This window comes from Sphingomonas sp. (genome assembly GCF_042095875.1).
GTDB lineage: Bacteria > Pseudomonadota > Alphaproteobacteria > Sphingomonadales > Sphingomonadaceae > Sphingomonas.
Window position 1 is genome coordinate 1 of record NZ_JBELMJ010000013.1, and the last position, 57671, is coordinate 57671.

Below are 57671 nucleotides of genomic sequence, written 5' to 3' on the forward strand. Positions count from 1 at the left end.
GCTCGGTCTTCTCGTCGACCAGCTGCGTCCAGCCGTCGAGCCAGCTGAACGTCGCTTCGCGGCGGTTTTCGGCGCGGATGTTGGTCTTGATCGTGGTAGCGACCAGCCGGTCGAGCGACTGGCCGAGCAGCTCGTAGGCGCGGCCGGTTGTGGGGCGGCCTATCGCGCGGAGCAGGTCGTAGGGCATCAGGTGCAGCTTGCGCGGCACATCGTTGACCCCGCGGCGTGCCATGTCGGCGAGCACGCTGGCGCAGTAGATCAGGATGTCGGCGTCCCAGATCGTCGCCATGCCGTAATCGGGATTTGCGGAGACGTGGACCCAGAGCTTCCCGTCAGGCGCGCGATAGTCGATCGGCTTCACCCGCTTCGACTTGGCGAGGCTGAAGAAGGGGCGCTCCATCATTTCGCGCTGGTCGCGCAGCGGCAGGTCCGCGAGATAGGGGAGGAAGAAGTCGAACTGCTCGGGCACCGCCTCGCGATTGGCGCGGGTCATGGACGCGACCTCGTGTTTCCCCGGGGAAACATCACCGCTTCAGCCCCCGGCCCTCCGCCTCCAGCGCGGCTAGCGCGTGGCGCAGCGCATCGGCGAGTTCGTCGGGCCCCACGCCTGAGCCGGCGTGGAGGCGGATCGTGATGCCCTGGCGATTAATCGACTGAACGCTGAGCGCGGGGCGGCCGTGCGGGGTGGTCCAGACGAAGGATTGGGGTGCGTCCGCCTTCGCGCGGGACGCGTCAAGCAGGCGGCGCTGCACGTCCGCGGCGGGGAGCGTCGGCTTGCCCGCATCGCGCCGCGCCTTCTGCGCCTTTGCCAACACTTTGGCCTGGGCGAGGATCGCTGGCGCCACGGCCTTGTCGTCCATCGCCTGCGCAAGCGCGTAGCCGGGCTTCAGTGCGACATCGACAGGGGAGGCGAAGGCGGCGATCACCGCGTCGGGCAGCGCGGCCACGCGCAGCATCTTGGAGAGCCAGCCCTTAGACAGCTTCAGCCGCTCGGCCATGCGGGTCAGGTGGTTGCCATAATGCGCCTTGAGCGCGGCGGCATAATTGCGCGCACGCTCGAGATCCGAGACGTCGGCGCGGGCGCGGTTCTCAAGATCGGCGAGGCGGAACGCGGCCTCGTCGTCGAGCGCGGCGACCTGCGCCACGAATTGCATCTCGGGATAGCTGTGCGCGCGCAGCCAGCTGATCGACCAGTGCCGGCGGGTGCCGGCGATTACCTCGTAATCGTGGGCCGGGTCGCCCTCCACGCGGCGGACGATCGCGGGGACCTTCTGCCCGCCTTCGGCGACGATCGAGTCGATCAGCTCGCGGCAGCTTTCCTCAGTGAGGTGCGCGTAGGAGCGCGCGTTGCCCGGCCAGATACGGACGCGCGCGGGGTCGAGCAGCAGCTGGGTCACCTGGCGCACCTCGCCCGAAGCGACACGGGCGAGCGCCGATTCGCGGCCGAGCAGGGTGGTGCCGGCGAGGCGCTGGCGTGGCTCGGCGGGCGCGGAAGGAGAGGGAGTAGCTTCGGTGACGGGCGTGCGCGCAGGCTCGTCGTCGGAGAGCAGCGCGGCGAGATAATCGGATTGCTTACGCGCCACAGGGAGCCTCCACCGCGCGGAACATAGACGGAACATGGGCGTGTAGGAAAGGAGCCCCCCGGTGCTCACCGGCGCGGACTGTCACGTCCGCCTTCGCGAACGTGACGTCGACTGGGCTGTCGTCTGGCCGAGCCGGCTTGGGCTGCGCCCCGGCGCTTCGCGTCTCAAGCCGCAGCATGGAGCACATCCTCTTCCCGCGCCGGGGCGACCCGGCCCCATCCCTGCCGCACCAGCTGCTCGATCTGCCCCAGCGCCTCGTCGAGGTTGGCGCGGCAGCGTTTGTGGGTGCGCGGGGTGCCGATCGGCTTCTCGAGCTCATAAACCGTCATCATCCGCATCGCGGCGTGGCTGATCTCGGCTGAATCGAGGATAGGCACGGGCAGAAGCGCGGGGCCGAAGCTCTGCTCCATGATCGCGCGCACCATCGCGTGGCTGGGATCGTTGGCGTCGAACTTCGAGCAGATTAGCCGCACGAAGCTGTAGTCGACTGCGATCCCTGCGCTCTCCAGCTGGCGCAGCACCTGGTCCATCATCGACAGGAACTGCACCGTCGAGCAGAAATCGGGTGTCGTCGCTGCCAGCGGCACCAGCAGCGCGTTTGCCGCCTGCATCACCGCCAAACTGATCGTGCCGAGCGCTGGCGGGGGATCAAGAATTACGATGTCGTAATCGTGCGCGAGGTCGATCAGCCCCTGCTTCAGCTTGCGAAATCGTGCCGCTAACACCGACTGCCCATCCGCTCCCGCGGCGGCGAGTTCATATTCCACGTCAAACAGTTCGAGGTTCGACGGAATCAGGTCGACGTTTGGCCACGGCGTGCGCTTTACCGCGTAGTTGAGGTCCGCTTGGGTCGGATCGATCGAGAGATATGGGTAGAGCGTCTCGTCGCGCGTGATGTTGAAGTGCGGGTTGAAGCCGAACAGCGTTGTCGTGGTCGCCTGACTGTCGCAGTCGACGACAAGCACGCGATAGCCCTGCACCGCAAAATAATGCGCGAGGTGGGTGGTGACGGTGGACTTGCCCACGCCGCCCTTGAAGTTCTGCACCGCGACGATCGCGGGCACGTCGAGCGGCGCGCGTGCGGGGGAGGCGCCGAGCACGTCGCGCATGTGGAGCAGCTCGTCCACGGTATAGCCGACGCGGCGTCCGGTGTCGGTCGCGGGGGCAGGGGGGAGGCGGCCGTCCTCTTCCGCCATGCGGATGCGATTGGTGGAGCAGCCGAGCAGCTGCGCCGCCTCCGCGATGCCGAAGCGCACGTTGAGCCCCTTGCGGCTTTCGGGCAGGAACGCTTTGCGCCTCAGCCGCTCGATCATGCGCTCGCCCGCGTCGGCAAGATCGCCGATCTGGCTGGTGATTGCATCCATTTACCGGCCCCGCGTAGCGATTGAACGTTCTTGCATCGCTCCGTGCGCGATCAGCTTCAATTTTGCAAGTAGTGGTTGTGCGACCAGCTCGCGCGGTTCATATTCGGTCCGAATAAAGGTGGAGACTTGGTCGTGGGCATGCTGGAGCGGATCAAGCCGGTGAGCTGGTTCAAGGCGAACGCGGCCGAGGTGCTGCGCAATGTCGCTGAGGACCGCACGCCCTACATCATCACCCAGAACGGCGAAGCGAAGGCGGTGGTGGTCGACATCGCCAGCTACGAGGCGACGCAGGAAACCCTGGCGCTGCTGAAGCTGGTGCAGATGGGGCGCGAGGATGTGAAGGCGGGGCGGGTGCGGCCCTTCAAGGACTTCATCGAGGACATGCGCTCGCGGCGTTACGACGCAGAATGACGCACCGGATCATCATCTCGGAAGGCGCGCAGCAGGACTTTATCAATATCCACCGCTATCTCGCGGATGAAGCGGGACAGGATGAAGCCGATGCGACCGTCGAGCGGCTGGCCGAGCGTGGCGGTAGCCTCGCCGACTTCCCTGATCGCGGCACACTCGTCGATTTGCCGACCGATGGCGTGCGTGTCCGCTCGATCCTGGTTGCGCCCTTTCGTGTGTTCTACGAGGTGACGGACGAGACGGTGACGATCTTTGCAATCCTCCATACCCGCCGCGACACCGCCGCTCTGCTGGACGAACGCCGCTCGCGCTGACGTTTTCCGGGGAAAACCCGGGTGGTGCGCCGGCAATCATCGTGCAGAATGAGGGTCTTGGCGGCGCACGTCCGATTGTGTCGCATCCTATTCGCACAAGGCTGCCATGCGACGCTATCGTGATCAGATCCTCCATTCCGCGGGCGACCTGAACGCCTTTCTCGGCTGCGCGCACGCGGTGGTGCTGAACGCGCGGGCGCTGGGCGATGCGGCGCTGCGCGCGCGGCGGACGGTGGACGAGGGGAGCGTCAGGCTGACGCAGGACGCGGGCCACGCGCACGAGGCGGCGTATCGCGAGCGGCTCGACGGCGTAGTGACGATCGCCGACACCGGCAGCCTGGAAGGGCGCGCCGCCGCGACCGCGAACGCGATGCGCGCGGGCGCGAGCATGATCTATCAGGCGACCTTGCTGGATCAGCCGTGGCACGGTTTCGCTGACTTCCTGCGCCGCGTCGAGACGCCGTCGGCGCTCGGCGGGTGGAGCTACGAGGCGGTCGACACCAAGCTCGCGCGCTCGGCCAAGCCCAGCCACGTGCTCCAGCTCGGGCTGTATTCCGACATGGTGGCCGAGGTGCAGGGCACGCGTCCGCACGCGATGCACGTGGTGCTGGGCGACGGGCGCGAGGAGACGTTTCGCGCCGTCGAGTTCCGCCACACGCTCGATGCCGCTAAGGCGCGCTACCTGTCGTTCGTCGCCGATGAGGCTGCCTCGTCGGTGGCGGAACCGTGCGCCGCCTGCTCTCTGTGCGCTTGGCGCGACGTGTGTGCGAGCGAGTGGGAGGCGGCTGATCACCTCAGCCTCGTGGCGGGCCTCGGCGCGCCACAGCGGGCGAAGCTGCGTGCCGCCGGGATCGACACTGTCGCCGCGCTCGCCGCCACCGCGCCGGGCACGCGCGTCGCCAAGATGGCGCCCGCGACGTTCGAGCGTCTGCGCGATCAGGCGGCGATGCAGGTCGAGCGGCGTTTGACGGGCGAGCCTCGCGCGAAGACGCTGGAGGTAATCGACGGCAAGGGCTTCACGCGCCTACCGCGACCGCACCCGGCCGACCTGTTCTTCGACCTAGAGGGCGATCCGCTCGCTCCCGACGGCAGTTTGGAATATCTCTGGGGCGTCCACTACCGCGACGCTGCCGGCAACGCGAAATTCCGCCATGCGCTGGCGCACGATCGCGCGGCCGAGCGCGCGGTGTTCGAGGAGATGGTGGACTGGTTCACCACGCACCTCGCGGCGAACCCGGGCGCACACATCTACCATTATGCCGCCTATGAGGTGATGGTGCTGCGCCGGCTGTCGACGCACTTTGCGACGCGCGAGGAGGCGGTCGACAACCTGCTGCGGGGCGAGAAGCTGGTCGACCTCTACACCGTCACCCGCGCGGGCATCCGGACGAGCGAGCCGAAGCTGAGCCTCAAGGCGCTGGAGGTATTCTTCGCGGCGAAGCGCGCGGAGGCGGTGGTCAGCGGCGACCAGTCGATCGTCGAATATCATCGTTGGAAGGAGACGCGCGACGACGCGATCCTGGACGAGATCGTCGCCTACAACCGCGTCGACTGCGAGAATACCGAGGGGATGCGCAACTGGCTGCTGACGCTGCGGCCGGGCGACGTCGACTGGTGGGTCAAGCAAGCCGAGGTCGCGCCGGAGAAAAGCGCGGAGCGCGACGCGGCGGAGGCAGCGCGCGAGGCGCTGCGCCAAGCGGTGCGCGCGAACGCGACGCGGCTCTCCCCGCGCGGGCGCGAGCTGGTGGCGCATCTGATCGACTTCCACGCGCGCGCCGACAAGCCGGCGCACTGGGCCGTCTTCGACCGCTGCGACCGCGAGGAAGAGGAGCTGATCGACGACGTCGAGTGCATCGGCGCGATCCAGCCGTTCGGGACGCAATGGCTGCGCGCCGACAAGCGCAGCTGGATCGCGCGCTACAGCTTCCCCGATCAGGAGACGAAGCTGCGCGAGGGCGTGACCGTGCTCCACGCGCCGACGCGGATGCGGCTGGGCACGATCGTCGGGCTCGACCGCCCGCACGGCTGGGTCGAGGTGAAGCGCGCGCTCAAGGGCGAGGAGGCGTTCCCCGGGGACGGCAGCATCATGCCCGGGTGGCCGCTCGACACGACGCCGCTGGCGGTTGCGGTGGCGCGCGTCGCGGCGACGTTCGCGGCAGAGGAGGGCGACGCCTATCACGCGATCGCCGACCTGATCCAGCGCGCCGCGCCGCGAATGACGGGCTGGGCCGGCGGCGCGCTGGTGCGCGAGGGCGAAATGCTGATCGCGGCCGCCACGCGGGCTGCACTGGCGCTCGACCGCTCCACTCTGTTCATCCAGGGCCCGCCCGGCACCGGCAAGACGCACACCAGCGCGCACGTGATCGTCGCGCTGCTGAAAGCGGGCAAGCGCGTCGGCGTCTCCTCGAACAGCCACAAGGCGATCAACAACCTGCTCGCCAAGGTGGAGGCGGTCGCAACCGAGCAGGGGTTCGACTTCAATGGCGCGAAGAAGGCGTCGCGCGGCGATCCCGAGACGTGCCTGAACGGCGAGATGATCGAGGACGTGTTCGACAACAGCGACATCGAGCTCGGCGGCCATCAGCTCGTCGGCGGCACCGCGTGGCTGTTCGCGCGCGAGGCTCTCGACCAGACGTTCGACTACCTGTTTGTCGACGAGGCGGGGCAGGTGTCGCTCGGCCACCTTGTCGCGATGGGCGCGGCCGCGTGCAACATCATCCTGGTCGGTGACCAGATGCAGCTCGGCCAGCCGATCCAGGGCGCGCACCCGGGCGAGAGCGGTTTGTCGGTGCTCGACTATCTGCTGGAAGGCGCCGCGACGATCGCGGCGGATCGCGGCATTCTGCTCGATTCCAGCTGGCGGATGCATCCCGCGATCCAGAGCTTCATCAGCACAGCGGTGTATGATGGCCGGCTGCAGGCGCACCCCGATTGCGCGCGCCAGACGCTGCTGCTCGGGCCGGGCGCGCACCCGCTGCTGCGCCCGCATGGCCTCAGGATGGTGGCGATGCATCACGAAGGCTGCGCGCAGGTTTGCCCGGAGGAAGCCGCGCTCACCGCGGAGCTGGTCGGCAGCCTGATCGGGCAACGCTACATCGACCGGCAGGGGAAGGAGGGCGTGATCGGCCTCCGCAACATCCTGGTCGTCGCACCATACAATCTGCAGGTGAACGCATTGAAGGCCGCGCTCCCCAACGGCGCGCGCGTCGGCACGGTGGACAAGTTCCAGGGGCAGGAGGCCGAGGTGGCGATCGTCAGCCTCGCGACGTCCACCCCCGACGACCTGCCGCGCCACGTCGAGTTCTTCTATTCGAAGAACCGCCTGAACGTCGCGATCAGCCGCGCGCGGACGCTGGCGATCGTGCTGGCAAACCCGAAGCTGCTCGAACTGGACGCGAAATCGGTTGAGCACCTGCGGCTGGTGAATACGCTGGCGTGGTTGATCGCCGAAGCTGGGGAGGGGATGTGATGAATGACGATCTGAAACGGTATCTCGATCAGTTCGCAGCCAAGGCGCCGGCGGCAGGGCTAGACGTGCGCAAGCCCGGCCAGAATTGGGTCCCGCTCGCGCCTGTGGTGCGGGGCTCGCACATCAGCCTGAGCGTCGCCGCGAACCAAATCCAGGTGAACCTCAACAACGACGATGACGTCGATCGGCGCAAGTTCGACCGGCTCGCCGCCGAGCGGGCAGCGATTCAGTCAGAGATCGGCGAAGGGCTGGTCTGGGACAAGAAGGATGGTCGCAAGAAAACCGTGGTTCGTGCGACCCGCGACAATGGCTACGCCGACAACGATTGGGATGAGCAGCATCGCTGGGCGCTCGCCATGATGAAAGCGTTTACAAGCACCTTTGGTCGTCGGTTGGACGCCTGATGCAGGACACAACGAGTCAGGGGAGTGCCGAGGCCGAGCTGCGGCGGCGCTACAATGATCCATCGACCGATACCGCGAAGATGGTCGGCTTTCACCTGAAGGATGGCCGCGCGATCGCTTTGCAGCGGGACGTGTCTGGCATGCAGCTGTGGCTGGAAGACGATGACACTCGCGGGATGCCGCCTGTGCTTACGGTGCGCCATTACCTGGAAGGGCAACCGCGTCACTCCAATCTGCCGTCGCGGCTCAAGCATTCGCCGCCAAGTGACGCCGTGCCGAGGCCGGTCATGACAGTGTCGGTGCGCAGCGTGGAGGAGCTCAGGGAATTGCTGGACTGGTATGATGGCGGCTTATCGCCGCTGCTTGCACTCAAACAGCGCTTCCTATCTGCTTTTCCCGATTTCGAGATCGTCGGGGCGTTCGCCGCTACCGCCGGCAGCTATCACGACACTTATCGCAAGCGCGTCGACGCACTGCTTGCTGCAACCGCACAGCATCCGGAAGACGGGTCGGCGGTGCTGCAGGACGTGCTTGCCGCATCGCAGGGCGGCCGCGGCGCGCTGCCGCCGTTCTTCGACGGTGACGTGAACTGGCGCGTGCCGCGGGCGCGTGAGGTCGATCCTGCAAGCTTTAATACGGCGCTCGACACGCTGATTGCGATGCAGGACGACCCGGCCGAGGCCGCAGTTACGTTCAACCAGACGTTCCGGCCTGCATTGGAGGCAATCGGCGAGCCCAACACTTTCCGCGATACCCGTGTCGTTCCCTCGACGGTTCTCGCTGCGATCGCACCCGATCGCGCAATCAGCGTGCGCTACCAGCTCTACGTAAATGCCGAGCGGCTGCTGAACGATCGTGCCCTGTTCGCCAACAAACCGATGAGTGCCGACGAATATCGCGCGGTGCTGGCACTCGCCGAGCAGATCCGCGCAGCGATGATCGAGTGGGGTTGGGCGCCGCGCGACTTGTGGGATGTTCACGGCTTCATTCTCGCGACCTGCGGCAAGCAGAAGGAGGCGGAGATGGACGACGCGGCCTTGCTGGCGCGTTTTCGGCGCAGCGCATCGTTCTGTGCGGTGCAGGAGCGCTGGTCGCCGGAGCAGAACGCGGCGTTCTGCACGATTGCGCGAACGGTGCATGCGGCGGGGCTCGACTGGTATTTCGTCAATCTTGCCGACCGCCCGGTGCGGTTCGGACGCAAGTCGCCAAGGTCGAAGAACGCGCAAGCGGTGCTCGGGGTGGTGGAAGGCACCGGCACACCGCGGATGTGGTTCCGGAAGAATGATGCGGCGCTGGAGCTCGGCGTCGACGACATCTTCCTCAACAAGCCTGACGCCGAGCGGTTCGGTGACCTATTCGAACAACATGGCGCCGCGATCGAGGCGTGGTTCCCGCCCGATCCGCCGCGACCCGGCCGCTGGCCTGACGAATATGGTGAGAACATGGTAGAGGATCAGGACGTGGCGGTTAATGCAGGATCATCAATCGCGGCGCCCACCAACCTCATCCTCTACGGCCCGCCCGGCACCGGCAAGACATACGCCACCGCGGCGCATTCGGTGCGGTTGTGCGGTGAAGCGGTGCCTGACGATCGCGCCGAGCTGATGGCGGCCTACAAGCGTTTGACCGACGCGGGGCGGATCGAGTTCGTCACCTTTCACCAGTCGATGGCGTATGAGGAGTTCGTAGAAGGGCTGCGGCCGGAAGTTGGCGGCGTTGCCGCCGACGATGGCATGGCCGAGTCAGGCACAGGTGGCTTTCGTCTCCGCCCCAAAGACGGCATCTTCAAGCAGATCAGCGAGCGGGCAAGATTGACGGGTCTGGGTAGAAAAGCGCGTCTCGATCGACGTCGCGGCGTGTTCAAGATCGCGCTTGGTCGTCCAGGCAAGGAAGAGGACCGCATCGCCGAGGGACTCGAGCGTGGGCTAATCCATCTGGGCTGGGGCGGCGAGATCGACTGGGCGGACGAGAGCTTTGACTCCTTTCAGGCAATCAAACGTCACTGGCAGGAGACGGTCGACCCCCATGCGACGGGCAAGGACCCCAACATCGAAATGATGTATACCTTTCGCGGTGCGATGGAGCCGGGTGACTATGTCATCCTGTCTGAGGGGCGCGATCTGGTGCGCGGCATAGCCGAGATCACCGGTGATTACCGATACGATGCTGATGCGCCCTACCATCCCCACCGTCGTGCGGTGCGCTGGCTGTGGCAAGACGCGAGCGGCATCTTGCGCGACCGCTTCTACCCGCGCCAGTTTCGCCGTCATTCCACCTATCAGCTCGACGGCGACGTCGTCGACTGGGACGCACTCGACGCGATCGTTTTCGGTGCTGCCGCCTCGACCATTGCCGACGACGCGCCCTTCGTCCTCGTCATTGACGAGATCAACCGCGCCAACATCTCCAAAGTGTTCGGCGAACTCATCACGCTGCTCGAGGCCGACAAGCGCATCGGCGCGGTTAACGAGCTGCGCGTGCGGCTGCCCTATTCGGGGGACTCGTTCGGCGTGCCCGCGAACCTCCACATCGTAGGCACGATGAACACCGCCGACCGCTCGATCGCGCTGCTCGACACCGCGCTCCGGCGGCGGTTCACATTCGAGGAGCTGATGCCCGATGCGTCGGTGCTGGGGCCGGTCGACGGCATCGACCTGCCCGCGCTGCTCCGCACGCTGAACGATCGGATCGAGTATCTCTTCGATCGCGAGCATCAGATCGGGCATGCCTATTTCCTGCCGTGCAGAACACGCGACGACGTGGGCGACGTGATGCGGCACAAGGTGATCCCGCTGCTGGCTGAGTATTTCTACGAGGACTGGACCAAAGTCGCCGCGGTCCTAGGCGACGTGTTCCCCGACGACGGCAAGTATCACGAAGGTGGTTTCCTGTCGCGGCGTGCGCTGCCCTCGCCGTTCGGTGCGGGCGAGGGGGAGGAGGCGTATCGCTATCGCTGGGCCGTGCGCGACCCTGCCGACTTCTCCTACGCGAAGGCGGTTGCCGTAGCGTGATTGCGCGCACGCTCGATGAGTGGGCGCACCTGCCGCACGGGCACGGCGAGGGCGAGATCGCCGAGCCGCTCGCGGTGCGGCTGGCGGCCGTGGCCGCAGCCTCGCCCTTGTCGGGGCGTGGCGGTGAGGGGGTGCTCGAACACCGCCGCAAGGGGCTACGCGCGCGCGGCGTTGTCGGCGTGGTGGTGGCCGAGGGCGCGACGCTGGAGATCCTGCCGAAGATCGATGGCGCTGGCGATCACGGTGGGGTGCGCCGACGGCTCGTCCACATGCTCGCGGTTGCGCTCGACATGAAAGTGGAGGCGGGCGAGATCGCGCACCATGACGAGCAGAAGGAGACGCTGCTCGAGATTCTAATCCGGCTGTTTACCACGCGCCTCGCCGATGCGGTGCGCCGGGGCATGCCGCGACGCTACATCGCGCATGAGGAGGACCTGCCTGCGCTGCGCGGGCGGCTCGACGTAATGCGGCAGTTCACGACGCTCGCCGCCAGCCCGCACCGGCTCGCCTGTCGCTACGATGCGCTTTCGCCCGACGTTGCGCTCAACCGCATCATGAAGGCGGCGGTGACGCGGCTGAGGCGCATTGCGCGCGCGGGAGACAACCAGCGGCGGCTGGCAGAGCTCGCCTTTGCCTATGCCGACATTGCCGACGTCCCCGCCAGCGCGCTACGCTGGGACGAGGTGGTGATCGACCGCACTAACGAACGCTGGCGCGCGCTGGTCGATCTCGCGCGGCTTCTGCTGGGCGAGCGGTTCCAGACGACGTCGAGCGGCGGGGGGCAGGGCTTCTCGCTGCTGTTTGAGATGAACACGCTGTTCGAGGAATATGTCGCCCGGATGCTCGCACGCTCGCTGGCGGGAACGGGCGCGCGGGTGGTGGCGCAGGGCGGGCGGCTGTTTTGCCTGGAGCGCGAAGGAAAGGGCGTGTTCCAGACGCGGCCCGACATCCTGGTGAAGCGCGGCGACACGGTGGAGCAGGTGATCGACACCAAATGGAAACGCGTGGCGGCGCGGGTGGACGATACCAAGCAGGGCGTCGCCCAAGCTGATGTCTATCAGATGATGGCCTATGCGCGGCTGTATGCGTGCCCGCGGGTGACATTGCTCTACCCTCATCACGAGAAGCTCGGCGCGATGCCGCTGGCGGAGGCCTATCGCATCAACCTGCCGGGGTGCGATGAGCGGGTCGAGGTGGCGACGGTCGACATGGGGACTGCCGCGGGCATGCGGGAGCGACTGCGCGCGATGTGCGGGGTGAGCTCCTCTCAATTTGAAACTTCGACATAAGACGCAGAAGCGAATGATGACACGCCGTATCGAGCTGAAGGTCGGTAACCTGCGCAACGGCCACATTCATCTGCGGCAGGTTCGCGACCTCCTGCCAGCGCGTGCAATCGGGGGCGGCAACAGGTCCGCTGCAGGAAAGCCCGTTGCGGTGGGGTTTCGACCCGGACAGACGGTCGATACCGACAGAGCGGGCGACAAGATGATTTTCCGCAATCGCGCCGCGGTCCGCGAGTTCTTCGATAAGAGTGGACTTACGGGCGGTCAGGCTATCGAATTTGAGATGGCGACGGCAAGGCACTTCATCGTTCAGCCTGCCTATTGAAAGTCACAGGAAGTCGGCATCGTCCGCGATCAGCTGATCGAGCGCCCTCGCCCGATTGGCGTCCCGCTCCGCCTTATAGGTGTAGACGTCGCGCGCCTTGATACGGCGATCGTCGCCGGTGCCGGCGTGAGCGACCTCGCCCTTGTCGAGCAGCCCAGTCAGGTAAGAGCGCGAGACATTGAGCAGGTCCGCCGCCTGCTGCGTGGTCAGTTCCTCGTCCCTCATGTCAATCATCGGCCCTCTAACATCCCCACCGGCGGATAATGCGGCATTGGCCACTCGTGCCCGGGCGCGTCCATCATCAGATCAATGAAGATCGGGAGCAGGCAGCCGAGCACCGCGCCGCCGTCGCGCACTTGGTTGCGGTTCACGTCGCTGTTCCACGTCGCGCCGCCGTGGACCAGCTGGTTGCGCAGCACGTAGAGCCGGTCAAACAGATTTGACAGGATCGTTGCGGTATCCTGCTGGCGCAGCGCGTAGCCGATGCGGGTGCGACTCTTTTCCAGCCGATCGCGCCAATCCTCGTTGCCCGGCACACCGTTGTGGTGCGCCCAGAACGGCAAGAAGATGTAGGGGTTGTCGAGCAGCATTCGTATTTCGTGCGGAAACCGCTGCCACACCATGTTGTAGATGCGCTTCGTGCTGTCGAACCCCAGCAGCGTCTCGAAAAAGCCGCGGAACGCTTCGCGCTCGCTCGCCACCTCGCGCGCGACATCACCGGCATAGGCGCCGTTGAAGCCGATCCACAGGAGGATGAAGTGCACATCGCCGTCCTCGGGTTCATCTTCTGCGCGGCCGAGCCACGAAAGCGCGCGGTGGACGCGCAGGGTCAGCGGCATCAGAAAGCCGTCGCGCAGCACACGCTGCTTGTCCTTCAGGTCGACGTAGAGGAGGTTGGTCATACAGGCTCCGCTGACGTATCTGGCGCGAGGATCACCTGTGGTGCGGTTAAGCGCAAGTCCTCAGGCTGCACCAAGCGATTTGCCGGGGCCGCGCCCCGCGGATCCTTGGTGTCCTGCACCGCCGGATCGTCGCTCATATCTCCGCCGCAGCAGCGCGCCAGCCGTCCCAGGCGGTGAGGATTGCGTGACACCCGGCATAGCCGGGATCGAGCGTATTGAGCTCGTCGCGGTGGCATTCTACCATCGCCAGCCATCGTGCGCGCACTGCGCCTACCTGGTCGGGTAGAAGATATCGGTGCCACAGTCGCGCGACGCGGCGTTCCTCCCACAATCTCACCAACACTCGGCTTACGCGTTCGGGTGGCACAGAGGGCGCGCGGCGGCGGAGCTCACCGATGAGGTGCGAGGGGTAGATCTCGGTGCGCTCGGCCAGCACGCCCAAGATCGCGAGCTCGATTAGCGTTTCGGGCAGGCAACTAGCCTCATGATGCTTCATGCAGCCGTCCTCCAGTCAACCAGTCTGTCTTGATCCTGATGCGGGTGGGCAATGGTGGGTAGCATAAGCGCGCCTTGGCGCCGGAAGAAATCAAGCCGGTAAGCCTGCATCCAGCAAAGGGCGTCGGCAGCGAACGGTGCGTGCATCATCGCCCCGTCAGTTCGATGGCGTATGCGACGCTTCCTGGCGTGTTCTCCCTCGATTCCGTTCACCGCGAAAGCGCGATCAGCGCGGCAAGCCCACTCGCCCCCGTTTTCGCGAGCACGGCCGCACGATGATCTTCCACGGTCTTTGGAGAAAGGCCAAGCCGGTCCGCCACCACCTTGTTCGGGTGACCCTCAACCAGCAGGTCGAACACCTGCCGCTCGCGCACGGTGAGCCGTGCCGTGCGCTCGAGCGCCGCGCGCCGTCCAGCGCTCCACGCCACGCCCTCGGTGACGGCGGCGAGCAGGCGATCCTCGTCGATCGGCTTCTCCAGATAGTCGAGCCCACCATAGCGCCGCACCGAATCGACCGCGTTGGCGGTGGTGGGCCACGCCGTCATGAAGATGATCGCGACGCCCGGATCGATTGCACGCATGCGATCGGCAAAGGCGAATCCGTCGATATCGCCCATCATCACATCGGTGACGATGCAATGTGCCGCGCCGGTGACGCACGCATCGGCATAAAGAGCGAGCAGCGGTGCGGGATCAAGGAAGGGCTCGGCACAAAAGCCATGACGCTGGAGCAATCTGGCAACGCTGGCGCCGAGGTCGCGATCATCGTCGACGACATAGATCGTCGGCGTAATGGCGGGAGCTTCGCTCACGTTTCCGCTCCGATCAGCGGAAGAGTGATGACCGCACGCGCCGCATGCTCTGCGCGCACGAGCGAGAGCGTGCCGCCATGCGCCTCCACGATTGCTCGCGCCACCAGCGTGCCCACACCCATGCCGGGGTGTGTAGGAGTGGCGGAAACGCAGCGGTTGGTGACGGCGATGCACGCCGCCTCGCCTTCGTGTGCGACCGACAGCATCACCTCGCCGCCTGCGCCGCATGCCTGCAGCGCGTTGCGGATAAGATTCACCACTGCCTGCGCCAGCTCGACCTCCTGGGCCATGACCGCGAGTGACGGATCGACTGGGGCGACGGCAATACCCACGTCCGAGGCCTGCACCTCCGGCTTCGCGAGTGCGACCACGCTCTCGATCAGCGTCGCGAGCGGCAGCGGCGAGGGTTCGTCTACCGCCCGTCCACCATAGCGGCGCAGGCGTCGGACCAAGTCGGACAGGTGCGCCGCTTTGCGGTCGATCAGCGCAGCCGTCGTTGCTACTTCGGCTGGCGCATCGACCGTCAGCTCGTGCAGGTGCCGCGCTTCGATCGCCAGTGTCGAGAGCGGCTGAGAAATCTCGTGGATCACCGCCACCGACATCGCACGCAGCGTCTTTAGTCGTTCGGCCTGGAACAGCAACCGATCGCGCCGCTCCATATCGGCGCGCGCCCGCGTCTGCGCATCGTGAAAGCTGCCAGCGAGATATCCCGTCATTACCACGCTCGCCAGCCCGAGATGGAATTGCAGCCGATCTGCCGTATCCATCACGCCGACGGTGCGAGGCAGCACCATCGCGCACACGAACAGCAGCGCACACCATGCCGGCACGCGACCGAAGCGCAAGCCGATCCACGCGACCGCGATCAACGCTGGTGCGGACTGTGACCCAAGCCCCAGCCAACGCAGCATTTCCCCTGCCAGCGTGGCCAGCGCAAGCACGGCAATGCTTTCCATCACGGCGGTGACGCGCGGGCGTGCGAGCTGGCTGTGCGGACGTCCCGAAATGCGATCCGCCGCCCACAGCACAGGGGGAGCGATCAGCAGCGTGCCGAGTACGTCGCCCACGGAAAACGCCGCTATCGACAGTGTGACATCGCGCGCGGACTCGACTCCGGTCAGGTCTCCGCGCAGCAGCGCCTGCGGCAAGGAGAAGAACGCTGCAAGCACCGGGGCGGCGATGCTGACCAAGGCCAGCGGCATTGGCGGCGCCAGCAGCGTGACGCCCGCCGCGCCTTCACGCGCCGCCAGTCGCCGCACTGCCCAGGTCGCGGCCCCATAAGCGAGCACGGGCCGAACAACGCCGAGCCAACCAATCGCCGCGTCTACGCCCCACACTGGAACAGCGCCGAGGATGAGATCGACGGCCAGTTCGGCTGCGGCAACCGGCAATGTCCAGCGCGCGCCCATGTGCCAAAGCAGCGCCAGCCGTAGTCCGGCCGCAGGATACCACAAAGAGTAGAAGCCGGCGCCACCCCACGCCTGCGCGATTTCGTGCGCCAGTGTGAAGCCGAAGACGTAGAGCCCCAGCAGCGCGGTCGCATGCGCCTTCGATCGATTGCGCACACCTGATGGTGCGGCATGGTCGGAGAAAATTGGGACGGCAATCGTGGTCACGATGCAGCTTGTGCGCGGTGCTCGTGCGCATACCAATCCGGAAAATTCCCGGAGACCGAGCGTTGCTACCGGGAATTTCCCGGATGTGCAGCTTCGCCGATGTGCGGCAACCATTGAAGCAACGATAGTTGGGTCGGGGGCGTCCGCTTCTGTCGTTTTCTGATGCGATCAGCGGCATCGAGGGGGGAAGATCCAATGAAGCATGGTTTTTCGCGGGTGATCGCGGCACTGGCGGCGAGCGTTCTAGGGTGCGGCATCGCCACCGCGCAGACCGCGAAGCCGGTGGTGGCCGTGGTCCGCATCGATGATCTAACGAACAGTGGTCAGTCCGCCAATCTCACCGCAATGATCGAGAGCGCGGTGGCGAGCACCGGCCGCTTTCGACTCATGGAGCGAGAGCGGATGGGCAAGCTCGTCAGCGAGCAGACCCGCGCTGCCGGCGGCATGGTGACCACCAATCGCCCCGGCAAGGCCGGCGGGTTCGAGGGGGTCGACTACCTCGTCTACGGTTCAATCACGGCGCTGTCGTCAAAATCGGGCGCGGATGCAGCGGGCAATCTGATCCACGGTCTGCTTGGCAACAAGAACGCCGGCTGCAACGAACGCTCGGTGACGCTCGGGCTCGACGTAAAGATCACGGACGCGGACACCGGTGAGATCCGCTACGTCAACCGGCTTGACGAGACGCAGAACAATTCGGCCTGTGGCGGGCAGGCGCAGATCGACGCGACGGCTCTGCTCCGCTCGGCCGCGCAGAAGATCGCTACCGGGCTCGTCACCTCCATTTGGCCGATCCAGGTCGCGGCGGTGATGCCCGATGGCGCTGTTGTCCTGAACTATGGCGAAGGGTCGGTGACCGCAGGGCAAACAATGGTGCTGTTCGCCAAGGGCGCGGAAATCCGAGATCCGACGACCGGAGAGGTGCTCGACAGCGCATCGGTGCCGCTCGGTCTCATCAAGGTAGTGAGCGTAACGCCGCGCACGGCGCGCGCGATGCCCGCCAGCGCCTTCGCGGCAGCAATTCCCGTTGGCACGCTGGTGCGCGTCGCCAGCAAGGATGACGTTCGCACGTTAGGCAAGCGCAAGTGATCGCGCGTCTGATGATCGCCGGTGTGATGGCATTCGCCGTCCCTCCGGCAAGCGCGGCCCCGGTGGTAAAGGTCGCAGGCGTCGATGCCGAGGCGATGCCCGATCTGCGCGATCGAATCATGTCGCTGCTGCTGTCTGCTGGCATTCCGCTATCCACCACGCGCAACGGACGCGACGTGACTGCGCCCGCCTTTGTCATGTCGGTCAGGGTTCAACCGCAGGGCGCGACCGCCAGCGTCGCTAGTGCAGCCGGCTATTGCGTCGGTGGCACGCGGCTTGCCGCCGCCGCCGACCTCCGGATGCGGGACGCCGCATCGCAGGCTGTCGTGTGGGGTGCCAGCGTTACCAGCTCGGTCTCGATCGGGCGCGACATCGTGGCCGGCAGGGGCGTTGGCGCAGGGGACTGCGGCAGCGCGACGCCGTGGACTGCCGATTACGGCCGCCTTACCGACGCGCTGGCGCAGGCGATCGTGCGACAGATCGCGTTTCGCCTCGATCCCTTGCGCGTCGTCGCCGTCGACGGGCGCGCCCTGGTGTTGAACCATGGCGGCGCCTTGGTTCCACTGGGCGCGATGGTGCAGGTTGCCAGCGTCACCGGCGCGCCGGCGCTTTACCGCGTCTCGGCCTCCACGCCTGCGAGCGCCACCGCCGTGCCCTATGGAACTGCCGCTGCGGTCGCGCCCGGCGCCATCGCGCGCATCATTGAGGAAGACGACCCCGCCGCCAACGCGCGGCGTTTCGATAAGGTGGACCTGCCATGATCCTTCGCCACTCCGGTCGCGCGGCCGGCTTTGCCATATTATCGGCACTGTCGGGCTGCAATTATCTGAACGACGCGGGCTGTTCGTCCGAAATCTCGCAGGCAACCGTGATCGACCTCGTCCGCTCGCAGATCGAGCAGGCGGTCAGCAATCAGGTGCGCGGTGATGACGGCGTGCGGACGGTGGGTTCCTCCAAGATCCGCGCCGCGTTGGCAGAGCTGGTGATTGCGTTGGACGATATTCGCACGTCCAAATCCGATCCCAACTCGACCAAGAAGTTTTGCACCGCGACGTTGCGCGTGCGCTTTCCTTCCGATGCACTGACCGACGCCGACAAGGCGCGGGCAGCAGCCGGGGAGAACGACGTGTCTGACCTCGCGTCCGATCTCGACGTGGAGCGGGCGGCGGACAGCTTCACCACCAGCATCGAATTCAACGTTCAGCCGACCGACGACCGATCCAAGGTGTTTGCCGAAGCCGAGGGCAGCAACGCCATGTATGGCTTCGCGGCGCAGGTCGTTGCCTCCAGCCTGCTGCGCTCCGCGATTGAAGGAACCAGGCGTGAGCAGGATCAGGCGGTGGCGCAGCAGGCCGCAGCCGAGAATGCGGCAGCGGACGAACAGAAGAAGGCCGGGGTCGAAGCGGCGCGCGCGGACAACCAGCTCGCGGCGCAGACGATCGCGGCTTCGTGGAAGGCGATTGACGACGGAACACGCGCGCGGCTGCTGCCGGCGCAACGTGCGTGGATCCGCAAGAAGGATGCCGACTGCGGCGTGGAGGCGGCAAGCGCATCGGTCGACCCGACGGAGCGCGAAACTGCACGGCTGCAATGCGATACGCGAGTCACGCAGGATCGCACGTCCTGGCTCGCGCAATTCCGAAGCGATAGCGGCTCCACGACCAGCATCGCTCCCGAGCCTGTCACCCCGGTGTCACAGCCGGTGCCGGTCAGCCGGGACGACTTCTGACGCGCGATCGCGACCAGGCCGAATTGGTAATAATTATCAGCCTTTACGCCAGTAAGTCGAGCCGCCATGCTGCGGCAGCCGTGGTCGTAGGGGTGCGATCGTGGCATGCTTCGGGGGAAGTGCGAGCGTGACAGATCGCATGGCGAAGATGAGCCGGATGCTCGCGCTCGTCCACCTGCTCGCCGACAGCGGTGAAGGGCTGACGCTCGACGAGATGGCGCGCGAGTTGGGCGTCAATCGTCGCACCGCGGAGCGGATGCGCGACGTGATCGCGATTAACTTCGACCTCGACGAGCGGCAGGATGATCGCCACAAGCGCTTCCGCATCACCGGCTCGCTGCGCCGGGTCTACACCCGTCCCAGCGCCACCGAGGTCGCCGCGCTGCAGGCGGAGGTGGACGCGCGCACGCTGGAGAAGGCACCGCGTGCCGCCGTGTTGGAGAGCCTGCTTCACAAGGTGAAGGGTGCACTGGACGACCGCGAGAAGCGCCGGCTTGACCCTGATCTCGACGCGCTCGCTCGGCTCCAGCGCACCCGCGTGCCGGCGGGGCCGATGGTGGAGGCGGACCCGGCCGCGCTGGCGCACGTGCAGCAGGCGATCCTAACCGGTCAGTGCCTCGAGTTCGATTATCTCGGCGAGGGTGCGAGCGAGCCCGCGTGGCGGCGCATCGCGGTTTACGGTCTTATCCACGGCCCCGTCACCTACGTGGTCGGCAAGATGCCGGCGCACGACAAGCCTGCAGTGCCGTTCCGGCTCGACCGGATGACGAACGTGCGTGCGAGCAATTTGCCGGGCTGCCCGCCCGACGACTGGGACGTGGACGCGTGGGTTTCGCAAAGCTTCGGCATCTGGCGTGAGGACGACCACGAAATCGTGCTGCGCGTGACGTCGGGGGCAGTGGCGCGCGCGAAGGAGTGGCGCTTTCACCCCGCGCAGGTAGTAGAAGTGGACGGCGACGAGCTGCTTGTCCGCTTCCGTTCCGGCGGGCTGCGCGAGATCGCGGAGCATCTGTTTACTTGGGGCGGCGAGGTCGCGATTGAGGCGCCGGAAGCACTGCGGGTGGTAATGCACGAGCGACTAGAGGCTGGGCTGAGAGCGGTGCGACCGGACTTGTCGTGCTAGGAAAGGAATGCGGCTCTTCGCCCGTGCCTGCTTGGAAATGGTTATGAACGTCTTCGACCTCGATGCCGAGCTGATCGGCCGCTACAAAAGTTTTGCGCGGTCGTTCACCGAGATTCGCAGCACCGATCTGAAGGAACAGATCGACGCGATCTACGACAGCGACGTGTTCTGGCCCGAGCCGCTGATCGGCCTCAATCCGCGCTATCGCTCGGGTGGTTCGGTCGCGTCACTCGGGGGCGATCCGGCGCTCGCCGACGTGTTCTCGCTCGGCGCGCCGCGCGCGCCGATCACCTTGCACCGCCACCAGGAGCAGGCGTTCCACAAGGCCAAGCAGGCGAAGAACTACATCGTCACGACCGGAACCGGCTCGGGCAAGTCGTTGTGCTTCTTCGTGCCGATCATTGATCGGGTGCTCGCCGCGCGGCGTGCGGGCGAGGCGCGGCGGACGCGCGCAATCATCATCTATCCAATGAACGCGCTCGCCAATTCGCAGCTGGAGGAGCTGGAGAAGTTCATCGGCGGGAGCGGGCTCCCCGATCATCTCAAGCCCACGTTCGCGCGCTACACCGGTCAGGAGGGCGACGCCGAACGCCGCCGCGTCGCGGACAGCCCGCCCGATATCATCCTGACGAACTTCATGATGCTCGAGCTGCTGATGACCCGGCAGGACCCGCTCGACCGGCAGGTGATCGCCAACACGGACGGACTCGAATTCCTCGTGCTCGACGAACTGCATACCTACCGCGGACGGCAGGGCGCCGATGTCGCGATGCTGGTGCGGCGCGTGCGCGCGCGAATGGGGTCGGCGCAGATGCTGTGCATCGGCACCTCGGCGACCATGTCCTCGGGCGAGGCCGATGGAGGGCGCGAGACGGTGGCGCGGGTCGGCACGATCCTGTTCGGCAGCGACGTGTCGCCCGATGACGTGATCACCGAAACGCTCGCCCGCGCGACGGAGGGCGCCGCCGACGGTGCGTCGTTCCTCGCCGCGCTGAAGGCGGCGGTGAAGGATCCCACTACGTATGGTGACTGGAAGACTGATCCGCTCGCGGCGTGGATCGAACTCAATATCGGGCTGGATGCGGGCGAGACGCTGAAGCGAGCGCGGCCGGTCACGATCAGCGATGCAGCGGGGAAGCTCGCCGCGGCAACGGGGCTCGACGCGGGGGTGTGTAGCGATGCGCTGCGCCAGCGGCTGATCGCCATGAGTGATGCCGCAGGCGGCGACAGCGCGTTCATGGCCTTCAAGCTGCACCGCTTCCTTGCCGGTGCCGGCCACGCGCATGCTACGCTGGAGTCCGCGGGCGTGCGCCGGGTGCAGCTCGCCGCCGAGCAGTTCGATCGCGAGAAGCCGGATGCGCGGCTCTACCCGTTGTTCTTCTGCCGCCAGTGCGGGCAAGAGGTGCACAGCGTCTCGCTCGAGCGATCGGGGCAGGTGCTCGCGCGGTCGATTGACCAGACCGCGAAGGACGAGGCCGACCATGACGGCACGCGGCACGGCTTTCTGGTGCCCGATGCCGCGGGCGACCTCGCCTTCGCCGGCGATGTCGACAGTTATCCCGACGACTGGATCGAAGAGGGTAAGAATGGCCGTCGCCTGAAATCCTCGCATCGCGGCAAGCATGAGGGCGAGCGGATGGTGCTCGGCATCGGTGGGCAGCGTGCGCAAGACGGCGTCACCGCGTGGTTCTTCGCGGGTCGTTTCCGCTTCTGTCCCCACTGCGGCTATCAGCCGGCGGGGCAGGCGCGCGACATCAACAAGCTGGCGAGCCTGTCGGCCGAGGGGCGCAGTTCGGCGACCACGCTGATTACTACCGCGGCGCTCGACTGGATGGAGCAGGCGAACAGCCCGGAGGATCGCTATCGGCGCAAGCTGCTGGGGTTCACCGACAATCGCCAGGACGCGGCGCTGCAATCCGGCCACTTCAACGATTTCGTGTTCGTCACGCTGCTGCGCGCCGCCATGCTGCGCGCGGTGCGGCAGGCAGGCGCGGAGGGGTTGTCGCACGAGCAATTCGGCGATGCGCTGCGCCGCGCGCTAGGGTTCGATCCCGAGAACGTGACCCGGCGCGAGGAGTGGATGGCGAACCCCGAGCCGAAGGGGTTTGCCGCACTGGACGAAGCGAAACGCGCGATCAATCAGGTGCTCGCGCATAGGCTGTGGAACGACCTGCGACGCGGCTGGCGCTTCACTAACCCGAACCTCGACCAATTGGCGCTAATCGACGTGCACTATCCCGGCGTGCCGATGCTCGCCGCTGACGAGGCGGAGTCCCGGCGTGACCCGCACCTTGCCGCGGCAACGCCGGAGAAGCGCGCCGAGCTGTTCCGCTGCCTGTTCGACACGATGCGGCAGGGGCTGGCGATCCAGGTCGACGCGCTCGATCGCACCGCCTTGGAGCAGGTGGCGCAGCGCTCGCGCGAGCACGTCAAGGCGCCGTGGTCGATCGCGCGCGAAGAGGAGGAGCGCGACCTCGCGCGGCAAGGCCAGCTCGTGATCGGCAAGCCCGACGGCAGGATCGACCCCGGCACGATCAAGGCATCGGCGCAGAGCGGCCTCGGCCGTTCGCTCAGCAAGCTGCTCGGCGGTGTGCCAGCGAGGGAGCGCGAGCCGCTGATCCAGGCGATGCTGGAAGCGGCCGCGACGCACGATCTAGTGCGCAGTTTCGGCGAAGGCGGCTGGCGGCTGGCACCGGTCGCGATCCGTCTGCACGCGGGCGACGGGAAGGCGGAGAAGGGCCAGAACAACCGCTTCTTTGCCGAGCTTTACGCCGGTGTCGCCGAGCGACTTGGCGAGAGCGGGCGGCTTCCGTTTGCGTTCGAGGGCCGCGAGCATACCGCGCAGGTGGAGGTGAAAACGCGGCAATGGCGCGAGGATCGCTTCCGCTATCAGGAGACCGATAAGAAGCGGATTGAGGAGCAGCGTGGCGACATGATCGCGCGCGGCGAGCGCACCGACTTCCTGCCGCTGATGTTCTGTTCGCCGACGATGGAGCTGGGTGTCGACATCTCGCAGCTCAATCTCGTCTTCCTGCGCAATGCCCCGCCGACGCCGGCCAATTACGCGCAACGTGCGGGCCGCGCCGGACGGAGCGGACAGGCGGCGCTGGTCGTCACCTACTGCGCCGCGCAGAGCCCGCACGATCAATACTACTTCCAGCGCAGGACTGACCTAGTCGCGGGCATCGTGAAGGCGCCGGCAATTGATCTGGTGAACGCGGATCTGCTCGCGAGCCATGTGCAGGCGGAATGGCTGGCGAGTGTCGCCGAGCCGATTGGCACCGCGATCCCCGACAACCTGCAGATGGATACGGACGAGCACCCGGTCGCTGAGCGGTTGCAGCCCGCACTGGCGGCTGCAACCGCCGATGTGGCGGCACGTGCGCGGGCGATTGCGGTCGTTCAGTCGGCGCTGCCCGCCGATCCGCCGGAAGAGCTGGCCGACGTAGCCGCGTTCGTGGAGGCGCGATGGTTCGGGGCCGAAAGCGCCTTTGACGGCGCGTTCGAACGCTGGCGCACGCTCTACCGGTCCGCCGTGACCGAGCGCCAGGCAGCGAACGCGATCGCGCAGCGCACGGGCCTGTCGGCCAAAGATCGCGCCGAGGCACGCAGCCGCTATCTCGCGGCCGACCGGCAGGTGCAATTGCTGGAGACCGGGACCAGTTCCTCGGGGTCGGACTTCTACACCTACCGCTATCTGGCGACCGAAGGCTTCCTGCCGGGCTATAACTTCCCGCGGCTGCCGCTCTACGCTTTCATCGATCAGGAGAAAACATCGGCGGTGCTCCAGCGGCCACGCTTTCTCGCCATCGCGGAGTTCGGGCCCAACGCGCTCGTCTACCACGAGGGCAAGGCGTATCGCTGCCATCGCGCCAAGCTGCCGTCGGGGTCGCTCGACGAGCAGCAGCGGCTGGCAACGCAAACCTTCATCTGCTGCCAGTCGTGCGGCGCGGCGCACGAGGAAGCGACGCAGGAGTTGTGCGCGGTGTGCGGCGATCCGCTCAGCAGCGAGGGGCGGATCGCCGAGCTGTTTCGTGTCGAGAATGTCGATGCGCGGCCCGGCGCGCGGATCACCGCCAACGACGAGGACCGGCAGCGGCGCGGTTTCGAGATCCGCACCGTGTTTCGCTGGCGCGAGAAAGGCGAGAGGGAACAGCGCCTATCGCTCACCGCTGACGGCATGCCGTTGCTGGAGGCACGTTACGGCCCGCAGACGCGACTATCGCGCGTCAACCTCGGACTGCGGCGGCGCAAACAGAAGGAGGTGTTCGGGTTCGACATTGATACGGTGACGGGTCGCTGGGTCAAGAACGAGGTTCAGGGCGACGATGAGGGCGCCGATCCGGTCAAGGGATTGCGCAGCCAGCGCATCGTGCCGATGGTGGAGGATACCAAGAACGCGCTGCTGGTGCGTTTCGCCGACGACCTGGGCCTCTCCGACGAGCAAATGGCGACGTTGCAGCACGCGCTCGTCCGCGCGATCGAGGCGGAGCATGTGCTGGAAGCGGGCGAGCTGCTGGGCGAGCCGCTGCCCACACGCGACGATCGACGCGCGCTGCTGCTCTACGAGGCGTCTGAAGGCGGCGCCGGGGTGCTCAAGCGGTTGATGGAAGATGCGGGGTGCTGGCAACGGCTGGCCGAGGTGGCGCTCGAGCTGATGCACCTGCATCGCGAGGACGGCGCACTGGTCAATGACCCGGATGCCGAGCCGTGCGTGGCGGGCTGCTATCGCTGTCTGCTGTCCTACTACAATCAGCCCGATCATCTGCTGATCGACCGCCGTGACGACGGCGTTCGCGCGGTACTCGATAGCATGACCCGCTGCGGTGCCGGTATGGCGGTGTCGGGAGGCGATGACCCTTGGCTGAGCGCCCTCGCGACATGGAAGGTGCCCGCGCCATCGGCGGAGACGATCGACAGTGCGACTTACCCGCTGTGCTGGCCTGACATGATGGTGATGGCCATGACCGCGCCACCGCCGCCGTCGCTGGTGGCGCGCTGCCGCGACATGGGGCGTGACCTGATCGTGTTGCCGGCAGCGCCGCCGCCAACGATCCCGCAACCGCTCGCCGACGCGCTCGGAGTTACCGCATGACACCTGCCCAGCTTCAGACCGGCGATCTGGTCACCGCGCGCGGGCGCGAGTGGATCGTGCTCGGCAAGCCGGGCGAGGGGCTGGTGCGCGTGCGTCCGCTGTCAGGATCGGAGGAGGACGCGATCACCTTCGCCCCGGCGCTGGAGGCAGTGCCGATGACGAGCGCTTCGTTCACGCTGCCGACCGCGGAGCAGCGCGACACGCAGGATGCCGCGCGCCTGCTCGCTGACGGCCTGCGCCTGTCGCTGCGCCGCGGCGCCGGCCCGTTTCGCAGTGCCGCGCACCTGGGGGTTGAGCCGCGCGCCTATCAGTTGGTGCCGCTGCTCATGGCGCTGCGTCAGGACGTGAAGCGCCTGCTGATCGCGGATGACGTGGGCATCGGCAAGACGATCGAGGCAGGGATGATTTTGCGCGAGATGGTGGATCGCGGCGAGGTCGATCGCTTCACCGTGCTGTGCCCGCCGCATCTGGTCGAGCAGTGGGTGGAGGAACTGGCCACCAAGTTCGACATCGACGCGGTTGCGGTCACCTCGGCGCGCGCGCGATCGCTGGAGCGCGGGCTGGCGCTGTCGGAGAGCATCTTCACCGCTTACCCCGCCACCGTCGTCAGCCTGGATTACATCAAGGCCGAGGGGCGCCGCGCCGAGTTCGCGCGCGCATGCCCGTCGTTCGTGATTGTCGACGAGGCGCACAGCTGTGTCGGCGGCGGCGAGGGTGGCACGCAGCAACGCTACGCCCTCCTGCGCGAGCTGGCGGACGATCCCGCGCGAAACCTGCTGCTGCTGACCGCGACCCCGCACAGCGGCGACCAGAAGGCGTATCAGCGGCTGCTAGGGTTGCTCGATCCCTCTCTCGCCGTGCCGGACAGCGGCGAGCCGTGGCGGCGGCGGCTGGCGCGCCACTTCGTCCAGCGACGCCGGCCCGACATTCAGGATGGTTGGGGCGAGGCGCGGGCGTTCGCCAGGGCGCAGACGAAGGAGCTGCCGTTCCAGCTCACCGGCGCGCACCAGGCGTTTCAGGAAGACGTGCTTGACTATTGCGTCGGCGTTGCCACGCGCGCGGACGGCGAGCGCGCGCGGCGGCTGGCGTTCTGGGGCACGCTGGCGCTGATGCGCTGCGTGGGCTCCTCGCCCGCCGCGGCGGCGAGCGCGCTGCGCAATCGGCTGGGCGGCGTGGCGCAGGAGGCGGCGCTCGAGCCGATCCTGAGTGACGAGGACGAGGGCATTTTCAGCGACACCGACGTCGAGCCGGCTACCGCACTCGATGTCGAGGAACGCACCGCGCTGGAGGCGCTGGTCGCCGCGGCCGACGCGCTCGCCGCGCAGCCGGCGGACGACCCCAAGCTGCGCGGGCTGATCCGCGAGGTGAAGGCGCTGATCGGCAAACGCGCGCGGCCGGTGGTGTTCTGTCGCTTCATCTCGACTGCGGAGGCGGTCGGGGCGGCGCTGCAGTCCGAGTTCAGGAAGCATGATGTGCAGGTCGTCACCGGCCGCCTCACCCCGGAAGAACGGCGCGCGCGGGTGGAGGCGATGGCGGACAGCCCGCAGCGCATCTTGGTTGCCACCGACTGCCTGTCCGAGGGCATCAACCTGCAGATGCTGTTCGACGCGGTGATCCACTACGACCTCAACTGGAACCCGACGCGCCACCAGCAGCGCGAGGGGCGGGTCGATCGCTTCGGCCAGCAATCCGAGAAGGTCTGGTCGGTAATGATGTTCGGCGAGAACTCGATGATCGACGGCGCGGTGATCGACGTCATCACCGAAAAGGCGAAGCGCATTCGCGAGGCAACCGGTGTCACCGTGCCGGTGCCGGAGGATAGTGCGAGCGTCACGGCCGCGCTGATGCAGGCGATGCTGCTCCGGTCGAACAGCCCGCGCGCGCAGGGCGCGTTCGATTTCGGCGGCGCGGCCCCCGCAGCCGAAACAGCATGGCGCGATGCCGAGGAGAACATGAAAAAGAGCCGCGCGATTTTCGCGCAGAACGCGCTCAGACCCGACGAGGTGTTGCCCGAGTGGCGGCGGATGCGCGCGCTGAACGGCGGGGCGGACGAGGTGGAGCGGTTCACACGGCGCGCGCTGAGCCGGATCACGCAGGGCGGCATCGCGCCCGAGGGACAGCACTGGCGCGTCAACTACGGTGTTCTGCCGCAGCGTTTGCGCGAGCGGCTGGAGCCGCGCGGGCTGACCGGCACGCGCGCGATCAGCTTCGCCGACCTGCCGCCACCCGACGTGGCGCATGTCGGGCGGGTCCACCCGCTGGTGGCGATGTTGGCGGAGATGATGGCGGAGGGCGCGCTCGATCCGGGCGGTGTGGACGGCGACGTGCCGCTCGGCCGCGCGGGAGCGTGGCGCACGCGCGGCGTCTCCAAGCTGACGACGGTGCTGCTGCTGCGGCTGCGCTTCACGCTGGTGACAAGCGGGCGGCGCACGTTGCTGGCGGAGGAGGCGACTGCGCTGGCGTTCGATGCGGACGGCGAGGTGGCGAGCGGCACCGACGCGCTGACGCTGCTGGAGGCGGACGCGTCGGGTAACCTCGACCCCGCGGTCATCGCGCGGCAGGTGGAGGGCGCGCGCGGGCGCGTCGACGGCTACCAGCGCGCGATCGCCGCTTATGCCCAGGCGCGCGCGGGTGTGCTGCGCGAGGATCACGATCGGGTGAAATCCGCCACCCGCGGCGAGGGCGCGACCACGGAGGTGACGCCGGTGCTACCCGCCGACGTGATCGGGCTCTACGTGCTCGTGCCCGAGGCGAACTGATGGCGCGCGCGTTCCGCAAAGCGGCCGAGCTGGGGCTGGAGGCAGTTGCGATTGAGGGTGGGCTGATCGCGCCCGAGCAGGTGGCCGCGATCGCCGCCGCGCTGCGCGACGCGAAGCTGGCGGCGAGCTACGAAGTGCCCAAGGGGCTGACGCTCGCCGACGAGATCTCGCGCTACTTCCGCATCGGGCAGGGCATGTGGCGTGATTACGCGCGGATCGACGCGCCGACGACGACGCAGACCGCGGCGTTCGTGCGCGAGCTGCTCGCCAAGGCATTCGGGTTCGACGACCTGACCGGGCCGGCCGAGCATCACGAGGGCACGCGGCGCTACCGCCTAGCGCTAGAGGCGAAGGACGGGCGCGTTCCGATCGTCGTCGCACCGCCGTCGTGGGAGGGCACACGCTTCACCGGCTTCACCCGCGCGCTGCCCGAGTTCGGTGATGGTGCAGAGGGGAGGGCACGGCGTAGCCCCGTCGTGTTGCTGCAGGACTGGCTTAACGCAAACCCCGGCTTCTTTTGGGGCCTTGTCTTCGCAGGCGACCGGGTGCGGCTGATGCGCGACAATGCCAGCCTGACGCGCGCGGCGTGGATCGAGGCGGACTTGGGCGCGATGTTCCGCGACGAAATGTTCGCGGACTTCACCGCCTGGTGGCTGCTCACCCACGCTACGCGGTTCGGGCCCGCGGGCGCGCCGCCGTCCAATGCCGCGCTGGAGCAGGCGCGCGAGGCGGGGCTGAAACAGGGCACCGCCGCGCGCGAGCGGCTGCGCGAGGGCGTCGAGACGGCGTTGCAGGAGCTCGGCCAGGGGCTGATCGACGCGAACCCGGCGATCCGCGATCAGCTCGCAACCGATCCCGCCGCCACGATGCGGCTGTTCGAGGAGCTGCTGCGCACCGTCTATCGCCTGATTTTCCTTGCGGTGGCAGAGGAGCGCGACCTGCTACACCCGCGGAACACCGGGCAGTCCGCGCGCGCGCTCTACGACGCGGGCTATTCCTTCGCCTTCTGGCGCGAGCGATCCGCGCGCCGTGCTTCCTATGACGCGCATCACGATGCGTGGGAGGGGATGAAGGTGACGCTCGCCGCGTTGGAGCAGGGGCAACAATTGCTCGGCCTCCCCGCGCTCGGTGGGCTGTTCGCGCGCAGCGGCACGCCGACGATGGCGGCGGCGCGTATTCCCAACCGCCGCTTCCTGCGCGCGATCTGGAGCCTGGGGTTCATCGAGGTGAACTCGACGCGCACGCGCATCAACTGGCGCGACATGCGGACGGAGGAGCTCGGCAGCGTCTACGAGAGCCTGTTGGAAATCCGCCCCTTCCTCGCACCCGACGGCACGTTCAGCCTGGATGCGGGCGCGAAAGGCAACGCACGCAAGACCAGCGGCAGCTATTACACGCCCGACAGCCTAGTCGAGACGCTGCTCGACAGTGCGCTCGATCCGGTGCTCGACCATGCTGAGGCGAACGGCGGCGCGGACGCGATCCTGAACCTGAAGGTTATAGACCCCGCGTGCGGATCGGGCCACTTCCTGCTCGGCGCCGCGCGGCGGATGGCCGGCAGGGTGGCGGCGCTGCGCAACCCCGACGCGCCCGACGAGCAGGCGGCGCTGCGTGATGTCGTCAGCCGCTGCATCCACGGGGTCGATCGCAACCCGATGGCGGTCGAGCTCGCCAAGGTTGCGCTGTGGATCGAGAGCGTTTCCCCGGGGCAACCGCTCGGCTTCCTCGACGCCAACATCCGCTGCGGCGACGCGCTGCTCGGCGTGTTCAGCCTCGACGCGCTGGAGGAGGGCGTGCCCGACGCCGCCTACAAGCCGCTGACCGGCGACGACAAGGGCACCGCCAATGGCCTTAAGAAGCTGAACAAGGCCGAGCGCGACGCCGGGCTGCTGCGTCTCGCAATCGAGTCCGATAAGCTGAGCCGCGCCTTCCGTCGTTTTCATGCAATGCCCGAGAACACGCCGCGCGAGGTGGCGGCGCGCGCGGAAGAATATGCGCGCATCCGGCAGTCGCCCGACTGGATGGCGCTGCGCCAGGCGTGCGACGCCTGGGTCGCCGCATTCCTGCTGCCCAAGCCAGCGTTGCCGAGTCCGCAGGCGAAGCCGCTGGTGCCCACCACGCGCAACATCCGCGACATATTGTCGGGCGGGATGACGCTGGGCACCGGCGCGATGCAGGGACAGCTCGCCGCCACGGTCAACGCCGCCGCCTTCACCGCGCGCGCTTTCCACTGGCCGATCGAGTTTCCCGATGTGCTGTTGCGGCCGGAAGCCGGGTTCGACGTGGTGCTGGGCAACCCGCCGTGGGAGGTCGTTCAGCTAAGCGAGCAGGAGTATTTTGAAGCTCGCGCACCAGAGATTGCGAATCTAAAGGGCGTGACGCGCAAGCGCGCGATCGCTAAATTGGCAGTCGAACGCCCCGAGCTGCACGCCGAGTTCGCGCGCGACAAGCGTCAGTTCGAAGCTCTGAATGAGTTCGCGCGCTCAAGCGGCCGCTTCGAACTGACCGCACGTGGCAAGGTCAACACCTATGGCCTTTTCGCCGACCTGTTTTCTCAAGCGATTAGCATAAGCGGTCAGGCAGGTTGCGTGGTGCCACTCGGCATAGCAACCAACGAAACTCTTTCTGGATTTTTCCAGTCCCTAACAGATGGAAAGCGCTTAGTCTCACTTTTCTCTATGTCAGAGATTAAGGCTTGGTTCGTTGGAACAAAGGATAATCAATCCTTTTGTCTTCTAACGCTTGGGAGCGCGGAGGCGGCTAAGTATGCCTTTCGGGTTGAAAAACTAGAAGAACTTGAGGATGTTAATAGAGTTTTTTATTTGTCCGCCTCTGATATTCGGAGAATTAATCCGAATACTAAGACCGCACCAGTATTCCGCGCTCGCGAGGACGCGCGCCTAACCGCCGCAATCTACGACCGCGTGCCGGTGCTGATTGACGAGGCGAAGGGGGCAGCGGGCAACTCGTGGGACATCGAGTTCCGCCAAGGCCTGTTCAACATGACGAGCGACAGCGCGCTGTTCCGCACCGCCGCGCAGCTCGGCCACGACGGCTGGGTGCGCGAGGGGAGTGCCTGGATTTCTCCCCGTGCCGGGGAGGACAGGATGGTCCCGCTCTACGAAGCCAAGATGATCCACCAGTTCGACCATCGCTGGGGTTACTATCCACTTGGCCAGATTGATGACACGAGAGCGCTGCCACGCCTAATACCAGAGGAGCGTGACGATCCTGGTTTAGAAGTCTCTCCGCGATTTTGGATACCCAATTCGGAGGTCAACACCGCGCTCGCTGGCGCAGACTGGCAGACCGGATGGCTTCTTGGGTGGCGCGCTGTAACAAACACGACGAACCAGCGCACCATGATCGCTGGTGCATTCCCTCGCGCAGGATGTGGTGACACGTTCCTTCTTTGTTTCTCCCGGCAGCGCCAGACGCTTTTGTCTGCGCTACTGGCGTGCTTGAACTCCCTCACGGTGGACTATTGTGTGAGACAGAAGATGGGGGGCACTTCGCTTAAGTATTTTACTGTTCAGCAACTCCCCATTCTCCCCCCCACCGCCTACACCGAAGCCGATCTGGCCTTCATCGTCCCGCGCGTGCTGGAGCTGACCTATACCAGTCACGCCATGGCCCCCTTCGCGCGCGATGTGGGGTATGACGGCGCGCCTTTCGCCTGGGACGAGGATCGCCGCGCGACGCTGCGTGCCGAGCTCGATGCCTGGTATGCGCTCGCCTATGGCCTAACCCGCGACGAGCTGCGCTACGTGCTCGATCCGAAGGACGTGATGGGGGCCGACTACCCATCCGAAACCTTCCGCGTCCTCCAGAAGAACGAGATGGCCCGCTACGGCGAATACCGCACCCGCCGCCTCGTCCTCGCCGCCTACGACGCGCAGATCGCCGCCGGCGCGCGCCCGCGGGTGGAGGGGTATCGATGAGCGCCGCGGCAGACTGGCGCGCGGCGACCCGCATCGCTGCGCCGCGCTACGACGCGGCGGCGCTCACCGCCTGGTTCGCGCGGGTCGATCCAGCCCCGCTGATCCGCAGCGGCATGCCGATGATCCCCGCGCCGACGTGGGATCGCGGTGCGCTGTCTGCGCTGTTTGGGCTCGATAACCCGAACCACTGCTTCCACGTCGCGCCGCATCGCTGGGCGACATTTCACGAGCCACAGATCACGGGCGGCTTCGCGCACTTCTTGAACTCGGGCGATCACCGCCAGCGGCTTGCTCGTGCGGTCGCGTTCGTCAAAGCGACCGCGACGTGCGCAGGGGCAGACCCAAAGTTCATTGATGATTTTGACGCGACATTCGCCCGCTGTGTTGCAGAAGAGAACCGCACCGATCTGCTGGTGGAGCTACGCCGCGGCGAGCAGCGAATCGGCGCTGCGGTTGAGGCAAAGTTCGGGCATCTGCTGACCACGGGGCAGCTGCCCAAAGCGGAGCAGACCATTACGGACCTGGGTGCCAAGCCCGAGGACTTCATCCGCCTCATTGTCGCACCGGATCCGCTGCACGTCGATAAGGTCATCTTGCGCGACGAGGGCGAGAACTGGACCACCATGTCCTGGTCGGGGCTGCTCGGATCGCTTGAGCGGCACATTGCTCCCGGCACAGCGGATTGCGCCGACTATCGACGTTTCCGGCGGACGGTGTGGCATCGGGCATACTGAAGGACAGGTCATGATCATCGTCCCCGAAAGCGTTATCGACTATCACCGCGACGCGCACATCCGCGCGGCGGTCGATAGTCTTCTTGCGGGTCGGCGGGGCACCGTGCCCGGCGACCTGTCGTGGGAGGAACTAGGCCGTTTCTACGATGCCGTTGCGGCGGCTAGGCGCGTGCAGAGCGACTTCGCACGATTTCTGAACGATTTATGGCGGGCCACATGGCAAGGCGTGCCAGGCTGGAAGGCTCTTCCTCCGGGGGCGCCAGAACGTAGCGACATGTCGGTGCTGGTCGACAACGTCTGGGAATGGAAGTGCTTCACTCGCGGGTTCAAGCGAGATCAGCGAACGCTTGAGCTGTCTGTCTCACTCGATGAGGACTCTGTGCTTCAACTGGGTGTCGCGCTCTTGGATTCGAGAGGTCGTAACATACTCGCGTCAGCAGGTCTGGCGGGTTGGCAGGAGGAAAAGAGTGGCGGCTACCTCTGGACCTCACACGAGATTACGTCGTTGCAGAGCGAGATTGATGCCGCTCACTTTGCCAAATGGGTCAAACAGGCATTGGCGGCCGTTCAGCCGGTGAACAGGTGATCGACACCACCAACCGGCTGCGCACGCTGCCGCCCGCGTTCGCGTCGGAGCTGGCAGAGGCGGCGTGGAACCATGGCTATCGCCGTTCGGGTGGGCAGGCGGATGGGTGGCTCTACTTCGCGTCCGACATCAACGTGCCGGGCGAGATCGGGCTGGCCGTGGCGGACGGCGGCGCGGCGTGGTTCCTGACCGTCAGTCATCCCGGTGTCGCGGCCGAGCTGGACGCGCCCGCCGCCATGCCGGTGCCCAACGGCATGCGCGCGGCGTTCGGCTTCGCCGAGCAGCGCGCTCTGCGCGACGCGCTGCACCGCGCCTATGTGCTCGCCACCACGCTGCCGACGCTGCCGCTGCACGAGTTCGAGGCGGCGGTGGCCGGGTTAAGCGATACCGAGACCGACCGGATAACGCGCGTGCGGATCGGGCAGGACCACTTCCGCCGCGCGCTGCTGCGCTACTGGGAGGGGCGCTGTCCGCTGACCGGCATCACCGAGCCCGCGCTGCTGCGTGCCAGCCACATCGTGCCCTGGGCAGAATGCACGACTGATGCGGAGCGGCTCGACGTGCATAACGGCCTCTTACTCGCGGCGCACTGGGACGCGGCGTTCGATGCGGGACTGGTGACGTTCGACGACGACGGGGCGGCGCTGTTCTCGCCCCTGCTCGGCGATGCGGCGCGCGTGGCATTGGGGGTGCCGCCCTCGCTGACGCTGGTGGATGAACACCGCGCGAAGCTCTCGTGGCATCGCACGCGATTTGGGTTTGAGACGCCGCAATGATCAGTCGCGGCTAAGGGGAAATTACATGGGAGCGGGACAGAAGATCAATTTCCTGAACGCCATCGTCGTGTGGGTATTCGGCAATTCCAACACCGCGTTGTGGATTTCTGCGGCGATCCTGGCGGTCTGCGCGGGGATTATCCTCCGCAATCGCTCGCGGTTTCACATACCGGTCACGCATGAACTGACGGCGCGTCTGGCTGCCCTGGCTCCGGTGCGTGCGGCCGACAGCGTCGACGAAGCGCAGGACGCGTTTGCTGCGCACTTCCACGACATCAACGAGGCAATGACATCAGGGGGCCAGCGCGCAGAGGAAATGCGGTTGGCATGGAATCAGTTCCGCGAGACCATCCTCGATGAGAGCGAAACGCCGATGCGCGCGACAGCCCGCGCGGAGAACTACTTCTTCCACCTTGGGGATGACACCCGTATCCTGGCGTGGTGGGCGAACATCTTCGTCGCAGTCGGCCTTACGTTTACCTTCCTTGGCATCGTCGCCGCGTTGACTGCGACGGTGATCGCGCTGCAGAGCGGACAGGGCACGGGCGCGATGACTGGCGCGCTCATCAAGCTGCTGGAGATCACATCGGTCAAGTTCTGGACTTCGATCGCGGGGGTCGTTGCCTCGATCATCTTGCGCGTGGTCGATCGCCGCTGGCACGCCGCAACCCAAGCGAAGCTGGAGAAGATCGCGGAGCTGCTCGATCTCGGCACGCTATTCTCGCCGCCGCAGCGTATAGCCGCGCTGCAGCTGACCGAGGCGCGTGAGCAGACCACCGCATTGAAGACCTTCAGCCACGATCTGGCGCTCGCGATCGGTGACAATCTGGAAAGGCAAATGGCGCCGATGATCGGCGCGCTGAGTGGCATTCAGGGAAGCATCGACGACTTCAAGAGCGGCAGCTTTAATGAGATCGGTCGCGAGTTCGGGAAAGCGCTAAGCGAGCAGGCCGGGGGCGAGATGCAGGCGCTCGCGGGCGCGTTGACGGGCATGACCGAGAACCTTCGCCACGTGAACGATCGGCTGGAAGGGAGCAGCCAGGCGGCAAGCGACCAGATCGCCGGAGCAGCGCGCGACTTCCTCGTGGCGTCCGAGGGCATCAGCCGCGTCTTCGCCACGCTGAACGAGCGGATTGAGGGAATGGGCTCCCGGCTGGTCGAGCAGTCGGAAGCGGCTGCAGGTCGTGCGGCCGCCCACGTCGCCGACGAACGTGCCGCCTATCAGGCGATCGCCGATGAGCAGCGCGACGCAATGCGCGCCATGGGCGCCGAGGTGCGGCACGCGTCGTCGGTCGCGACAACCGAGCTGGTCGACGCGGTGCGCGCGGCCGTGCGTGAAGCGACCGCCGAAAGCGGTGCCGGCGTTCGCGAGGCGATGACCGGGTTCGGTGAAGCCAACGCCGGCATTCGCGCGTCGTTTGATCAGCTGCGCGGGCAGGTGGCCGAAATGGGTGCGGGGCTGAGTCAAGGCGCTGCGGCGGCAGCGGAGCGCAACGCCGAAGTTCTGGCTCGTGCGGCAGCGGCGCTGGAAGACGGGACGACACGGGCCGCGGCGGGCATGGGGCAGGCGATCGATGCCGCGGTCGCCGGCGCGGCGGATGCCAGCGCCCGCGCCATGGCGGAGGCGTTCGCCGCCTTCGGTCAGCGGTTCGAAGCGGCGAGCAGCGGCCTGACGACGACGCTGCATGCGACGGCGGCACGAATGGAGGAGCTTGCCGGCAGTTTCGAGCGCTCCGCACGCGCATCGGACGACCACGCATCGCGGCTGACGCAGGTCGGGCAAGATACGCAGGGTGTCGCAGCGACTCTGACCAGAGCCGCCAACGACCTGCAGGTCGCAGCAACGCCGATCCGCACTGCCAGCGAGACGATCAACACCGCGATCGGACGAACTGGCGAAGCACTCGCCACGCAGGCTGAGGCCGCCGAAGCGCACCGTGCGGCGATCACCACCATCGGCGATCGATTGGGCGAGACGACGGCCAGCGCGACGCGCGCCTGGAGCGACTATCGCGAGCGGTTCGAGGGCGTGGATCGCGCGCTGGCGGCGACGCTGGAACAGATCAAGGCCGCTTCGACCGAGCACGCGACTCATCTGAACGAGCATGTTGGCGGGATTGATCTCGCGCTCGGACGAGCAGTGGAGCAGCTATCCAGCGCGCTCGACCCCCTGCGTGATCTGTCGGACCGGATCGACGATCTGCTCGGCCGCATGCCGAAGGCGGCGTGAGATGACCGATGCACGTGGTATCCGCCGCTCCCGCCACGAGGAGGAAGAAGAGAGCTACTTCGTCTCCATGGCCGACATGATGGTCGGGCTGCTCTTCATCTTCATCATCCTACTGCTCTATTTCGCGCTTCAGTTCCGGCAGACGACCGACACGCTGACCGGCGCCGGACAGACGCGAACCGAGCTGCTGCGCACCCTTGAACGCGATCTGAAGGCACGGGGGTTGAAGGTGACGGTGGATACCCGCACCGGGGTGCTGCGCCTGCCCGACGACATCCTGTTCGACACGGGCGCCTATGAACTGTCCGCACAGGGGCGACAGGCGGTCGGCATTGTCGCCGGCGAACTCGCGTCGGTCCTGCCCTGCTATGCCGACGTCCAGCCCGGCGGCCCCAGATGCCGTGGCAGGCAGGCCGCGCACCGCGTCGATTCGATCTTCATCGAGGGCCACACGGACCGCGTCCCGTTGAGCGGTGTAGGGGCGGTGCGCAGCAATCTCGACCTCTCCGCCTTGCGCGCTACCCGCACCTTCCAGGAAATAATGACCGCGCGCACCGACCTGCAACAGCTCGTCAGTGTCAACGGCGCAGAGCGGACACCGATCTTCGGCGTCTCCGGATACGGTGATACGCGCCCGGTTTCAGATGCGTCGGGCGACGATGAAGTGGTCAACAGGCGCAATCGCCGCATCGACCTGCGTTTCCTGATGGTCACGCCGCAGGGCGCCGACGAGGCGGCGCTTAGCCGCAGCCTGGTGCGTCGGCCGTGAGCGCGCTGCGTCAGGCGTGCGATATCGATCGCGTCAGGCACGCGCGGATGCCGGAGCGCACGGTCGTGTCACGAGCTGCCGACCAGCTCGCGTCAGTGCCGACAGGCGCGCGACGAGAGGCAGAGCCGTGGGAGGCGATGCTCGCACGGCTCGACCTGTCAGCACCCGAGGACATACGCCCGCGCGACATGCGTCGGCTGCTCGGGGACATGTGGGTGGAGGCCGGATGCGATCACCACGAGCAGCAACTACTCAGCGAAGCGGTGCGACGCGATCGGATGAGCATGGATCGCGCGATCCTGCATAGTTATCTGCTGCGCTTCCCCTTGGCGCATTACGGCTTCGATGCCCTGCTCTGGGCGGCGCAGCTCGTCGCAAAGCGTCGCGAATGGCCTTGGCGCACGCGCGGCGACGACTTTGCCCTGTGGGACAAGGACGTCGGCCCCAGTCGGCTCGCCACCGCGCTGCTTGACACCGCGCGTCCGTCCGAGGTGCTGCGCGCGGCAGGACTCGACGGCGATCTCGCCACAGGCGCGTTCGTGCGACACGCGATCCGCGCAGCCTGCGCGGTCGCGGCAACGCGGCGCGGCGCCGACGCGGTGACCAGCGGAGAGCGGCTGATGGCGCTAGCGTCCGAGGTCAAGGGAGCCGACGCGATTGACGCGTTGCTGGCGTTGGCACTGCTTGCACCGTGGGTTGGGACGACGCCACCTGCCGATCATCAGCAGCGTATCACCGCGCTTCTAGTTTCGCGCATCGGTGATCCGCGTCTCGCACCGGCCCGTTGGACTGCCTTGGCGGCGGAACTTCGCAGCGAAGGTCTGGACGTATCTACCAACGCGGCGTTCGCGGTCCTTCGCCGGTGGCTGGTCCAAGCAACGGTGCGCCAATTCTTCGCCATTGTGGCGAAAACAACGGACCGGCGCGACCAGTGGCGCGAACGCACCGACTTCTGGCTCGGCTATCTTGAGGCCGGACACATTAACGAAGCCTGGTTCGCGTTCGGTAGCCAAGCGGAGCGCGAGGCGCGACGATTTATGAAGGATCAGGGGATGGCGTTTGCCCGGATCGAGGGTCAAGGTGCGAGCGCGAGCCAATCGGCGTTGCTGCTGACGATCGGCGACGTCCGTATCGCGGAGTGGTCGGACAATGGGTCATGCAGGTTCTGGCCGGCTAACAAGCCCAAAGCACCGCCAATGTATCAGTCAGTCTATTACGGCTTGGTGCTTCGCACGATGGATGCGGAGCGTGGCTATGAACCGCTGCCGCACATGGGCGGAACGTGGCAGAACCGTTTCGCGCGGCGCATCTACGATCGCACCGGGATCGCGCATCCGTTGCACGGGCACGGCTGGTGAGTGCGCCCACCACGCAGTTCGAGGCGCAACCCGAGGGCGATCGGGAACGCATTACGCTTCTTCGCGTCACGCCGTCGCGGCTGCCATTCGGCAAGGCGGTGCGGCAAGCCATCGCTCACGGTGACTGGATTCTCGCTTCCTCTTCTTCAGCCGGTGCAGCGGTCGCGCGACTGATTCAAGCGATGGGTGATGGCGAGATCGCGACCGATGGACGCCCGCTTGTCGAGGCCGACGCCGGCGACCTGCTGGTGCATCCTGCGCTGGTGGCCTCGCTTACCGAAACCGAGGCATTGGCACTCGGTCTGCCGCCGGCTGCGCGCCTGTCGCTCAACATTCAGTCGGTCGGCGTTCCGAACCAGTCTGGCTTTCACGTCGAAATTCGCTGGACGCGACCGAACGGATTGCCCGCCTCGGTGCGTGTAAAGGGCGCGCGCATTCAGGCAGAAGGCAAGGATTGGCGGATTGCGGAGCCGATCTGGTCGGCGCTCCACGCCGCCGATGGGCTAAATCGGGTGGGTGATGACGCGGAGCGGCAGGCGGCGCTCGCTGCCTTGCGACAGGCGATCGGCGACAAGAATCGCGCGCATGTGCGCGCCGATGGCTTCATCGAACGGCTGCGGCTAAGCTACGCGACCGGCTTTTCGCTGGCACTTAAGCCGGACGCGAACGGTTTCGACTTCGATCCTGTTGTGTTCAGCCCCGAGCGGGTTCGCGAGGCCGAGGACGGCACGATCATTGACGAGACAGCGGATAGCCTGCTTCCTCCTGCCCAGCAGGCGGCGTTCGCGCGCCGCTTTCGCAGCGGCGATGGACGGCGCGGCGCATATCTCCTCGACGACGGATCAATCCTGTTTTTGGATCCTGGCTTGCAGCGCGCGCTGAGTGTCGTGCGCGAAGCGCAGGCTGGTGGGGCCGAGGCACGTCGCGCATTCGCGCGCAGCCCGCAGCGCCGTCTTGCTGAAGCGCTAGGAAGTGATAGTTCGACCGATAACGCGCCATCGCTGTTCATCGAAACCCAGCAATTCTCCGATCGTGTTTCGGGCATCGACCTTTGGCGCAAGCCCGTGCTGCCGTGGATCAAGCCCAAGCCCAACAGCTGGCTGCCGGAAGCCTTTGGGTTGCGGATCGGCGACCCACCAGACGCGCAGAGTATCGAGATCGCACCGGAACGCGTCGCCGACGCGCTGGATGCGGTCGAGCAGGCCGTGCGCGAGGACCGCTCAACTTTCTTCTTTGACGGCACCGAGCTGCCCGCGACCGAACAAGCGCGATCGGCGCTGACCGATCTGCACGACCTGATGTCATCCGCGGCCGAACACGAGGCCGGCGAACAGGACGCGGCAGACGACGTCGAATTGCCGAGCACCAATCGATATTTCCTGCAGGTGCGCGACAATCTGGAGGATGTCGCCTACGCGCCGCTGGCAAAGCAGGCTCCGGTCAAGGCTGCCCCGCCGCCGCCCTTTCCTGCGACGGTGCGCTCGTCGCCCAAGCCGCATCAGATGGACGGCTTCAATTGGCTCGTCGCATGCTGGCGCAGCGGCATGCCGGGCGCGATGCTTGCCGACGACATGGGACTGGGCAAAACGTTTCAAGCTCTGGCGTTTCTCGCGTGGCTGCGCGAACAGGAGGCGCAGCCAAAGCCAGTGCTGATCATCGCCCCGACCGGCCTTCTCGCGAACTGGCGCGCCGAGATCGAGCGGCATCTCGCCCCGGCTGCACTCGGCCCCGTGATCGAGGCCTATGGATCGAACCTTCAGCGGATGCGCGGCCAAGGCGTGCGCGATATCGAGAGTGGCAGCGCGGGGATCGATGTCGACGGCTGGAGCCAGGCTGGCATCGTGCTGACCACGTTCGAGACGATGCGCGATTATCACCTGAGCTTCGCGCGCGTGCCGTTCGCCGCGATCCTCTACGACGAAGCGCAGAAGCTGAAGAACCCCGCGAGTCAGATGACGCGCGCCGCAAAGACGCTGAATGCCCGCTTTCAGCTGGCGATGACGGGCACGCCAGTGGAGAACCGGTTACAGGACCTATGGTCCGTCTACGACGTCGTGCACCCGGGCCTGCTCGGATCGAGCAAGGCTTTTGAGCAGAGCTATCCGGCGAGCGAATCTGACCGGCTTCGCACGCTGCACGACCTGCTTACCGAGCCGCATGACGCAAGGCCCGCACTTCTGCTGCGGCGAATGAAGGACGATTGTCTCGACAGCTTGCCGGCGAAGCACATCGTGGCAATGCCGGTCGACATGCCGGCGGCACAGGTCGCGGCTTATGACAAGGTGATCCAGCGCGCCCTAGCGCTGCGCGGAACGGGGAAGCCGGGGCACATGCTGGAGATCCTGCATGGGCTGCGGGGCGTATCGCTCCACCCGGTCGCACCAGAGCAGGCGGGCACAAGCTATTGGGACGACTCGGCCCGACTGCGCGCAACCCTCGCGGTGCTGGACCGTATCCATGTCGCGGGTGAGAAGGCGCTGATCTTTTGTGAGAGTCTCGCGATGCAGGCGCTTCTCGCGGTCGAGCTTCGCCGACGCTATGCGCTCGATCACGATGTCGCGCGCATCCACGGCGGCGTCGCAGGCGAGGCGCGACAAGCGGCGGTGGACGCATTCCAGCACCGCCGCTCGGGATTTGACGTCATGATCCTATCTCCAAAGGCGGGCGGCGTAGGTATTACCCTGACGGCGGCAAACCACGTCATCCACCTGTCCCGCTGGTGGAATCCGGCGGTGGAGGACCAGGCGACCGACCGCGCCTTTCGCATTGGACAGACGAAGGATGTCCACGTCTACCTGCCGCAGTCGGTTCATCCGGAGCCCGCCACTCGGCCGTCCAGTTTCGATCTGAAGCTAGATGCCCTGATGCGGCGCAAGCGTGAATTGAGCCGAGGCCTGCTGCTACCGGGCTCAGACGAAAGCGACGCCGCCTCGCTGTTCGAGGACGTGCTGGGCAGTGCGGACGGCGGCGACAAGAGATCCGCTTCAGACGGATCGACCGCCGCTGGCTTGCCAACGCCGTCATCGATGCCGTCGCGTCCGGTCCTGACGGCAAGAGCCTCGCCCTCAATCGCGGCGCCGCCACGCGACTGGCCGACGCGCGTCGCCTTTCTCCCACGCGTGCAGCGCAACCTCGACATCTTCGAGAAGCCGCTTGCCGGTGAGCAGGTGACGGAACTCGCGATCCGCGATCCCTACGGCTGTGCGGACGGGCGCAATCGGCAGTTCCTCGTCGACTTCATGACGGTGCTGACCAACTCGGCACGGCAGGTGAAGACGATCAGCGTCATCAGCTTCGATGCCGAGAGTGTCGATCGCTACGCGGCCGAGACATCGTCGCACCAATATGACGATCTGCAGCAACGGTGGCGCACTGCGCAGCCGGACGGCCCTGACCTACGCTTGATCCAACTATCGCGGCGTCAGAGCCGGAGCTTTCATGATCGAACGGTGCGTGCGCAGACGGCGGCGGGCAAGGAAATCATCTGGGATGTTTCGAACGGCGTCGACGGAGTGATGCGGACCGACAAGGAGTGCACGGTGCACGTGACGATCAACTGATCGCTGCTATCGTCACAGCTTTCCCACTACCTTCGCCGCCGCATTCGCCTCCACCGCTAGCGCGGCGGCGTAGCGTGCGGGCTGCGCGGGGCTTTTCCAGCGCAGCGCGTGCATGATGCCGGCGAGGTCCTGGCCGCTGGCGAACAGGTCCTGCGTCAGGCCGACACGGGTGGAGTGGGCGGTGAGTGTGCGGCGCCAGGCGTCGAAATCGGCGGCTTCGAGCGCGCCGAGCAGCCCCGCCGCGTGCGCCTCGTCGAGCAGCGCTCGGTAGACGAGCGTCACCGATTGCGCAGAGAGGGCGGCGCCGATGCTCCACACCTCCGCGCCCGTCTTGTCGCGGGTGCGGTGGAGGCGGCGGAAGATCAGGCCGTCGCAGGGGCTGCCGCACGCCGCGCGCCACGCCTCGAGCGCAGCCATCGTCCGCACGGAGAGATAGGCGTAGGCGCCGGCTCCCTCCTGATCGGCCTTGGAGCGGGGCACGAACAGGCGGCCGCCGCCCGCGCTGCCGCGCTCGACGTGGGGCCAGCGCGCGGCAACGACTTCGGACCGGCGCAACCCGGTGTCGAAGGCGAGGCTGAGGAGCGCGCGGTTGCGGGTGCCGGCGAGGCAATCCCCGGCGCCGGCGAGCATCGCCTCGACGCAGACGCCGACCGGGCCCGCGGCGGCGAGCGGATCGGCGACCTCGCCGCGGAAGCGAAGCCCGCGCGCCTGGCGCTGCCGAACGCCAAGCGCGCGGCGCTGCGCCTTTAGTTCGAGGCGGACGAGCTCGGCGCGGGTCGGATCCGGCTGATCGGCGAGCGCGTGGAGCCGCGCGATCGAGGCGGTGTAGCGCGCGAGCGTCGCGGCTTTCTTACCCGCTTCGGCCTGCTCGCGCAGGAACGCGGCGACCGTGGCAGGGAGCGCGGGTAGCACGGCGAGGCCGCGCGCGTCCGTCCATTGGCCGAACACGCGCAGGTCGGCGCGGAGCGCGCGCCAGCTGTTGTCGCTCATCGCGCGGCGCGCGGCATCCAGCACGGCGGCGTCGAGCGGGACGGGCGTGGAGAGCGGGATTGGTAACGTCGTCATGGTCGCGCACGCAAACTGCCCTACCCGCTCCACTCTGGCAAGCGTAGTAGTGATAGCGGACATTATCGCTAGTGCGGCATCGGGTTCGGCAACCATGTTTGCTCGCCATTTGGCAAGCCGCTCGTCGGCATCAAGGTCCGGACACGTAGGGAGATGACGATGCTGGTGATGGCTCTTGGCTTGCTGGTGCAGGATGCGGCGGAGTGGCGGCCGGGGCCGTCGGACATGCACCAGTCGAGCATGGACGCCGATGCCGAGCGGATGGCGCGACGCGTCCGCGGTGATATTTCGACCGGTCCGAGTGAACCGCTCCCGTCGCGCGTTTCCGGTGCGGTCGCGAGCGTGCGGGGTTGGCGGCCGATCACGGACGCCGAGATGCGGGAATGTTCGGGCTACTACGCCCCGGTTGGCTACCACTTCCGCCGCATGGCACGCACCGATCTCGACCGGGACGGCCGCGCCGACGTGATCGAGATGGTGACCGACGAGCGACGCGGCGGGCTGCGCGTCACCTACGGCGCACGAGTCAAGCCGCCGCGGCTGATCGCACGATTCGACAAGCCGTGGTGTGACCAGGCGCTGCTTGCGGCCGGGCCGCACGCGGTGATGATCAACCAGCCCGAGGTGAACGTCTATTTCGTGTTCCAGCGCGGCGACGCGATGCGGGCGCATTTCGTTGGTGACTGACACGGCAGGGGCGAGCCGGTGCATTCGACGGACCAGAGCCCTTGGCTTGTAACTACCTGTAAAGCATCGGTGAGAACGCGTTCTTAGCTCGCGACAGCATAACCCGAAAGGATGCGGGGAAGATTTAACGTTCTGATGTGCGGCGTCGCGACATGCGCGCTGAGTGCTTGCGGCGGCGCGGGATCGCAGGCGGTGAACTCAGCCGGGTCGATCGCGGTGGGTAGTGGCAGTGGGGGTGCGCCCGCGCCCTCACCTTCGCCTAGTCCGGCGCCAGCACCCGGGCCGGCTCCGTCACCGAGTCCGACGCCGGCGCCCGCACCCACTCCAAGCCCAACACCGTCACCAATCCCTTCTCCGGCTCCGAGCCCCGCGCCGACGCCCGCGCCTGCTCCGATGCCTACCCCTACCCCGACGCCCAATCCAACACCCTCGCCAACCCCAACTCCCACACCCACGCCCGCGCCGTGCACCCTCACCAACCCGTGTGCGGCGCTGCCGCCGCCGGCGGGCTACCTCATCACGCCGTCGACGATGCAGCCGATCCGATCGGGCAATGATACGGCCGAGTTTCGCCGCAACTATGGCGCGAACGAGTTCGTGAACGCGCTCTACGCGCTTGACAGCGGGCACACCGGACAGGGTGTCACGGTCGCGGTGATCGACGATGGTGCGCTCGACGTTGCCGGCGAGCTGACCGGACGGATCAGCCCGTTGTCGAAGGACTTCGGCTACGTCACCGCAGGTGGCGTCAAGACGAAGCGGGACGAGCTGGGCAGCAGTCAGTCGGACCACGGCACCGCCGTCGCCAACATCATCGCGGGCAATCGTAACGGCAATGGGCCGATGGGCTACGCGCCCAATGCCATGATCGCGGTGCTGCGCATCGCTGACTGGGATGCCGACGCGAAGAAGGAGACCCTGACCCACGTCGTGGAGGCACTCGACTATGCCGCGGCGAACGGCATCAAGTTGGTCAATCACTCGCTAGGTAGCGGCGGGGGTGCCTATATGGCGATCGTTCTCGACGATTTCGCCAAATCACGTGCGCTGTTCGTTTCGTCAGCGGGAAACGAGACGGGCGACAGCCCAGGGGACGCCAGTGAGCTTACTGATCGCAACAGGCGATCGATCCTGTTTGTTGGCGCGCTGAGCCCTGCGATCACCGGCGTCTACCAGCTTGAGGCCTATTCCAACCGCGCGGGCACGGCAATGGATCGCTATGTCGTCGCGCCCGGACAGAACGTTACGACTGGAGTCAACGGAAGCACCATCGTCTTCGGCGGCACCAGCTCCGCCGCGCCGGTGGTGAGCGCGCTTGCCGCCACGATCCTGTCGAAGTGGCCGCAGCTGACCGGACAGGATGCCGGCGATATCATCCTAAACACGGCCAAGGATCTGGGTGCACCCGGAGTCGATCCGATCTTCGGCCACGGCCTGGTCGACTTCAAGGCGGCGCTGTCGCCGGTCAATCCGACGCTGTCGAACGGCGTGGCGAGCGGCAGCATCGACGGCGCGGTTATGGCGGTGCCGGCGCAGGTCGGCATCGGGGCGATCCAGACCGCATTGTCGAGCGTCACCGTGCTCGACGACTTCGGGCGCGACTTCCGCGGGTCGGTCGCGGGGCTGGTGGTGCAGCCGCAGGTGCGGCGCGGACACTGGCTGCGCCGCCGGGTGGAGGACATGAACGCCGGCGCCTATCTGACCGCCGGCGCGTTCTCGAGCACGCTGGGCTATACCTCGACGCGGGTCGGGCCCGACGCGGGCGACGTGCGCACCCGCGCGACCGCGGGGAATGTGGCGTTCATCGGCGGCGGCTGGAGCGCGCGCGCGGCGTGGAACCGCACGGATGCGTCGCAGTCCGACGTGATGGGGCTGGCCGCCCTGTCCGATGGCGTGCTCGCCTACGCGCCGTTGGCGAGCAATTCGTTCGGCATCGACCGCTACCGCGGCGATGGATCGCGGATCAGCGCGACCCTGTCGTTCGGCGGTTATGACGGCGCACGCGCATCGGCGGCGACGCTGGGCTGGGCGAAGGGCGCGTCCGACCTCTGCTTGTCGTTGATCGACGAGGACGGCACGTTCCTGGGCATGCCGACCGGCGCTGGCGCGCTGCGGCTGGGCAGCGGGGCGACCACCGCTTTGCTCGAGGCGCACCGCGTTGTCGGCGGCGGGCTCGGCTGGACGCTGGAGCTCTACGGATCGGCGGGGATCACGCGGTTGAAGATCGCGCGCGCCAGCTTGGTCACCGGCGCGACGCCGCTGCTGGGATCGCGGTTCGGTGTGCAGGCGGGACGCGACATGCTGCACGGCCGGGTGACGCTGGGCATCGCGCAGCCGCTGGCGATCGAGGCCGGCGCGGCCCGGCTGACCTTTGGCAGCGGCTACGATCTTGCGTTGCAGCGGCTGACCTACTCCACCACGTCCGCGAGCCTCGCGGGCCGGCGCCGCGTGCAGCTGAGCGCGGGTTACGCCACGGGCGGGGTGCGCTCCAGCCTGCGCATGGGCGTAGCAAGCGACGCCGATGACGGCAGCGTCTCCGCACTTGCCGGCTGGCGCGCGACATTCTGAAGAGGGGAAGCGTGATGAAGAAGGCAACTCTGATCGCCACAATCGCACTGGCCTGCGCGCCGGCAGGGGCGCAGGCGCAATCGTTCGGCAAGATACTGGATGGCCTGTCCCGGAAGCTGTCGGCGATGACGGGCAGCACCGCCGGTGTGGCGAGCGACGGGCGCCCGCCCGTGAATGCGTCGGGACACCGTGTCTCGGCGGCTCCGGCCTTCGGCTCGATCGCGCGCACCGACGTGGCGGGCGTGCGGCTGGGGATGACGCCGACCGCGGTGCGCAGCGCGCTGGCGACCGCCGGCTACGACGTGGACGGGACAACGAAGCACTTCACCTTCGAACAGATGGTGATGCAGAAGGCGGCGAGCCGCAATCCTGCGCTGCACGCCTCCTTCCACGAAGAAGGTATCGGCGAGATCACCGCGCACAATGCATCGGGCCAGCGCATGTCGGTCCGGTTCGTGCAGATGCCGGCCGGTCCGGTCGCCTCCTACATCTACACCACGATCGACGATCGCCGCATCACCCGCGCCTCATTCGCGCAGGCGATCCGTGAAAAATATGGCCCGTCGACCGACGCCCAGACGGGCATGATGTGGTATTACTGGTGCAATGGCGGAACGGTGGACTGCGCCGAGCGGATCATCGGCGGAGACTTTCCGTTCATGATTTATACCGCGGGTCCCGCGACGCCGTATCTCGAACTGTCGGACGAAAACGTCAGCGGCAAGCTGCAGGCGGCGCTGCTCGCCACCGAAGTTGATCGGGTGGCGCCGATGCAGCGTGCGCGGCTCTGACCCGCGGGTTCATTCAGCACAGCAATGGCACGCCGTGGCTCTCGCGCGTGCCGGACACAATAGGGATGATCGCATGAGACTTCACTACGCCGCCGCCATTCTGGTGCTCGCCGCGCCGCTCGCCGCGTGCAGCAATGCCGCGGAGGACAGCGCCGTCGCCTTCGTGAAGGCGGCAGACGAGGGACGCACCGCGGAGGCGCTGGACCATCTGGACCCGACCCTGCGCCAGATGGGCGGCCCCAAGCTCGCCGCGGGGATAGGCAGCGCGCAGAAGAAGACCGCCGCGAAGGGCGAGCTGAAGGGTGTGTCGGCCGACAACAGCAAGGTCGATGGCGATTATGCCACTGTGGTTGTGCGCGAGACGTTCACCAAGTCGCCGGACCAGATCAACACGATGAAGATGCGCAAGGTCGACGGGACGTGGTTCGTCACCATGTGATGCTCTGCCTCGTGGCGCTGCTCGGTGGCGGCGCAGCGCCCGATGGTGGCGGCGTGCCGCCGGCCGACGCGCCGACGCTGCCCCCGGCGGCAATCGCGGCATTGCAGGCGCAGGCGCGCACGGGCGACCTGGTGTTCCGTGCCGGGCGCGGTTGGCGTGCCGACGCGGTGCGCGCAACATCGCTCTCCGGCTGGACGCACGTCGGCATCATCGACATGGATGCGCGCGGGCGCGTGTTTGTGATCCATGCCGCTCCCCCGGAGGACGGGCACGGCGGCCGCGTCGTGCGGGAGTCCGTTGCGCGCTTCGCAGCCCCGGCGGAGGCGGAGCGTATCGCGGTGCAGCGCCTCGCCGTGCCCGATGCGACGTTGGTGCGAATGGTGAGGGCCGCACGCGGTTTTGCGGCGCGGCAGGTGCCATTTGATGACGCCTTCGATCTCGCGGACGCGCGTGCGCTCTATTGCACCGAGCTTGTCTGGCGATCGTTGTGGCGGGCCGGCGTCCAGGTGCGGCCGCGAACGCGCGCTGTGCCTGTTCCGCTGATGCGCGGGCGCTACATGACGCCCGATGATCTGCGCGCGATGCTGCCGCTGCGACCGGTGCTGTCGGACGTGGTTTCCTGAGCGGCAAAGTTCTTCTGCGCCTTAACCGAGTTTCCTTCCGAGTTCACAAGTTTCCGGTGCGAGGCTGCGTGAATCGCGGCCCTACAGGGAGAATTTCACGGCCATGAGCATCATCATTCTTCTGGCGCTGGTCGGGCTTGGCGTCTTTGCGATCAAGACCTACAATCGCCTGCGTCTGTCGAGTGAGGAGGTGAAGCAGGCACGCGCCGACATCACCGCGACGGTGAAGAAGCGCGTCGATATCGCGCAGCGGCTGTCCGACATCGCGTCGCAATATGGCGAGCATGAAAAGCTGTCGCACTTCACGCTGGGTGAGCTGGCGAATGACGGCAGTCCCGCGCGCACGGACGGCGCCATCGGGCATATGGTGAGCGAGATCCGCACGCTCGCGACGCATTACCCCGATCTGAAGGCAAATCAGGCCTATCAGAAGCTGATGGGGCAGCTGGATGCGATCGAGGACCAGATCCTGGCGGCGCGCAGCCGATACAACCAAGCGGTTAAGACCTACAACACCGAGCGGTCGGAGTTTCCGCAGGTGCTGATCGCCTCGCACATCGGCTTTCCCGAGGCGCCCTATTTCGAGGTGAACGACGACGGCATGGATCGCCTTGCCAGCTTCGTCACCGACGACGGCACGATGCTGCGCGAAGGCATGGGTCGGATCGCGAACCGACTGGGCAATGCGCGTCCGGCGACGGCTGCCGCAGCACAGACGGGCGTCCGGCAACCGACGCTGACCGCCACCCCGACGCGGCCACAATAAGGTGTTGTCGCTCCTGATTGCCACGGCGGTGGCGGTATCGCCCGCCCCGCCACGCGATTGCGCGCCCGCACGGCTCGACGCCTGTGACACGACCAACTCGCTGATCTGGAGCAGGGCGTTCACGCGCGACCTCCATGCCTTTCTGGGTGATGGCACGGCAAGCTATCTCAATCGCAATCGGCCCGTGTTCGACCAGGCGCAGGAGGTGCTCGGCGGGCCGCCGGACGATCCGGTGCGGCTCGCGGACCGATCGTGGATGTTCACGGCGTGCCGGGCGCACAGCTGCGCGGAGAAAGGCGCGGTGGTGCTGACACCGGCGGGGCGGATCGTCGCGGTCGGCATCCTCCATTTCGGCTGCGGCGCGTCAACCAATCCGCGGCGCTCCTGCACCGGTATCCCGCGCCTGGCGCTCTACCTACGCGGTGCGGCGCCGTCGTCGACTGCCATTGCAAGAACAGAGATCGAGACGTGGGCGCGCGGGAACGAGCCGACACTTGCCGGGGTGGATGTGACGATGCGCTGAGATGGGCGCAGCTGTGTCGGCCCGGGCCGGACGTCACAAGTCGCAGCTTACGGGACGACAAGCAGCCCGCGTGCCGCCTACCCCTCCCGCACCCGCGCCCGGGCGTGGTTGGTGCGGGTGGTGAACAGGTCACGGCGCACCTTGCGGATGGCGGCGAGGCGCACGTCGGCTTCGGCGATGATCGCCTCAAGGCTGGCGGTGAGATCGGCCGCGACCGCGGGCCTTTCCGCGGCATCGGCGTCGTCCCATACATCCTGCGCGCTCGCGATCAGATCGGGGACGCGGCGGCGCCAAAAGGTGAGCCAGTCGGCGGCGGGCACCCCGATGGCATCGCGCGCGGCATGGGCAAGCGCGGCTTCGGTGGTGGTGAGGCGATCGCGCAGCACGGGGGTGAGGAGGGCCGGCGATGCAGCAGTCGATCGCGCCTCGCCCGTCTCCTCGCCATCGGGCGACGCGGGATCGGCGCACTGCGGCGGCGGCGCGGCGGGAGCGATGACGGGTCGTGGCCGGGACTGCGGCACCGGCGGACGTCCAAACATCTCCAGCGCGTCCACCTCTACGCCCCAGGATCGCGTGCACCACAAGGTCGCCGCGCCGGCCGCCAGTGCCACGGCGAACCCGGCGGCGAGCGGGAGCGCGGTGTGCTCATCGGTGGTTAGCACCGAGTAGGTCGCAACACCGCACCCCGTCGCGGTCAGTGCCGCCAGCGCGAGGCGGACCAACAGCACAAGCCCGCGCGCCATCGCGGCGGCGACCCGCTGCGCTACCCAACGCAGCCGCCACAGCAACGCCAGCACCAGCGGCAGAAATTCGATCAGAGCGACGAGAAGACGGATCACGCAGCCACTTTGCCGCATCCACGCGACAGGAACGGTCGTGCGTGATCTTTCCTGCTGGACACCCCCGCGGCTCCCCTGCCAGCCTGTGATGCGTGAGCGTAGCGACGATCGAGACGGGAGCAAGCCGTGCCGCCATCATGGCGTGGCGCGACGAGGCGACGCTGAGCGCGATGGCGTTGGTGCATAAGGCGGCGGCGGCAGCGATGCAGGCGCTGGAGGTCCGGCTCGACGCGATCACCAATGCCGAGGCGATGATGAACGCCGACGCGACCGCGCGCGCGATCGCGCGGCCCGCGATGTGCGACCTCGTCGGCGCGACGGCGGATCAGTGGTTCACGACGCAGGCGCGCGCGTTGCGGCAGGTGGACGCGCGGGTGGAGCCGCTGGCGCTGCGATTCGCCGCGATGAGCGAGCGGCCGATGCTGCCGCAGGACGACGCGCCGCCGCCTGCAGGCTGGCGCGCGCCGGCGTGGCTGCGCGGCTCGTTCGAGGCGATCGGCGAGACGCTGGACCGCGGAAGCGAGGTAGCCGCCCGGGCGGTGCCCGACCTGGTGCGGCAGGGTGCGGAGCAGGTGAGCGCGCGAATCGGGCGCGAGATCGGCGAGCGCAGCGGCGCGCACGAGCGGGTGCGCGCCGCCGCGCGCGCGGAGCTGACACGGGTGTGGTTTGGGCCGGCCGCCGCGGAGAGCGAGACGCGACCGTATCTGACGCAGCTGCTCGACATGATTGATCGCACGGCACGTGACGCCAGGGAGATGCTTCGATGATCGCCGACCTGTTCCTGCGCACCGTGCCGCCCCTGCTCCAGGCAGCCTATGACAATGGCGACGTGAAGCTCTACGGCTCCGTCCTGCGCCACGCCAACGGCCAGATCGCCGGCTTCCTTCAGGAAACGAGCGGACTGTCGAGGATCGTCTCGTTGGCGGGCAGCGGACCGCTCGCGCCGCTCAAGCTGGTCGGCCAGGGCATCCAGATCGTCCAGAACGAACAGATCAAGAGCGGTATCTCGGTGGTGCAGCAGGGGATCGCGACGCTCAACCAGCTGCAGATCGCGAACCTGGCGCTGGGCGCGGCGGGGATCGGGGTGTCGGTGGTGGGCTTCGCGGTGATGAACGCGAAGATCGACGGGGTGCGCGACGAGGTGCGCGGGCTGGGGGTGAAGCTCGACCGGCTGCTCGACGAGTTCGCGCGCGACCGAACAGAGCGGATCGACGACATGATCGACGCGCTGCGCGGCCTTGCGCACCGGATCGATTCGCGCTGGGCGATGAGCACCGACAAGGCCGAGAGCGGCTGGCACCGCGACGCCGACGAGGCGGACACGCTCGGCAACTTCTTCAGCGGGCGCGCGCGGCGGCTGCTCGATGCGCGGCCCGACGCGGTGGCGGAGGCGGCGCCGCTGCTCGATGCGAGCGCGATGGCATCGGGGCTGCGCGTCGGCGCGCTGGCGCTGTCGGGCGAGAGCGCGGCGGCGATCAGCGTCGCGCGCGACGATGCGGCGCGGCTGGAGCGGCTGACCGGCGCGATCGGCGCGGCGGATCTGGCACGAGCGTGGCTGGCCACGCCCGAGTGGCAGCGCGCGCCAGGCAGCGAGGACACGGGCCGCGCGCTCGCTCGCTCGAGTGCCGAGGCACGCACGCTGGCGGCAGGACTGCGCGCGCGCGAGGCAGTGGCGGCAACGCGCGCCGCACCGCTGCTAGCGCTGGAGACCAAGGGGTTGCACCCGCGCGAATGGCTGGGCGTGGCGCGGGCGGAGGAAGAGGCGCCGGTGCTGCTGATGGCGGTGTGATGACCGATCATGGCGCCAAAGAACACGTGCATGCTGGCATAGCCCGGGAGATCGAACTCTGTTCGCAAGTGATCGTCGGCTTACAAGCGAACGTCTCACTCCCGCACGACAAGTTGCCGACACTGATCAACGGCCGGCTGGTTTCCGAGCGGGTCGCAACCGCAATACGGGAGTTCGGCATCGCATGGGAGCAGCGGCAAATAGGTCTCGCCGAGGCACTCAACGGCAAGGATCGAGATGCCCTCGTTCGCGCCGCCTTCGGCAACGCATGGCCAGAGCGTAGCGACGTTGCCGTAGAGGCAGCAGCGAAAGCGCTACATCAGCGCGTAACCACGGCGCTCGAGCAAGATATAGAGGCGTTGGCGGGCGCGCGCACCTTCCATTTCGGTGCGTGGCTCGTTCGTGATCAGCAAAACCTGATCGAGCTTGGCCCCGTTCGCATAATTCCAAGAGAAGACTGGCTGGCGGAGCTGGAGCATCTCAATACCATTGATGCCGTCGCCGCTCGCCGCGTGCGACGCTCCTGGCAAGGCAAGCGTCCGCGCAAGAGAAAGGCAGGGCGCAGCGAGGAAGTAGAATGGACTGTTCTGAAGACCGTCGGTGAGTGTCCTGACGTCTGCACTGTAACGGTTGCGAATATGTCCGGGACCGTAGGGGAGCAAAAGGCGCTGCTGAGTGCCCGCTTGGCTCTGTGCGCCCATAGCCTGCTATGGGAGCGGCCCTCGACGGCAATCGAGGGATTCGGCTTGCTCGTCGACGGCAAGCATTGGAACGCTACCTTCTTGGCAACGCGCGATAGCGATATCGTGATGACCTATCATGGTCGCTCCAGGCGTATGCCCGGCACGACATGGACAAGCGATCGGATGGATCAGATTTGGCAGGAAGCCGATTGGTTGCGCCAACCAGCAGGCAAGGCTCTTACGGCGTTCGCGAGCGGTCGCCTTCCGCACGAGCGTGACGCCATCGATCGCGCGGTATTTCTAGCCTTGTGGTGGATGCACGAGGCGATCGTTTCCGACACGGCCCTTATGGCCACGGCGAAGTTCGGTGCGGTGTTGGACACGCTGGCGGGGGGAAGCGGCAAAGATCACAGCATCATGAACATGCTTTCCGAGCGCCTCGGCATCCCGGTGCATGGTCCTGTGACCCAACGCGGTAAAACGCTCAAACAGATCGTGCGTCAGATATACGGGCGAGGACGCAGCACCACTCTCCACGGCTCGAATGATCAGTTCGGAAGCGACTGGAGCGACACACGTGGTCTTGCCGAGAAGCTCGCCCGAGATGCGCTGTTAGCGACGCTGGGCTGGGTGCACGATAACGATGCTGATCGGTTACCCGATTACGCGTAAGCGATCACTCACCCTCCTTGCACACGGTCCTGTTTGCAACCTCGCTAAGCCGCATGCTGCCAGACCGTGCCGCCACGCGTGTCCACCAACCAGCGCCCGACATCCAGTTTCAGCTGCAATCCGTTGACGTTCGATTGACGCACCTCCGCGATTGGCGAGGGGCAGCAAAAGGGCAGTTCGGCCACGGCGTCGAGACGCTTGCCCACAAGCGCCGCGGCCACCGTGTCGGGAAGTCGTGCCTCCGGAAGCTCAACCGTGTTCGCATAGACGTAAAGGCGCCCGGCGTGCCCAACGTCGACCTTAATGACGCCATCGCACCAGAAGAGCGATGCATAGAGCGGGCCATCCCGCATCGGGATGACCACTCGGGTTTGCTGCTCCGTTGAAAGTGATTTCAGAACTGCCGCAATGCCGTCCGGTGCAATGCGGGCAACCGCCAAAGCGAGATCGTCTATCTCACCGTCGGCGCCTTTTGCGAGAAGTTCCTGACGCCGCGCCAGACGATCCTCTGCCATCAAACCCGGGGAGAGACCTTGTGCAATGTCAGTGTGCCTAGGCAGACACTGCGACACCCGGCCCATTCGCAGGGACTCATCTGGCGCCACAAACTCGAGCTCGAAGAAGGGGAGCCGATCAGGGAAAATAGGATCGCGCTCCACGGCAATGCCTGCAAGCGCGACGTCCGTTTTCTCGCCGAAATCTTTCAGGATGCCCGCTTCAGCCGCGCACCTGATTGCGGCCGACGACCTCGCGATTTCCTCTCGGTGCGTCCAAAGTATACGCATGCCTTCGATCAGCTGGTCAGCCATCGCATCGATTTGCGCACCGCTCGCCGCGCAGAAGCGATCGGCACCCGTTCTCGACGCCGAGCACTGGAGCGTCACACCGCCTGCGGGGGCAAATGGGGGGAAGCGCAGCAGCTGTTTTTCATCCTCTTCGTATAAGGTGATGGCCGCGGGGAGGCCGATGCGACGACATGCCAGCCGCTTCGTCTTGCGCGCGATACGATCGTGCAGACGTTCGAGGTTTGGCCCGTGCGCGTCGCGGCGCGTGCTTTCGAGGTGGTGGAGTCCTGCCCGTCCCGCATCCAGCACGTATAACTGTCGTGCGATCTCGATGCTTCCGAAGTCGGCCGACTTCGCGACGGTGCCTAAGGGAAGCGTCACCTCGACCGATCCTTTGCTGCCGAGCGCATAGTCCAGTTCGAAATAGATGTGACGCAGAACGTCGTCACTGTGCTGAGCGAGCGCGTTGGCTGCTGCCTTCTTCGCCTTTGCGTCCGCCAGCAGCGCTGCCGTCACCGCTTCGGCGGCAGTCGTGCCGTTGACCATCCGGAAGTGCGCCAGAACTGCGCGCGAGCGGGATAGTAGCGCAGCCTCGGCATACTGATATTGATCGTCAACGATCATCCTTGCTTTTCCTCTAGTGCTTTCCGACACCTGCCGATCTCTCCGGAAATCGTGAATTTAACGTGATGCCCTCGGCGTGGCAGTGGCTTGCCGATTGACGTCCGCCACGTCAGTCTGCCGCGATGTCCCTTCCCTGGTCCGACGCCGAGAACGACGCGATCGTGGCGGATTACTTCGCGATGCTGGCCGACGACGCGGTGGGACGGGCCTATAGCAAGGCGGCGCATCGGCGCGCGCTGGTGGCGCGGATCGGGCGGGCGGAGGGGTCGGTCGAATACAAGCACCAGAACATCTCCGCCGTGCTCAAGGGCCTGGGGGAGGACTGGATCACGGGCTACAAGCCGGCGTTCAATTTCCAGTGGTCGCTGGTCGATGCGGTCGCGCGGTGGCTGGCGCGGCATCCCGACTGGGTCGCGCGGCTGCCAAGAGCCGGATCGTCCGTGCTTCGTGAGGGCGCCGACCGCGCGACAGCCGCGCTGCGTGACGAGGCGCCTTTGTGGATCGGGCCGCCGCCGACGCACTCCAACGCGCCGCCGCCGGGCGAGCTGGAGCAGATGATGGCGGTCGCCGCGAAGTTCGACGTCGCCGAGCGCGACGCGCGCAACCGCGCACTAGGCCGCGCGGGCGAGGCGCGGGTGATGGCAAGCGAACGTGCGACGCTCGCCGCCGCGGGCCGCCACGATCTGGCCGCCCGGGTGCGCTGGGTGGCGGACGAGGACGGCGACGGTGCGGGCTACGACATCGCCAGCTTCGAGGCCGACGGCGCCGAGCGATTGCTCGAGGTGAAGACGACCAATGGCTGGGAGCGCACGCCCTTCCACCTCACCCGCAACGAGATTGCGGTGGCGGAAGATCGGCGCGAGGCGTGGCAGCTGGTGCGGCTGTGGAACTTCGCGCGCGAACCGCGGGCGTTTGCGATCCGCCCGCCGCTCGATGCGCATGTGTCGCTCACGCCGACCAGCTTCCTCGCGGCGCTGCGCTGATTTACGCCGCCATGAGGTAAGGACGCGGATACAGGCCGCTGTGCGCCCACCAGCGTTCCGCCATACGCTTGCGCGCCTTGTCGGTGCGCAGCCACGTCTGGCGAAGCCGGCCGATATCGGCGAGCCCCCGATCATATACGCGCGTCGTGATCAGCAGATGGGCGTGCGGCAGAATTTCACGCGCCGCGTCGCTCCCCGGACGATGATGGATCGCCCAGTCGGTGATCATACCCTGCGCGCTCAGGTGATCCTCGCAGAACCCCTCGATCAGATTGCGCCAGCTGTCCGCGTCGCCCCCCTGCGGTAGCGAGCCGACCGCATGCGCGCAGACCGGCTCGTCGGGACGAAACGTGCGCGCGTGCTCGTCCGCCTGCGTCCACAGCGCGACTTCATCAAGCGACGGGTCCGCGGCACGCTGCGGCCCGCAGCGGCCAGTCGCGATCAGGTCGTCACGGCGCGACCAGTCGGGCAGCGGCCCGACGGCGTCGATGCCGTGCTGCCGTGTGATGTAGAGCCAGCTGGCGCGCGCGGTCCGATGCGTGCGCAGCAGCTCGGGCGCCTGCCGGCCGCTCGCCTCCCAGACGACGTATCGGGTGTTGAAGGGACGTTCGTAGTAGAGGATCGACATGGGCGTGTTCCTTTCGTTGCTGGTTTCGGTTAGTGTCAGCGCGGTGGACGCGCGACGTCGGCGCGCTTGCCGGCGCGGGAAGCTCCTTTCTTGGCGTGGTGAGGTGAGCGGGCAGGAAGGCCAGCGGACGCTTGGCCTACCCTGGAAAGGGGTAACTGCCCGACGGCGCGGCTGGCCCGTCGCGCTGGAACTTGTAAATCTTAACTAATTAGAGACGGACTGCGTCTCACCGTAGCCCGATGGAATCCTGGGTCGACGAGAGTGACGCACGCGGCGCCGAAGGCGGTCGCGTGCGGCGTTCGGGCGCATTGAGGCTGGCGTGGGACCTGCCCGACGATGCGCAGGTGCAGCATCTGCTGGCAATGCTTGAAGCACGGCTTGCGGATCCGGAACTGTCGTCTCGACAACTCGAAGCGATCATCATGCTTCTTCTCATCATGCAATCGGGAAGAGAGGCAAAGAATTGGTATGACGCCATCCTCAGCATCGTCGGCACATTCGACAATGTCCGGACTATGCCGGAGGGTATCGCACTGCATGGGAAGGAGGCGCTTCTCATCCTGCGTGACATATCCGCGGACGAGCCGAACAGCATCCTTGTGCCCGCCTTATCGGCATTGGCCCGAGCCGCGGCGCGTGCCGCAGCAACGATGCCAATGGGCGGTAAGCTATTCGCTTCGTCCAGCGACCTTCTCACGGAGGAGATTGCGCGGCTTCTGAGGCTCCAAGGAGCCTTTGCAAAAGCGACGGGGGGAGACTCTGCGTTGCGTCGCTGGCTGCTTCGCCGCCTGCGTGACACGAGCCGGGGAGATCCCGCCTTTGCCTCCATCGTCGCTCCGGAAAGTCGCACGGTCGCGAAGACCATATCGGCCTATTATGCCGTTGATGCCCAGTCCGCGTGGAGCAGCTTCAGCAAAGCCGTCGCGCCGCTGCGCGGGCTATCGGTCAACACCCTGCCAGCCGCTCTTACTACTGCCAGACATGGCAACCGGCACTGTCCGAACGATACCTCGCTGAGGAAAGCGGTTTCCCACCTTCGGTGGATGCTTCAACAGCCTGCCATTGATCCGCGACTTCGAGGCACGCCGACCTCCGACGCTCCGGCTCCCCTTGGTCCGCTTCCGATCGCACGTTCGCGACATATCGCCATGATGATTTACACTTTCGCATTGGTGAGCTTCGGCACGGGTCAGCGAGGGCAGCAATCCTTGCCTGACACCAACATGATCGATCCGGAAACCGGATTTGCATGGGTAGAGGAGAAGGGCCGGATCGGCGAAGGCCACGACGGAGAAAGGGGTGTTTTTCACTCCCCCTTAGTGCGTCAACAGATTGCGCAGTATGAGCGATATCTTGATCGGCTGGCGTCGAGATTCGATGGCGTCGATGACGTTGCAGCCCGTGCGGTTCGCGAGATTATTGCTCGGCCAGGCCTTCAGTTCGTCGACTTTCAGGACGGCAAGAT

At 66.7% G+C, this 57671-nt stretch carries 46 protein-coding genes (1 of these 46 running past the window's edge); 33 read left to right on the top strand and 13 right to left on the bottom strand.

Annotated elements, in window-relative coordinates:
* The 3 genes from ACFDS6_RS06590 to ACFDS6_RS06600 all read right to left on the bottom strand — a co-directional run.
* Positions 1-493 (bottom strand): replication initiator protein A (locus ACFDS6_RS06590; RefSeq protein WP_375271328.1); only part of this gene is annotated, 493 nt, incomplete at its 3' end.
* 31 nt (positions 494-524) lie between these two features.
* Positions 525-1583: a ParB/RepB/Spo0J family partition protein gene (locus ACFDS6_RS06595; protein ID WP_375271329.1), complete on the bottom strand. Its 1059-nt coding sequence runs from the start codon at positions 1581-1583 to the stop codon at positions 525-527.
* A gap of 164 nt (positions 1584-1747) precedes the next feature.
* Positions 1748-2947, bottom strand: a complete 1200-nt coding sequence (locus ACFDS6_RS06600; RefSeq protein ID WP_375271330.1) for an AAA family ATPase — start codon at positions 2945-2947, stop codon at positions 1748-1750.
* Positions 2948-3085: 138 nt separating this feature from the next.
* Between ACFDS6_RS06600 and ACFDS6_RS06605 the strand changes: the two genes are divergently transcribed.
* From ACFDS6_RS06605 to ACFDS6_RS06635, 7 genes are all read left to right on the top strand, one after another.
* On the top strand, positions 3086-3358 hold the full coding sequence (locus tag ACFDS6_RS06605; RefSeq protein WP_375271392.1) for a type II toxin-antitoxin system Phd/YefM family antitoxin: 273 nt from the start codon (positions 3086-3088) through the stop codon (positions 3356-3358).
* The gene (locus ACFDS6_RS06610) at positions 3355-3672 is read left to right on the top strand and encodes a type II toxin-antitoxin system RelE/ParE family toxin (RefSeq protein ID WP_375271331.1); all 318 of its coding nucleotides are present in this window, start codon (positions 3355-3357) and stop codon (positions 3670-3672) included. The genes ACFDS6_RS06605 and ACFDS6_RS06610 overlap by 4 nt, the downstream gene beginning before the upstream one ends.
* Before the next feature lie 106 nt (positions 3673-3778).
* Positions 3779-7141 (top strand): TM0106 family RecB-like putative nuclease, encoded by a 3363-nt coding sequence (locus tag ACFDS6_RS06615; RefSeq protein ID WP_375271332.1) that lies wholly within the window; start codon positions 3779-3781, stop codon positions 7139-7141.
* Complete coding sequence (locus ACFDS6_RS06620) at positions 7141-7545, top strand: DUF4268 domain-containing protein (RefSeq protein WP_375271333.1); 405 nt, start codon at positions 7141-7143, stop codon at positions 7543-7545. Before ACFDS6_RS06615 ends, ACFDS6_RS06620 begins: the two co-directional genes overlap by 1 nt.
* Before the next feature lie 80 nt (positions 7546-7625).
* Positions 7626-10556, top strand: a complete 2931-nt coding sequence (locus ACFDS6_RS06625) for an AAA family ATPase (protein WP_375271334.1) — start codon at positions 7626-7628, stop codon at positions 10554-10556.
* On the top strand, positions 10553-11845 hold the full coding sequence (locus ACFDS6_RS06630; RefSeq protein WP_375271335.1) for an McrC family protein: 1293 nt from the start codon (positions 10553-10555) through the stop codon (positions 11843-11845). The genes ACFDS6_RS06625 and ACFDS6_RS06630 overlap by 4 nt, the downstream gene beginning before the upstream one ends.
* A 16-nt stretch (positions 11846-11861) precedes the next feature.
* Positions 11862-12167 (top strand): hypothetical protein, encoded by a 306-nt coding sequence (locus tag ACFDS6_RS06635; protein WP_375271336.1) that lies wholly within the window; start codon positions 11862-11864, stop codon positions 12165-12167.
* A 3-nt stretch (positions 12168-12170) separates the two neighbouring features.
* Here ACFDS6_RS06635 and ACFDS6_RS06640 read toward each other — a convergent pair whose 3' ends face one another.
* The 5 genes from ACFDS6_RS06640 to ACFDS6_RS06660 form a co-directional block, all read right to left on the bottom strand.
* Positions 12171-12401: a helix-turn-helix domain-containing protein gene (locus ACFDS6_RS06640; RefSeq protein WP_375271338.1), complete on the bottom strand. Its 231-nt coding sequence runs from the start codon at positions 12399-12401 to the stop codon at positions 12171-12173.
* The gene (locus tag ACFDS6_RS06645) at positions 12398-13027 is read right to left on the bottom strand and encodes a hypothetical protein (protein WP_375271339.1); all 630 of its coding nucleotides are present in this window, start codon (positions 13025-13027) and stop codon (positions 12398-12400) included. Before ACFDS6_RS06645 ends, ACFDS6_RS06640 begins: the two co-directional genes overlap by 4 nt.
* Positions 13028-13202: 175 nt before the next feature.
* Entirely contained in the window at positions 13203-13565 is a 363-nt protein-coding gene (locus ACFDS6_RS06650) for a hypothetical protein (protein ID WP_375271340.1), read from the bottom strand.
* A 208-nt stretch (positions 13566-13773) separates the two neighbouring features.
* Positions 13774-14376 carry a response regulator transcription factor gene (locus ACFDS6_RS06655; RefSeq protein ID WP_375271341.1) on the bottom strand — a complete coding sequence of 201 codons (603 nt, stop codon included), beginning with the start codon at positions 14374-14376 and terminating at the stop codon, positions 13774-13776.
* On the bottom strand, positions 14373-15992 hold the full coding sequence (locus tag ACFDS6_RS06660; protein WP_375271342.1) for an ATP-binding protein: 1620 nt from the start codon (positions 15990-15992) through the stop codon (positions 14373-14375). The genes ACFDS6_RS06655 and ACFDS6_RS06660 overlap by 4 nt, the downstream gene beginning before the upstream one ends.
* 195 nt (positions 15993-16187) lie before the next feature.
* On the opposite strand from ACFDS6_RS06660, the gene ACFDS6_RS06665 reads away from it, so the two are divergent.
* The 6 genes from ACFDS6_RS06665 to ACFDS6_RS06690 all read left to right on the top strand — a co-directional run bounded on the left by ACFDS6_RS06665 (position 16188) and on the right by ACFDS6_RS06690 (position 27787).
* A complete protein-coding gene (locus ACFDS6_RS06665; RefSeq protein WP_375271343.1) occupies positions 16188-17081 on the top strand; it encodes a CsgG/HfaB family protein in 894 nt (297 codons plus the stop codon).
* The gene (locus ACFDS6_RS06670; RefSeq protein WP_375271344.1) at positions 17078-17842 is read left to right on the top strand and encodes a hypothetical protein; all 765 of its coding nucleotides are present in this window, start codon (positions 17078-17080) and stop codon (positions 17840-17842) included. Before ACFDS6_RS06665 ends, ACFDS6_RS06670 begins: the two co-directional genes overlap by 4 nt.
* Positions 17839-18810, top strand: a complete 972-nt coding sequence (locus tag ACFDS6_RS06675; protein WP_375271345.1) for a lysozyme inhibitor LprI family protein — start codon at positions 17839-17841, stop codon at positions 18808-18810. Before ACFDS6_RS06670 ends, ACFDS6_RS06675 begins: the two co-directional genes overlap by 4 nt.
* Positions 18811-18937: 127 nt before the next feature.
* The gene (locus ACFDS6_RS06680) at positions 18938-19933 is read left to right on the top strand and encodes a helix-turn-helix transcriptional regulator (protein WP_375271346.1); all 996 of its coding nucleotides are present in this window, start codon (positions 18938-18940) and stop codon (positions 19931-19933) included.
* 43 nt (positions 19934-19976) lie between these two features.
* Entirely contained in the window at positions 19977-25028 is a 5052-nt protein-coding gene (locus ACFDS6_RS06685; RefSeq protein WP_375271347.1) for a DEAD/DEAH box helicase, read from the top strand.
* A complete protein-coding gene (locus ACFDS6_RS06690; RefSeq protein WP_375271348.1) occupies positions 25025-27787 on the top strand; it encodes a DEAD/DEAH box helicase in 2763 nt (920 codons plus the stop codon). Before ACFDS6_RS06685 ends, ACFDS6_RS06690 begins: the two co-directional genes overlap by 4 nt.
* Here the strand turns inward: ACFDS6_RS06690 and ACFDS6_RS06695 are convergent.
* A complete protein-coding gene (locus ACFDS6_RS06695) occupies positions 27760-28098 on the bottom strand; it encodes a hypothetical protein (protein WP_375271349.1) in 339 nt (112 codons plus the stop codon). The genes ACFDS6_RS06690 and ACFDS6_RS06695 overlap by 28 nt on opposite strands.
* A gap of 165 nt (positions 28099-28263) precedes the next feature.
* Here ACFDS6_RS06695 and ACFDS6_RS06700 point away from each other — a divergent pair, with 165 nt between their 5' ends.
* The 8 genes from ACFDS6_RS06700 to ACFDS6_RS06735 are packed head-to-tail and all read left to right on the top strand — an operon-like array spanning position 28264 to position 41741.
* A complete protein-coding gene (locus ACFDS6_RS06700; RefSeq protein WP_375271350.1) occupies positions 28264-31728 on the top strand; it encodes an Eco57I restriction-modification methylase domain-containing protein in 3465 nt (1154 codons plus the stop codon).
* Entirely contained in the window at positions 31725-32462 is a 738-nt protein-coding gene (locus ACFDS6_RS06705; RefSeq protein ID WP_375271351.1) for a hypothetical protein, read from the top strand. Before ACFDS6_RS06700 ends, ACFDS6_RS06705 begins: the two co-directional genes overlap by 4 nt.
* Before the next feature lie 10 nt (positions 32463-32472).
* Positions 32473-33048, top strand: coding sequence for a hypothetical protein (locus tag ACFDS6_RS06710; protein WP_375271352.1), 576 nt, complete (start codon positions 32473-32475; stop codon positions 33046-33048).
* A complete protein-coding gene (locus tag ACFDS6_RS06715; protein WP_375271353.1) occupies positions 33045-33824 on the top strand; it encodes an HNH endonuclease in 780 nt (259 codons plus the stop codon). The genes ACFDS6_RS06710 and ACFDS6_RS06715 overlap by 4 nt, the downstream gene beginning before the upstream one ends.
* Positions 33825-33849: 25 nt before the next feature.
* Positions 33850-36054 (top strand): hypothetical protein, encoded by a 2205-nt coding sequence (locus tag ACFDS6_RS06720; protein WP_375271354.1) that lies wholly within the window; start codon positions 33850-33852, stop codon positions 36052-36054.
* 1 nt (position 36055) lies between these two features.
* Positions 36056-36823, top strand: coding sequence for a flagellar motor protein MotB (locus ACFDS6_RS06725; RefSeq protein WP_375271355.1), 768 nt, complete (start codon positions 36056-36058; stop codon positions 36821-36823).
* Positions 36820-38181: an EH signature domain-containing protein gene (locus ACFDS6_RS06730; RefSeq protein WP_375271356.1), complete on the top strand. Its 1362-nt coding sequence runs from the start codon at positions 36820-36822 to the stop codon at positions 38179-38181. Before ACFDS6_RS06725 ends, ACFDS6_RS06730 begins: the two co-directional genes overlap by 4 nt.
* Complete coding sequence (locus ACFDS6_RS06735; protein ID WP_375271357.1) at positions 38178-41741, top strand: SNF2-related protein; 3564 nt, start codon at positions 38178-38180, stop codon at positions 41739-41741. Before ACFDS6_RS06730 ends, ACFDS6_RS06735 begins: the two co-directional genes overlap by 4 nt.
* A 12-nt stretch (positions 41742-41753) precedes the next feature.
* Here the strand turns inward: ACFDS6_RS06735 and ACFDS6_RS06740 are convergent, their stop codons facing one another.
* Positions 41754-42806 carry a tyrosine-type recombinase/integrase gene (locus tag ACFDS6_RS06740; protein ID WP_375271358.1) on the bottom strand — a complete coding sequence of 351 codons (1053 nt, stop codon included), beginning with the start codon at positions 42804-42806 and terminating at the stop codon, positions 41754-41756.
* A gap of 159 nt (positions 42807-42965) precedes the next feature.
* On the opposite strand from ACFDS6_RS06740, the gene ACFDS6_RS06745 reads away from it, so the two are divergent.
* From ACFDS6_RS06745 to ACFDS6_RS06775, 7 genes are all read left to right on the top strand, one after another.
* Positions 42966-43493: a hypothetical protein gene (locus ACFDS6_RS06745; RefSeq protein WP_375271359.1), complete on the top strand. Its 528-nt coding sequence runs from the start codon at positions 42966-42968 to the stop codon at positions 43491-43493.
* A 531-nt stretch (positions 43494-44024) separates the two neighbouring features.
* Positions 44025-46061 carry a S8 family peptidase gene (locus ACFDS6_RS06750; RefSeq protein WP_375271360.1) on the top strand — a complete coding sequence of 679 codons (2037 nt, stop codon included), beginning with the start codon at positions 44025-44027 and terminating at the stop codon, positions 46059-46061.
* 14 nt (positions 46062-46075) lie between these two features.
* Complete coding sequence (locus ACFDS6_RS06755) at positions 46076-46852, top strand: hypothetical protein (RefSeq protein WP_375271361.1); 777 nt, start codon at positions 46076-46078, stop codon at positions 46850-46852.
* 73 nt (positions 46853-46925) lie between these two features.
* Entirely contained in the window at positions 46926-47291 is a 366-nt protein-coding gene (locus ACFDS6_RS06760; protein ID WP_375271362.1) for a hypothetical protein, read from the top strand.
* Positions 47273-47914: a YiiX/YebB-like N1pC/P60 family cysteine hydrolase gene (locus tag ACFDS6_RS06765; protein WP_375271363.1), complete on the top strand. Its 642-nt coding sequence runs from the start codon at positions 47273-47275 to the stop codon at positions 47912-47914. Before ACFDS6_RS06760 ends, ACFDS6_RS06765 begins: the two co-directional genes overlap by 19 nt.
* A gap of 103 nt (positions 47915-48017) precedes the next feature.
* The gene (locus ACFDS6_RS06770; protein ID WP_375271364.1) at positions 48018-48680 is read left to right on the top strand and encodes a LemA family protein; all 663 of its coding nucleotides are present in this window, start codon (positions 48018-48020) and stop codon (positions 48678-48680) included.
* 4 nt (positions 48681-48684) lie between these two features.
* Positions 48685-49203 (top strand): hypothetical protein, encoded by a 519-nt coding sequence (locus tag ACFDS6_RS06775; RefSeq protein ID WP_375271365.1) that lies wholly within the window; start codon positions 48685-48687, stop codon positions 49201-49203.
* A gap of 77 nt (positions 49204-49280) precedes the next feature.
* Here ACFDS6_RS06775 and ACFDS6_RS06780 read toward each other — a convergent pair whose 3' ends face one another.
* Entirely contained in the window at positions 49281-50042 is a 762-nt protein-coding gene (locus ACFDS6_RS06780; RefSeq protein ID WP_375271366.1) for a hypothetical protein, read from the bottom strand.
* A 92-nt stretch (positions 50043-50134) separates the two neighbouring features.
* On the opposite strand from ACFDS6_RS06780, the gene ACFDS6_RS06785 reads away from it, so the two are divergent.
* The 3 genes from ACFDS6_RS06785 to ACFDS6_RS06795 are packed head-to-tail and all read left to right on the top strand — an operon-like array spanning position 50135 to position 53186.
* Positions 50135-50809 carry a hypothetical protein gene (locus tag ACFDS6_RS06785; RefSeq protein WP_375271367.1) on the top strand — a complete coding sequence of 225 codons (675 nt, stop codon included), beginning with the start codon at positions 50135-50137 and terminating at the stop codon, positions 50807-50809.
* Entirely contained in the window at positions 50806-51831 is a 1026-nt protein-coding gene (locus tag ACFDS6_RS06790; RefSeq protein WP_375271368.1) for a hypothetical protein, read from the top strand. Before ACFDS6_RS06785 ends, ACFDS6_RS06790 begins: the two co-directional genes overlap by 4 nt.
* Positions 51831-53186, top strand: a complete 1356-nt coding sequence (locus ACFDS6_RS06795; RefSeq protein ID WP_375271369.1) for a hypothetical protein — start codon at positions 51831-51833, stop codon at positions 53184-53186. The genes ACFDS6_RS06790 and ACFDS6_RS06795 overlap by 1 nt, the downstream gene beginning before the upstream one ends.
* A gap of 44 nt (positions 53187-53230) precedes the next feature.
* Here the strand turns inward: ACFDS6_RS06795 and ACFDS6_RS06800 are convergent, their stop codons facing one another.
* Positions 53231-54595, bottom strand: coding sequence for a hypothetical protein (locus ACFDS6_RS06800; RefSeq protein WP_375271370.1), 1365 nt, complete (start codon positions 54593-54595; stop codon positions 53231-53233).
* Positions 54596-54717: 122 nt separating this feature from the next.
* On the opposite strand from ACFDS6_RS06800, the gene ACFDS6_RS06805 reads away from it, so the two are divergent.
* The gene (locus ACFDS6_RS06805) at positions 54718-55578 is read left to right on the top strand and encodes a DUF3883 domain-containing protein (protein WP_375271371.1); all 861 of its coding nucleotides are present in this window, start codon (positions 54718-54720) and stop codon (positions 55576-55578) included.
* Between the two features lies 1 nt (position 55579).
* Here ACFDS6_RS06805 and ACFDS6_RS06810 read toward each other — a convergent pair whose 3' ends face one another.
* Positions 55580-56206, bottom strand: coding sequence for a MobA/MobL family protein (locus tag ACFDS6_RS06810; protein ID WP_375271372.1), 627 nt, complete (start codon positions 56204-56206; stop codon positions 55580-55582).
* A 239-nt stretch (positions 56207-56445) separates the two neighbouring features.
* On the opposite strand from ACFDS6_RS06810, the gene ACFDS6_RS06815 reads away from it, so the two are divergent.
* Positions 56446-57671, top strand: partial view of a hypothetical protein gene (locus ACFDS6_RS06815; protein ID WP_375271373.1) — the 5' end (the start) only. Its footprint extends 2008 nt past the window's final position; the window shows 1226 of its 3234 coding nt (coding positions 1-1226); its start codon is at positions 56446-56448; the stop codon falls past the right edge of the window.

Bases quoted from the DNA above. Each gene is read 5' to 3' on its own strand.
- ACFDS6_RS06790 (WP_375271368.1), top strand. From the start codon at position 50,806: ATGATCGCCGACCTGTTCCTGCGCACCGTGCCGCCCCTGCTCCAGGCA.
- ACFDS6_RS06650 (WP_375271340.1), bottom strand. From the start codon at position 13,565: ATGAAGCATCATGAGGCTAGTTGCCTGCCCGAAACGCTAATCGAGCTC.
- ACFDS6_RS06610 (WP_375271331.1), top strand. From the start codon at position 3,355: ATGACGCACCGGATCATCATCTCGGAAGGCGCGCAGCAGGACTTTATC.
- ACFDS6_RS06750 (WP_375271360.1), top strand. From the start codon at position 44,025: ATGCAGCCGATCCGATCGGGCAATGATACGGCCGAGTTTCGCCGCAAC.
- ACFDS6_RS06675 (WP_375271345.1), top strand. From the start codon at position 17,839: ATGATCCTTCGCCACTCCGGTCGCGCGGCCGGCTTTGCCATATTATCG.
- ACFDS6_RS06695 (WP_375271349.1), bottom strand. From the start codon at position 28,098: ATGCTCGGCCGGCCCGGTCAGGTCGTCGAACCCGAATGCCTTGGCGAG.
- ACFDS6_RS06615 (WP_375271332.1), top strand. From the start codon at position 3,779: ATGCGACGCTATCGTGATCAGATCCTCCATTCCGCGGGCGACCTGAAC.
- ACFDS6_RS06810 (WP_375271372.1), bottom strand. From the start codon at position 56,206: ATGTCGATCCTCTACTACGAACGTCCCTTCAACACCCGATACGTCGTC.
- ACFDS6_RS06620 (WP_375271333.1), top strand. From the start codon at position 7,141: ATGAATGACGATCTGAAACGGTATCTCGATCAGTTCGCAGCCAAGGCG.
- ACFDS6_RS06635 (WP_375271336.1), top strand. From the start codon at position 11,862: ATGACACGCCGTATCGAGCTGAAGGTCGGTAACCTGCGCAACGGCCAC.
- ACFDS6_RS06665 (WP_375271343.1), top strand. From the start codon at position 16,188: ATGAAGCATGGTTTTTCGCGGGTGATCGCGGCACTGGCGGCGAGCGTT.
- ACFDS6_RS06720 (WP_375271354.1), top strand. From the start codon at position 33,850: ATGGGAGCGGGACAGAAGATCAATTTCCTGAACGCCATCGTCGTGTGG.
- ACFDS6_RS06805 (WP_375271371.1), top strand. From the start codon at position 54,718: ATGTCCCTTCCCTGGTCCGACGCCGAGAACGACGCGATCGTGGCGGAT.
- ACFDS6_RS06795 (WP_375271369.1), top strand. From the start codon at position 51,831: ATGACCGATCATGGCGCCAAAGAACACGTGCATGCTGGCATAGCCCGG.
- ACFDS6_RS06710 (WP_375271352.1), top strand. From the start codon at position 32,473: ATGATCATCGTCCCCGAAAGCGTTATCGACTATCACCGCGACGCGCAC.
- ACFDS6_RS06690 (WP_375271348.1), top strand. From the start codon at position 25,025: ATGACACCTGCCCAGCTTCAGACCGGCGATCTGGTCACCGCGCGCGGG.
- ACFDS6_RS06705 (WP_375271351.1), top strand. From the start codon at position 31,725: ATGAGCGCCGCGGCAGACTGGCGCGCGGCGACCCGCATCGCTGCGCCG.
- ACFDS6_RS06600 (WP_375271330.1), bottom strand. From the start codon at position 2,947: ATGGATGCAATCACCAGCCAGATCGGCGATCTTGCCGACGCGGGCGAG.
- ACFDS6_RS06800 (WP_375271370.1), bottom strand. From the start codon at position 54,595: ATGATCGTTGACGATCAATATCAGTATGCCGAGGCTGCGCTACTATCC.
- ACFDS6_RS06760 (WP_375271362.1), top strand. From the start codon at position 46,926: ATGAGACTTCACTACGCCGCCGCCATTCTGGTGCTCGCCGCGCCGCTC.
- ACFDS6_RS06770 (WP_375271364.1), top strand. From the start codon at position 48,018: ATGAGCATCATCATTCTTCTGGCGCTGGTCGGGCTTGGCGTCTTTGCG.
- ACFDS6_RS06745 (WP_375271359.1), top strand. From the start codon at position 42,966: ATGCTGGTGATGGCTCTTGGCTTGCTGGTGCAGGATGCGGCGGAGTGG.
- ACFDS6_RS06640 (WP_375271338.1), bottom strand. From the start codon at position 12,401: ATGATTGACATGAGGGACGAGGAACTGACCACGCAGCAGGCGGCGGAC.
- ACFDS6_RS06740 (WP_375271358.1), bottom strand. From the start codon at position 42,806: ATGACGACGTTACCAATCCCGCTCTCCACGCCCGTCCCGCTCGACGCC.
- ACFDS6_RS06755 (WP_375271361.1), top strand. From the start codon at position 46,076: ATGAAGAAGGCAACTCTGATCGCCACAATCGCACTGGCCTGCGCGCCG.
- ACFDS6_RS06625 (WP_375271334.1), top strand. From the start codon at position 7,626: ATGGTCGGCTTTCACCTGAAGGATGGCCGCGCGATCGCTTTGCAGCGG.
- ACFDS6_RS06605 (WP_375271392.1), top strand. From the start codon at position 3,086: ATGCTGGAGCGGATCAAGCCGGTGAGCTGGTTCAAGGCGAACGCGGCC.
- ACFDS6_RS06725 (WP_375271355.1), top strand. From the start codon at position 36,056: ATGACCGATGCACGTGGTATCCGCCGCTCCCGCCACGAGGAGGAAGAA.
- ACFDS6_RS06685 (WP_375271347.1), top strand. From the start codon at position 19,977: ATGAACGTCTTCGACCTCGATGCCGAGCTGATCGGCCGCTACAAAAGT.